This window comes from Pedococcus soli (genome assembly GCF_054782575.1).
In genome coordinates, this window is sequence record NZ_BAAGSF010000005.1 from 1 (window position 1) to 55,276 (window position 55,276).

Sequence of the window (55,276 nt, forward strand, 5' to 3'; positions counted from 1 at the left end):
GTGGGAGAGTAGGACGCAGCCGGACATACTTTCAAAAGGGCCTTCCCACACGGGAAGGCCCTTTTGGCATGCCCGCGTCCGCCAAGGCATTCCCAGGCATTTCCAGCGCACCCCAGGCCCGAGGTTGACCAACTCCTGACGTCCGGTCCCTTTTGTCCTGTACGGCATTGTTCTACGGTGGAGGACCCGGTGGCCTCAACGGCGCGGCCGCTGGGTTCCCTGTCTGCCGGCACCGCCGGCCCACCGCCCGGAGGCCCACCATGTCGTCACCGCGTCCTGTCGCCAGCGATCAGCCCGAGCGCGGACCGTCGTCCGCCCGCGAAGGTGAGGCCGCCCGCTCGCGCCGCCAGGTCCTCGGGATGGCGGTCCTGGGAGGAGCCGGGGCGACGGCCGCGCTGTTCGCTGCGCCGGCCAGCGCCCAGGGGGCGCAGGAGAAGGGCCGGCCGGGAAAGCCGGGGCGACCTGACAGGACCTTCCGGCTGACCGTGCTGGGCACGACCGACACCCACGGCAACATCCTCAACTGGGACTACTTCAAGGACACGGCGTACGACGACTCGGCGCACAACGACATCGGGCTGGCCAAGGTCGCCACCCTGGTCAAGCTCATGCGCGAGGAGCGTGGGGCGAAGAACACCCTCGTGCTCGACGCGGGTGACACCCTCCAGGGCACGCCCCTGGCCTACTACTTCGCGAAGATCGATCCCGTCACCGGCGGAGCGGTCCACCCCCTGGCCAAGGCGATGAACGCGATCGGCTACGACGCTGCGGCCCTGGGCAACCACGAGTTCAACTACGGCCTGGAGACGCTGCGCGCGTTCGAGGACCAGTGCGACTTCCCACTCCTGTCGGCCAACACCGTCGACTGGACCACGGGCGCCCCGGCGTTCGCGCCCTACGTCATCAGGTCGTACAAGGTGAAGGGTGTCCCGAAGCCGGTGAAGGTCGGGGTGCTCGGTCTGGTCACCCCCGGCGTCGCCATCTGGGACAAGGCGAACGTCGAGGGCCTGCTGAGGTTCCCTGGGATCGTCGAGCAGGCCAAGGTGTGGGTCCCCAAGCTCAAGAAGGCCGGCTGCGACGTCGTCATCGTGTCGTGCCACTCCGGCGCGAAGCCCGGGTCGTCCTACGGTGATGCCCTGCCCTACCCCGAGAACGCCTCACGTCAGCTGGCCGAGCAGGTCGCCGGGGTGGATGCGGTGCTCGTCGGGCACGCCCACGTCGAGATCCCCGAGGAGCTCGTCGCGAGCACCGTCACCCCGGGCAAGCAGGTGCTCATCACCGAGCCGCTCAAGTGGGGGATGCGGCTGTCGGTGATGGACCTCGACCTGGTGCACGACGGCAGGCGCTGGTCCCTCGCCGCGGCACACGCCCACCTCCTCAACGCCAACACGGCACCGGAGGACCCGACCGTCGCCGCGCTGGTGCGCGAGGACCACGCGGTGGTCCGGACCTACGTGAACTCCGTCATCGGGACCTGCAAGGCGGCCATGTCCGCGGGGACCGCTCGGTTCGAGGACACGTCGGCGATCGACTTCATCAACCACGTCCAGGCCGACGCGGTGAAGAAGGCCCTGGCGGGGACGGCGGACGAGAACCTGCCGGTCCTGTCGATCGCGGCTCCCTTCAACCGTGAGGCAGCCATCCCCGCCGGTGACGTCACGGTGCGCGACGTGGCCGGGCTCTACATCTACGACAACACGCTGCTCGGGATCCGGTTCACGGGGGCGCAGGTCAAGGACTACCTCGAGTACTCGGCGGCCTACTTCGAGACGAGGACGACCGCAGGTCCGTTCGCTCCCGACGACGTGACGAACGCAGTCAACCCGGCCAACGGGCTCGAGACGCCTGACTACAACTACGACATCATGGGCGGACTCGACGCCTCGCTGGCCTACGACATCGACATCGCCCGTCCCGTGGGCCAGCGGATCGTCAACCTCACGTACGGCGCGGCGCCCGTGGACCCGGCGAAGCAGTTCGTCATCGCCATCAACAACTACCGGCAGTCCGGTGGCGGTGGCTTCCCCGGGGTCACGACGGCACCTGTCCTCTACAACGCCCAGGTCGAGATCCGTCAGCTGCTCATCGACTGGACCACGACCCAGGGCGTCATCGACCCGGCGACCTTCACCACCTACGACTGGAAGCTCGTGGCCAACGGGCAGCCTGTCGTCGTCGAGGGCGCCGCCGAGGGCGGACGGCACTGACCGAGTCGTCCGGTGGTCAGGCGCGGTCGGTACCGAGTCGGTAGCCCCGCTTGACGACGGTCTGGATCAGGGTCTTGGCCCCGCAGGCCTCGCGCAGCCGGGCGACGGCGACCTCCGCGGTGTGCGGGTCGGTCGAGTCACCCGGGAGCACGGCGAGGACCTGGGCCCGGGTGACGACCTCCCCACCGGCGTCGGCCAACAGGCGGAGGACCTCTAGGCCGCTGGGGGAGACGGGCAGGACGTGGTCGTCGAGCAGGGCCACCGTGCGGCGGACCTGCAGTCGGCCTGCCACGGTCGTGACCGCGGACGTCTGCGCCACCTCGTAGTGGCTGACGAGACTGCGGACCAGGGCACCGAGCCGACCTCGGTCGGGCACGATCGGCTCGATACCCCTCTCCAGCAGCGGCCGGGCCGTCACGGGTCCGACGGCCGCGGCGACCATGGCGCCTGACCGCAACCGTCCCTCGATCTGGTCGGTGAGGCCATGGGCGTCGACGGCGGCCAACCAGGCCGCTGCCCCCGGCGCGGACGTGAACACGGCGGCGTCGATCTCGCCCGCGGCTGCGGCGATCACGGAGGCAGCCAGCGCCTCGGGGTCGGGGGGAGGCCCCCAGCGGTACACGACGAGGCTGTGCACCTCGGCGCCCGCGGCGGCCAGCTCCGTGTCGAGCCCGTCGGCCCCGGCCCCGTGGTGCTGGACGGCGATGCGGTGCCCGGCCACGCCCTCGGCGAGCAGCAGGTCGAGGATCTCGGCCGAGGTCTCGGACTCGGCGACCCAGTCGGCCTGCAGGTTGGCAGCCTGGATGGCCCCCCGTGCCTTCGGTCCGCGGGCGATGAGGCGTGCGTGCCCGAGGACGTCGACGAGCTCGTCCGCGACGCCGGCTGCATCGGCGGCCTCGACCCAGCCCCGGAAACCGATCCCGGTGGTCACGACGACGGTGTCGGGTGGGTCGACGAGCAGGGCCTTGGTGTCGAGCAGCAGCTGGTCGTCGTGCTCGTGCGGGACGATGCTCAAGGACGGGGCGTGCCGCACCGTCGCCCCTCTCCTCGTCAACGCCGACCCGAGCTCGCCGCTGCGACGGTCGGCGGTGACGAGCACGACGCACCCCGCCATCACCTGGCTCAGCGACGGGACACCGGAACGGGTCATCGGATCGGCTCGAGGAGGTCGGCCGCGGCGACCGAGCCGATCACGACCACTGCCGGGGCGCGGACCCCGCGACTCTCGGCCGTCCCGACCAGCTCGGAGAGGCTGGCCCGCGTGACGCGCTGTGTGGGGAGGGTGGCGTCCTCGACGACGGCGGCGGCGAGGGCGGGTGAGGCGCCGGCATCGAGCAGCTGCCGGACGTGCTGTCCCAGCATCGAGACCCCCATCAGGACCACGAGGGTGGCACTGCCGTCGACCACGGCCCTGACGGCGGCCTCCTCGAGCGTGCCGTGGCCGTGCGTCACGTGGACCGCGGCCACGGTGCCCCGGTGCGTGACCGGGATGCCCGCAGCGGCCGGGGCGGCCAGTGCCGAGCTCACGCCGGGCACGACCTCGACCGGTATGCCGTGGGCAGCCAGGGCGGTCTGCTCCTCGCCCCCGCGGCCGAAGAGGAACGGGTCCCCACCCTTGAGCCGGACGACCACGCGCCCGCGCTGCGCCTGCTCGACGAGCACCGCGTTGATCTGGTCCTGGCTGACGGCGTGCGCACCGGGCACCTTGCCGACGTCGATGACCTCGACGTCCGGGGGAAGGGACGCCAGGAGGCTGGTGGGCCCGAGGCGGTCGGTGACCACCACGTCGGCCTCGGCCAGGGCACGGCGCCCGCGGACCGTCACGAGGTCAGGGGCGCCGGGGCCACCGCCGACGAGCACGACCCTTCCGGTCCAACCGGTCCGGGGCCGACGCCGACGGCGCAGGTCGAGGTCACCGGTCTGGAGGGCCAGAGCGAGCTGGTCGCGCACCGAACCCGCGCGGGCCGGGTCGGCACCGCCGTCGGAGGCGACGCCGACGACGAGCCCGGCGTGCCGGGTCGTGGCCGGAGTCCGCGCCGTGCCGTCCTTCACGACGCTGGCGCACACGCTCCAGACCTGGCGGGCGGTCGCCCACGCCGAGACCCGGCGGTTGGTCCGGACGTCGTCGGTCGCAGCGTGCACCAGCCAGGCACCTTCCAGGTCGGACTCAGCGACCTCGCGGTCGACCCAGGTGAGTACACCGTCGACCACCGCGTCGACGAGGTCCTCGCACAGCTGCGGCGCCACGACCGTGACGAGCGCACCGTCGGCGACCAGCGACAGCGCACGACGGGCAGCGACCGGCCCGCCCCCCGCGACCAGGACGCGCCTGCCGGCGAGGTCCAGCCCCATCAGCGTCGTCATCCCGCACCCTGCCCCCCGGGGAGGCCCACGCTGACGACGTCGTCGACCACGTGGACCGGGAAGGTCTGCAGCGAGTGCGGTTCCTTGCCCACCGGGTCGAGGCAGGACCCCGTGCGCAGGTCGAAGACCTGCTTGTACATCGGGGACGCGACGGTCGGGACGTCGCCGCGGGTGCCGACGATGCCGCGGGACATGACGTTGGCCCCGCTGAAGGGGTCCAGCTGCTGCACGGCATACACGCGGTCGTCGAACGTCCTGAACAGGGCGACCTGACGTCCCGCCACGACGGCCGCGGCACCCCGCTCGCGGGACAGCGACTTGAGGCTGCAGATCTCGTGCCACCTCACGCCGAGGTCTGTGGCTGCTGTGGTCTCGATGCTCATCTGCGGACCTCCAACGTGGTGCCGGCGATGAGGACCCCGCCGCCGGACCGTTCGGATTCTGTTGCGGGACGGGCCTGTCCGCGTTCGCTGACGTAGGCCAGCGTGTCGTCCGGCTGGTCGGGGGCGTTGACGAACGACCCGAACCGGAGCAGCTTCTCGGGGTCGTCGAGGGCTGCTGCCCACTCGTCCTCGTAGCCCTCGACGTGCCCTGCCATGGCCTCGTCCAGGTCGGCGCCGATGCCCAGGGAGTCCTCCAGCACCACGGCGCGGATCGCCTCCAGGCCACCCTCGTGGTCCTCCACCCACACAGCGGTCCGCTGGAGCCGGTCAGCGGTGCGGACGTAGTACATGAGGAACCGGTCGATCGTGCGGACGAGGGTCTCGGTGTCGAGGTCCTCGGCCAGCAGCTGGGCGTGTCGTGGGGTGAAGCCGCCGTTGCCTCCGACGTAGACGTTCCAACCGTTGTCGGTGGCGATGACACCGACGTCCTTGCCGCGTGCCTCGGCGCACTCGCGCGCGCACCCTGACACGCCCAGCTTGATCTTGTGTGGCGACCGCAACCCCCGGTACCGCAGCTCCAGCGCGATGGCCAGGCCGACCGAGTCCTGCACGCCGTAGCGGCACCAGGTCGAGCCGACGCAGGACTTCACCGTGCGCAGCGACTTGCCGTACGCGTGCCCGGACTCGAAGCCGGCGTCGACGAGCCGCTTCCAGATCCTGGGGAGCTGCTCGATCCGCGCGCCGAACAGGTCGATGCGCTGGCCGCCCGTGATCTTCGTGTAGAGCCCGAAGTCCTTGGCTACCTCGCCGATCACGATGAGCCCCTCGGGGGTGATCTCACCGCCCGGGATGCGGGGGACGACGGAGTAGGAGCCGTCCTTCTGGAGGTTCGCCATGACGTGGTCGTTGGTGTCCTGCAACGTCGCCCGCTCACCCTCGAGGATGTGGCCGGTGCCGAGCGAGGCGAGGACGGACCCGATGACGGGCTTGCAGATGTCGCAGCCGCGGCCGAGTCCGTGGCGGGCGATGATCTCGCTGAACGTCGTGAGTCCCTGCACCCGCACCACGTCGAACAACTGGGCCCGCGAGAGCTCGAAGTGCTCGCACAAGGCGTTGCTCACCGTGACGCCGGACTTCTCCAGCTCGGTGGTGACCAGGCGCTTGACGAGGGGCAGGCAGGAGCCGCAGCTGGTGCCTGCCCTGGTGCAGGCCTTGACCCCGCTGAGGTCCGTGCACCCACGGTCGGTGACCGAGCAGCGGATCGCGCCGGCCGTGACGTTGTTGCACGAGCACACGGTGGCGTCCTCGGGCAGGTCAGCAGTGGGGGCGGGCGCAGCCCCCTCGGGCAGGAGGTATGCCGCCGGGTCGCCACCCAGCTCGCGGCCCACCATCGGTCGCAACGCGGCATACGCACTCGCGTCCCCGACGAGGATGCCACCGCGCAGGGTCCGGGCGTCATCGGACATGACGAGCTTCTTGTAGACCCCGGCGACGGGGTCGGAGATGACCACCTCGAGGCTGCCCGGCTCGGTTGCGAACGCGTCGCCGAAGGACGCGACGTCGACACCGAGGAGCTTGAGCTTGGTCGACAGGTCGGCGCCGGGGAACGTGCCCTCGCCACCCAGGAGCCGGTCGGCGACGATCTCGGCCATGGTGTAGCCGGGCGCCACCAGCCCAAGCGTCCGACCGCCGATGCAGGCGACCTCGCCGACGGCCCACACGGCCGGGTCGGCGGTCGCGCACGTGTCGTCGACCACGACCCCGCCACGTTCCCCGACAGCCAGGCCCGACTCGCGGGCGAGCTCGTCTCGGGGCCGGACGCCGACCGCGAAGACGACCACGTCGACGTCCAGCCGGTCGCCGTCGGCGAACTCCATCGACGACACCCGGCCGAGTCGGCCGGCGATCTTCGAGGTCGCCGTACCGGTGCGCACGGTGACCCCGAGGGCCTCGATGAGGCGTCGGAGCGCCTCGCCGCCGCCGTCGTCGACCTGCAGCGGCATGAGCCGGGAGGCGAACTCGACGACGGTCGTCCCGACCTCGAGCGCGGTCAGGGCGCCGGCCGCCTCGAGGCCGAGCAGGCCGCCGCCGACGACAGCACCCCGCAGGGGGCGGCCGAGCTCGGTGCGCAGCTGCTCGACGTAGGTGCGCAGGTCCGCGACGTCGTCGATGGTGCGGTAGACGAAGGCGCCGCGGAGCTCCTTGCCCGGGACGGGAGGCACCGCGGCATACGACCCGGTGGCCAGGACCAGGGAGTCGTAGGGGAGCGTCCGTCCGTCGGAGGTGGTGACGGTCTGCTCCGTGCGGTCGACGGCGGTGGCGGCGACCCCGCGACGCAGGGTGACCAGCGGGTCGTCCCACAGCTCCTGGCCGCCCAGGGCCAGGTCCTCCGGGTCGCGACCGGTGAAGTAGGAGGTGAGGGCCACGCGGTCGTACGGAGCCCGCGGCTCCTCGCACAGCAGCGTCACCGCCCACCGGCCGTCGGTGTCGCGGGACCGCAGCGCATCGACGAGGCGTCGCGCGACCATGCCGCCGCCCACGACGACGAGCTGTCGCGGGGTCGGGTCCGTGGCCATGGCGCCCACGTTAGGAGCCTGCCGTTTCAGCGCTGTGGATCATGTGTTTCCCCTTCGTTACGTCGTCCTCACGCGGACGGCTGGTGGTGGGAGAGTCGGTGGGTTCGCCGGGGGCGGGCGTCGAGACAGCGGCCAGGAGGGCGCAAACGTCGTCGACGCAGCCCCCGCACCCCGTCGTGGCACGGGTGCCGGCGGCCACCTGGTCGACCGTCGCGGCCCCGTCGTGGACGCAGGACACGATGGCGGCCTTGCTCACGCCGTTGCAGCGGCAGACGGTGGCGTCATCGGGGAGGTCGGCGACGGAACCTGTGGCTCCGCGTGGCTGCGGGGTGAGGGCCGAGATGAGCAGGTGTGCCGGGTCGGACGGGACCGGGGTGCGCCGGGTGTACGTCGTGATTAGCTCGGCAGCCACCGGCCCCGCCCCCACACAGGTGGCGCCGACGAGCAGGCCGCCGGAGACGACCACCTCGACGTGCCGACCGAGGTCCGGGTCGCTGAGGTGCAGCGTGCGCTGGGCCGGGTCGTCGGTGCGCTGCGACCCGCAGACACCCATGGTGACGACGTCGAGCCCGTGCGCCTTGAGCCGCACGACGTCGCTGACCTTCGACGTCGGGTCGCGGTCGGGCACGGCCTTCGCGGACCCGGACGCGAACGTCGCGGACAGCGCCGGGGAGCAGAGCCGCGCAGCGAGCCGGCGGGACTGTTCCCAGCCCTGGGCCACGAGACCGCTGCCACCCTCCGGCGGCTGCGCGCAGTCGCCAAGGGCTGCCACCCGGTGGTCGGTGGGGGAGGAGAGGTCGTCCCCGACGACGACCCCGCGGTCGACCGCGAGCCCGGCGTCCGCGGCCAGCGCGGTGCTGGGCACCGTGCCGGTCGCGAGCACGAGCAGCTCGGCAGGGACGACCTCCCCGTCGTCGAGGAGCAGGCCGGTCAGTCGTCCGTGAGCGACGAGGGCCTCGACGGCTCCGCGACCGACACGCTGGTCGATGCCGAGACCGGTCATGGCCGACTCGACGACCCGGCTGGCGTCCTCGTCGAGCTGGCGCTCCATGAGGGCCGCGGCCGGGTGGACGACCGTGACCGCGACCCCGCGCCGCGCGAGACCGCAGGCTGCCTCCATGCCGAGCACCCCGGCGCCGAGCACCACGGCGCGTCGGGCGTTCAGGGTTGCCGCCACGATCTCGCGGGCGTCGTCGATGGTCCGCAGGGTGTGCACCCCCGAGGTCAGTCCCTCACGGTTGCGCAGGCCCGTCAGTCCGGGGACCCGGGCATCGGAGCCGGTCGCGAGCACCAGCCGGTCGTAGCGCACCCGGGCGCCGTCGGCGGTCTCGACGTGGCGGTCCTCCCGATCGAGGCGCACTGCGTGCGTGCCACGCAGCACGGTGAGTCGTGGGCTGTCGGGGGTGGGCAGGGTGAGCGCCGAGAAGTCGTGCTTCCCCGCCACCACCTCGCTGAGCAGCACCCGGTTGTACGGCTCGCAACCCTCTGAGCCGATGACGGTGACGTCGTAGCGGCCAGCCGTGTCCGCGGAGAGGACGTCCTCGACGAAGCGCGCACCGACCATGCCGTTGCCGATGACCACGAGCCGCGTCATGCCTTGACCTCCAACGGGTTTCGAGGCGCGGACGAGCCGTCGGGTCGGCTCCCGACCAGGTGGGGTGCGGGGGAGTGGCGGCTGGCTGCGGTCACGTCGACCGCACAGACCTTGAACTCGGGCATGCCCGACACCGGGTCGGTGGCGTCGGTGGTGAGGCGGTTGATGCTGTCCGTGCCACCCCAGTGGAACGGGACGAACACCGTGTCGGGTCGGATGGTGTCGGTGACCCGGGCGGGCACCGACACCGCCCCGCGGGAGGTGGCAAGTCGCACGCGCTGTCCTTCGACGACCCCCAGGCGGGCGGCGAGGAGCGGGTGCAGCTCCGCGTACGGGCCGGGGACGGCCGAGGCGAGGGGGTCGACGCGGCGGGTCTGCGCCCCGGACTGGTAGTGCTGCAGCACCCGGCCGGTGACGAGGTAGAGCGGCGCCTCGGGACGCAGGTCGTCGGCGGGGCCGAGGTGGTCGGTCGCCACCATGCGCGCGCGACCGCTGGGCGTGGGGAACCGGTCGAGGAACAGCCGTGGCGTGCCCGGGTGCTCGGACTCGCCGGGCGCAGGTGCCGGACAGGGCCACCAGACGGCTGCGCTGTCGTCCTCGCGGTCGAGACGGGCGTGGCTGACCCCGCTGTAGTCCGCCCGACCACCCCGGCTGGCGCGGGCGAGCTCGTCGAAGACGAGGCCGGGGTCGGTGTCCCACACCCCCTGGGCGCCGAGGCGGGCCGCGAGCTGCGCCCACACCCACAGCTCGCTGCGCACGCCTGCAGGTGGGTCGATCGCCTTGCGGCGGCGCAGGATCCGTCCTTCCAGCGAGGTCATCGTGCCCTCCTCCTCGGCCCACTGCGTGACCGGCAGGACGACGTCCGCGAGCAGGGCCGTCTCCGACGGCACGAAGTCGCAGACGACGAGGAGGTCCAACGCGTCCAGCCGAGCGGCGACGTGGTGGCCGTTTGGGGCGCTGACCCGCAGGTTGGAGCCGTGCACGAACAGGGCCCGGGGACCGCCCTCGGTGCCGAGCGAGTCCAGCAGCTCGACGGCGGGCCGACCCCTGCCCGGCAGCGACGCCGGGTCGACGCCCCACACCCCGGCAACGTGCTCGCGGGCGGCCGGGTCGTCGATCATGCGGTACCCCGGCAATTGGTCGGACTTCTGGCCGTGCTCTCGCCCGCCCTGGCCGTTGCCCTGCCCGGTGATGGCGCCGTAGCCGCTGCCGACCCGACCCGGCAGCCCGAGGACCAGCGCCAGGTTGATGGCGGCCGACACGGTGGCCGTGCCCTGTCGCGACTGCTCGACTCCCCGGCCGGTGAGGACGAACGCACCACGTCCGCCGCGGGACGGGCTCGCCGCGGCGAGGAGCCGGGCGGCAGCCCGCAGGTCGTCGGCGGGGACGCCGCACACCTGCTCGGCCCGCTCGGGCCACCACAGGGCGCACCGGCGGCGCACCTCCTCCAGTCCCTCGGTCCGCTCGTCGAGGTATGCCGCGTCGACGAGGTGCTCGGTGAGCAGGACGTGGACGAGGGCCAGGAGGACGACCAGGTCGGTGCCGGGCACGGGCTGGAGGTGCAGCCCTCGTCCGTCCTCCGTCAGGTCTGCGGTCGCGCTGCGACGGGGATCCACGACGACGAGCCCACCGCGCTCCCGGACCCCGGACAGGTGGGCGACGGACGGCGGCATGGTCTCGGCGAGGTTGCTGCCGAGGAGGAGGACGGCGTCGGCCGCCGCCAGATCGGTGAGGGGGAAGGGCAGGCCCCGATCGACGCCGAGGGACCGGTTGGCGGCAGCGGCGGCGCTGCTCATGCAGAACCGTCCGTTGTAGTCGATGTTGGCCGTGCCGAGCGCCACGCGGGCGAACTTGCCCAGCTGGTAGGCCTTTTCGTTCGTCAGTCCACCGCCGCCGAAGACTGCCATGGCGTCGGGGCCGTCCTCGGCGCGGATGCGCAGGAGCTGTCCCGCGACGAGGTCGAGTGCCGCGTCCCAGCTCGTCTCGACCAGCCGCCCCCCGGGATCCCGGACCAACGGCGTCGTGAGCCGTTCGGGGGACTCGAGCACCGCGGCGCTCGTCCACCCCTTCTGGCAGAGGCCTCCCCGGTTGGTGGGGAAGTCACGGCCGTGGACCTCGACCGTGGTCGGACCGGTGCCGTTGTCGGCGGCCACACCGGCGGGGCGCAGGGACTGGGCGCACTGCAGGGCGCAGTACGGACAGTGGGTCGGGACGCTGGTCGCGCCGACGGGACGGGTCACGGGTGCTCCGACCTCAGATCGTCTCGGCGGCGAGGGACGAACCACGCCGCGCGTACACGGCATACGTGGTCGCGGCCATGAGGACGTAGGCGGCGACGAACACCCAGAGGGCGGGCACGAGCGTCCCGTAGTGCGCCTTGGCCATGGCGAAGCCGCGGGGGATGAAGAAGCCGCCGTAGGCACCGACCGCGCCCGCGGTCCCGATGCAGCCGGCCGCGGTCTTCCTGGCGACGGGCAGCCGGTCGGCGCTGACGCCGGCGCGGAAGACAGCGGGGATCATGCGGTACGTGGCGCCGTTGCCGATGCCCGCGCCGAGGAAGAGCACGAGGAAGGAGCAGAAGAAGACGGCGAAGCTGTGCGACTTCAGGCCCTCGATGGCGCCGACGGCGCCCAGGGTCAGGGTGGCGAAGGCGCCGATGGTGACCCTGGCCCCGCCGAAGCGGTCGGCGACCATGCCACCGAGCGGTCGCGAGAGCGCGCCGATCAGGGCGCCGAGGAAGGCGATCGTCGTCGGCGTCTCGGGGAACTGCGTCTTGAGCAGCGTCGGGAACGCCCCCGAGTACCCGATGAAGGACCCGAAGGTGCCGATGTAGAGGAAGGAGATGATCCAGGTGTGGCGGTTGCGGGTGGCCCGGGCGAAGCTGCCGTAGTCGGACCGCACACCGGACAGGTTGTCCATCCCGCGCCACGCGAACACGGCGGCCAGCAGGGCCAGCGGGATGAACATCAGGCCGGCTCGCTCGAGGTGTGTCCCAGCGCCCACGACGATGACGGCCGGGACGACCAGCTGGACGATCCCGGTGCCGAGGTTGCCACCAGAGGCATTGAGCCCCAACGCCTTTCCCTTCTCGGCCTCGGGGAAGAAGAACGAGATGTTCGTCATCGACGAGGCGAAGTTGCCGCCGCCGAACCCGGCCAGGGCGGCGCAGGCGAGGAGCAGGCCGAACGACGACGAGGGCTGCGTGACCACCCAGGCCAGGGCCGACGCCGGGACGAGCAGGAGCAGCGCCGAGATGATCGTCCAGTTGCGCCCACCGAAGAGCGGCACGGCGAAGGTGTAGGGGATGCGCACCGTGGCGCCGACGAGGCTGGGCAGCGCGATCAGCCAGAACTGCTGGTCGAGGGTCAGGCTGAACCCGGCGGCGGGCAGCAGCGGGACGACGACGCTCCACAGCGCCCAGACGCAGAACCCCAGGAACTCGGCGTAGACGGAGAAGGTGAGGTTGCGCCGGGCGATGGCTCGGCCACCGCCGCGCCAGAACGTGCTGTCCTCGGGGTCCCAGTGGTCGATCCAGCGGCCGGAGCGACGCACCGGGGTGGCCGGGACGGGGGAGGTGCGGGTCGAGTCCTGAGAGGTGGTGAGGGGTGCTGCGGGGGCCGGAGCCGGCTCGCGGGCGGGAGCGGACATGGGCGGTGCTCCTTCTCGGGGTCGGAGCAGGTCCGGGTGGACTGCCCTCTCCCGAGGAGGGTGGCAAGAGTGTGTTTCACGACCGACCGATGCCCGTTAAGCATCCGTAACACTTGCCGCACACGGCGGCGGAGGTGGCTGTGAGAAGTCCGGTCAGCCGAGCACGGGGGTGCCGCGCAGGTCCACCTCGGCGGCGCGCAGCTCCGCGACGGCCCGGTCGGTGGTCTCGCGCGAGACCCCGGCCGTGAGGTCGAGCAGCACGGTCGTCTCGAACCCCTCCTCCGCAGCATCGAGGGCCGTCGCCCGGACGCAGTGGTCCGTGGCGATGCCGACCACGTCGACCTGCTCGATGGCGCGGTCCCGGAGCCAGTCGGCGAGCGTCGCCCGGTGGTCGGCCTCGACGGTGAACCCCTCGAACCCGCTGTAGGCAGCGCTGTGGTGGCCCTTGCGGAAGATCGCCTCGACGTGCTCGAAGGCCCGCTCCGCGGCTGGGTGGAACAGGGCGCCGTCGCTGCCGATCCGGCAGTGCGCCGGCCAGGTGTCGACGAAGTCGGGTGCGTCGCTGAAGTGTGCGCCCGGGTCGTCGTGCCAGTCGGCGGTGGCGACGATCGCCGCGTAGTCGTCGTGGTGCGCCGCGACGTACGCGCTGATCCGTCCGGCGACGTCCGCACCGCCGGCGACCGCCAGCGAACCGCCCTCGCAGAAGTCGTTCTGGACGTCGACGAGGATCAGCGCGCGGCTCATCCCTCCACGCTATCCCTCGGCGTCGAGCGCCACGATCGCGTCGCGCAGGGCGAGCATGCCGACGACCACCTCGTCGAAGCTCGTGGAGAGCGGCGCGACGCCGATCCGGATCCCGTCGGGGTCGCGGTAGTCGGGGATGACCCCCTGGGTCCACAGGGTCGCCGTCACCTCACGGAAACCGTTGCGCCGCAACGTGACGTGTCCTCCGCGGATGGCCGGGTCACGGGGGCAGGCGACCTCGACGCCGAGCGGGACGAGCAGGTCGTCGGCGATCCGGATGACGAACTCGGTCAGGGCCACCGACTTCGCCCGGATGGCATCGATGCCGGCTTCCTCGATGACGTCGAGCGACGCCTGCAGCGGGACCATCGCGAGGATCGGCGGCGTGCCCGAGATGAACGAGCGCAGCCCGTCGGCGGGGTCGTACCCCGGTCCCATCTCGAACGCGTCCCGGCGTCCGATCCAGCCCCAGATCGGCTGGCGGAGGGAGCCGTGGTGGCGCTCGGCGACATACGCCCACGCAGGCGCGCCCGGGCCGCCGTTGAGGTACTTGTAGGTGCAGCCGACCGCGAGGTCGACGCCCCACTCGTCGAACTGGACCGGCACCGAGCCGCCCGTGTGGCTGAGGTCCCACAGGACCAGGCCGCCGGCGTCGTGCACGGCCGCGGTGATCCCGGGACCGTCGGCGATGAACCCCGAGCGGTAGGCGACGTGGCTGAACACCGCGAGCGCGGTCTTCGGCCCGACGGCCGCCTCGACCTGCTCGACGGTGACGCCGGACCGCTCGTCGGCCTCGATCCACCGCAGGGTGAGGCCGCGCTCGGCGGCGATGCCCTCCAGGACGTAGCGGTCGGTGGGGAAGTTGTCGGTGTCGAGCACGATCTCGTCGCGCCCCTTGGCGACCTGGGCGTCGACGGCGGCGCGCGACAGCTTGTAGAGGAGCACGGTCGTGGAGTCGCCGACGAAGGTCTGGCCGGGACCGGCGCCGAGGACGAGCTCGCCGATGCGGTCGCCGATGCGCGTGGGCCAGTCGAGCCACTGCTCGTCCCAGGAGCGGATCAGGCGGTCGCCCCAGGGGCCGTGCACGAACGACGTGAGCAGGTCCGCCGCGGCTGCCACGGGACGGCCGAGGGAGTTGCCGTCGAAGTAGGCGACCAGGTCGGTGCCCTCCGGGGTGAGGTAGCGGTCGCGGAGGGCGCGGAGCGGGTCGGCGGCATCGAGGTCAGCCGCCTCGGCGCGGTAGTCGTGGTCAGCCATGACCGCATCCTGCCGCACGACGCAGGGGCTTCGTCAGGCCTGTCCGGGATCGGGTTCCTCGACGTAGACCGTCGCGATGGCGGGCTCGCCCCGCTGGAGCCGACGGGCCGCAGCGGGCAGCTCGGCACGGGACGCGGTGTGACGGGCCCGTGCGGCCTCCAGGGTGTGGGTGTCACGGTCGACGCGCTCGCCCCCTCGGACCAGTGGCACGAGGAGCCTGCGGTCGTCGCCGTCGTCCACCGGCGGCTCACCGATCCCGACGACCTCCGCCTCGGCGACGCCGCGGGTGTTGCGTCGGCGCAGCGCGAACTTGCGACCCGCCACCGACTGCTTGTCCTTGCTCTTCTTGGCGACGCCGACCATCGTGCCCGTGGAGTCCTCGCGGGACACGAGCTTGTAGACCATGCCTGCCGTCGGGGCACCGGATCCCGTGACGAGGGAGGTCCCCACGCCGTAGAGGTCCACCGGCCCGGCGGCCAGGCCCGCGATGGCGAACTCGTCGAGGTCGGACGTCACGACGATGCGGGTGCCGGTGTTGCCGAGCCGGTCGAGCTGGTCGCGCACCTCACGGGCCTGCACGAGCAGGTCGCCGGAGTCCAGGCGCACCGCGCCGAGCTCGGGGCCGGCCAGCTCGACGGCCGTCGCGACGGCCGTGGGGACGTCGTAGGTGTCGACGAGCAGGGTCGTGCCCTTGCCCAGCGAGGCGATCTGCGCGGTGAACGCCTCCCGCTCGTCGTCGTGCAGCAGCGTGAAGGCGTGGGCGGCGGTTCCCGCGGTGGGGACGCCGTACCTGCGCCCGGCCTCCAGGTTGGAGGTGGTGGCGAACCCGGCGACGTAGGCGGCGCGAGCCGCAGCGACCGCAGCCTCCTCGTGCGTACGGCGCGACCCCATCTCGATGCAGGGCCTGGAGCCGGCGGCGGAGGTCATCCGCGAGGCTGCGGAGGCGACGGCGCTGTCGTGGTTGAGGATGCTCAGCACGAGCGTCTCGAGCAGCACCCCGTGGGCGAAGTCGGACTCGACCACGAGCACGGGTGAGCCGGGGAAGTAGCACTCGCCCTCGGCATACCCCCAGACGTCGCCGGTGAAGCGGAAGTCGGCGAGGAAGTCGATCGTCGCGGCGTCCACGACCGCGCTCGAGCGCAGCCGCGCGAGCTCCTCGTCGCCGAACCGGAACGCCTCCAGGGCGTCGAGCAGGCGACCGGTGCCGGCGACGACGCCGTACCGGCGACCCTCGGGGAGGCGACGGGCGAACACCTCGAACACGCACCTGCGGGAGGCTGCGCCGCTGCGCAGGGCAGCCTCCACCATGGTGAGCTCGTAGTGGTCGGTGAGCAGTGCGGTGGACTCCACCGGGGCAGCCTAAGGTGGTCCCGTGCAAGTTGCCGTGTCCATCGCCCCCGTGGAGCAGAAGAGCGTCTCCGCCGACGAGGCCACCGAGGTCGAGCACCCGTGGATCACGCTCGTCTGGAACGACCCCGTCAACCTCATGTCCTACGTGACCTTCGTCTTCCAGACGTACTTCGGGTACCCGAAGGCCAAGGCGGAGCGGCTCATGATGGACGTCCACGTCAAGGGCCGGGCCGTCGTGTCGACGGGTTCGCGCGAGCGCATGGAGACCGACACCGAGGCGCTGCAGGGCTACGGCCTGTGGGCCACCTTCCAGAAGGACGACTGAGTGGCGCGCGGGTTCAAGAAGCGGCACGGCGCGTATGTCGCGAAGCTCGACGCCGTCGAACGTGGCCTCGTCGTCGGGCTGATGGAGCAGGTCCGCGAGCTGGTCGAGCCCGCGCCCGTGGCCGAGTCGCCCGAGGGCGGCGGTGACGAGTTCGACCGCATCGTCGCCGGGCTCGGTGGCATCGGCATGGGCATCTCGCTCGCCGCCGACGACCAGGTGCAGCTGGCTGGGGGAGTCCCGGCACCGCGCGACCCGGCGCTCGACCGCATCTTCCCGACGGCCAACCGCCAGGACGACCAGATCGCGGCCGAGTTCCGCCAGCTCACCGAGCAGGGGCTGCGGGCCCGCAAGACGGCGAACCTCGACACCGCCATCGCCGCGCTCGCCCACCTCGACGACCAGAAGGTGAGCCTCGACCAGGCCCAGGCGGTGGCCCTCGTCGTCGCGCTGACGGACGTCCGGCTGGTGCTGGGGGAGCGACTCGGCCTCAAGCAGGACGACGACCTCGAGCTCATCGAGGAGCAGGTCTCGAGCCTCCAGGAGGATGACCCGGCGGTGTACGCGCTCGCGGTCTACGACTTCCTGACCTGGCTGCAGGAGACGCTCGCGCACGCGCTGGCTCCCTGACGCCTGCTCGCGCCCGGCCGTGGTGGACGAGGACGCGCAGGGACGATGTGACCGAGCCGACGGCCCGGCGGTGGCCTCGGCCCGGTCCGGCCCGTCTAGCCTTGACCCCGTGGCTGACGCACCCATCGGGATCTTCGACTCGGGATACGGCGGGCTGACCGTCGCCCGGGCGGTGCTCGACCAGCTGCCGCACGAGTCGATCGCCTACTTCGGTGACACGGCCCGCGCCCCGTACGGCCCGAGACCGATCGCCCAGACCCGGGAGTTCGCCCTCGAGTGCCTGGACCGCCTCGTCGACCACGGCGTCAAGGTCCTCGTCATCGCCTGCAACACGGCCAGTGCCGCCGTGCTGCACGACGCGCGGGAGAGGTATGACGTGCCGGTCGTCGAGGTGATCCGCCCCGCCGTGCGCCGGGCCGCCGCAGCCACGCGCAACCACCGCGTCGGTGTCATCTCCACGCGGGGGACCCACCAGTCGGGCGCCTACGTCGACGCCTTCGCCGCCGCCCCGCACCTGTCGGTGTCGAGCGTGCCGTGCCCGCGGTTCGTCGAGTTCGTCGAGTCCGGGGTGACCAGCGGCTCCGAGGTGATCGTCACGGCGCGTGAGTACCTCGCCCCCCTGGTCGAAGGCGAGGTCGACACCCTCGTCCTCGGCTGCACCCACTACCCGCTGCTCACGGGGGCGATCTCCTACGTGATGGGGGAGTCGGTGACCCTGGTGTCGTCCGCCGACGAGACCGCGAAGGACGTCTACCGCGTGCTCGCCGACACCGACGCGCTGCGACCGCCCGACCTGCCACCCCCGAGCCACGGGTTCACGACGACGGGTGACGCGGCCGAGTTCACCCGCCTGGCGCGCCGGTTCCTCGGGCCCGAGGTGGGCGCTGACGGCGACGGGGTGTTCGGCGATGCCGTCGTGCGCACCGTGGTTGCCGCTGCTGGTGCTGGACCTCGGGGAGGTGCTCGGTGAGGCTGACCGTCGTCGGGTGCTCGGGGTCGTTCGCGGGCCCGGACTCGCCGGCGTCGTCCTACCTGGTGCAGGCCGAGCACGGGGGACGCACCTGGAGCATCGTGCTCGACCTCGGCAACGGAGCCCTCGGGCCGTTGCAGCGCCACGTCGACCTGGCCGACCTCGACGCCGTCTTCATCAGCCACCTGCACCCCGACCACTGCGTCGACATCTGCGGTCTGTACGTCACCCGCAAGTACCGGCCCGGTGGTGCGGTGCCCGGACAGCTCGACGTGCACGCCCCCACGGGGGCAGCCGACCGGTTCGCGCTGATGTACCACGGCCTCGAGCACGCCGGCATGTCGGCGGAGTTCGCCGTGCACGAGCTGGGCGACGCGCGCGTGAGGACCGTGGGGCCGTTCACCGTGACCTCCTACCGCGTCAACCACCCGGTCGAGGCCTACGGCTTCCGCGTGGAGGCCGACGGTGCGGTCCTGGCCTACACCGGCGACACCGACGCGACCCCGGCTCTCGGCCCGCTGCTCGCCGGTGCCGACCTCGCACTCATGGACAGCGCCTTCGTCGACGGGCGTGACGACGTCGAGGGGATCCACCTCTCGGGGCGTCGCGCGGCCGAGGCTGCGGTCGCCGCCGGCGGGGTGGAGCGGCTCGTGCTGACCCACATCCCACCGTGGAACGACCCGCAGGTGTGCCGGGCGCAGGCGGCCGAGGTGTGGGACGGACCACTGGAGCTCGCCGCGCCGGGCTCGACGTGGACCGTGGGCGGGACGACCGACCGGACGACCGACCGGACGACCGACCGGACGACCGACCGGACGGCCGACGGGACCGGCGGCCACGGTCCGGGGGCGGTCCAGATCGACCGCGCTGCCGGGCTGGCCATGTGGGACGACTACCGGGCCTCCCGGCCCGGCCTCCCGGACGAGGGGGAACCCCCGATCGAGTGCTTCGGCGACACCTCCGCGCTCGCCGACGAGCTCATCGCCTTCGTCACCGAGGGCCCCAAGCGTGCGACTGCCGGCCTCGTCGCCGCGTATGCCGCCGACGGCGACCCGCTCCCGCGCATCGGCGCGCACTGGGTCGCCTGCGGCGGCGATGGACGCCCCCGCGTCGTGCTGCGGACCCGCGAGCTCCGGGTGGGGCCGCTGCACACCGTCGATGCCCAGTTCGCCTGGGACGAGGGCGAGTACGACCGCAGCCTCGAGTCCTGGCTCGACGGCCACAACCGGTTCTTCCGCCGGGAGTGCGACCGCATCGGGATCGAGTTCTCCGACGAGCTCGAGGTCGTCTTCGAGCGGTTCGACATCGCCTGGCCCCCGGACCTCGCGGACTGACCGGCGTACGCTCCGGGCATGGCCAAGAACCCGGCAGTCGTCCTGGCGCCCAACGTGTGGCGCATCCCGCTGGTCGGTGACTTCGTCAACGGGTTCATGCTGCGTGACGACGACGGCCAGGTGACGCTCATCGACATGGGCGTCAAGCAGTCCGGTGCCAAGGTGATGGCGGCGCTCGCCGCGATCGGGTCGGGCCCCAGCGACGTCACCCGGCTGATGCTCACGCACGCCCACCCCGACCATGCCGGTGGTGCGGCCCACGTCGCCGAGCAGACCGGGCGCGACTTCGGGATCCACGAGGCCGACGCAGGGTTCGCGTCGGCCGGGGCGTCGCCTCCTCGGGACCACACCCTGCGGCTCGGACGCCTGATGGATCGGATGGGGGGCGGTGGGTTCGCACCGCTGACGGTGGGGGAGACCTTCACCGACGGGCAGGTCGTGCCGTTCGCCGGCGGCATCGAGGTCGTGCACACGCCGGGGCACTCACCCGGCCACGCGGCATACCTGCACCGCGCGTCGGGGGTGCTCATCACCGGCGACTCGATCTTCAACGTCCGCGGGCTGCGCTGGCCGATCAAGGCGTTCTGCACGAACTTCGCGATGACGACGCGGACGGCGCACCGGCTCAGCGAGCTGGAGTACACCACCGCCGCCTTCACGCACGGGCCGCACCTGAGCGAGCAGCCACGCGAGCAGATCCGCCGGTTCCTCGCGAGCCACCCGACGGTCGACTGACCCTGCCGGCTAGAGGCGGGCGCGCAGCCAGTCGAGGTCGGCCCGCTGGCCGTCGAGGCCGCCACGCGTCTCGATGACGACGGGTGCGGCAGCGGCCTTCACGGCCGCGGCCAGCTCGTCGGGGTCGATGAGACCTTCGCCGAGGTTGGTGTGGCGGTCGGCACCGGAGTCGAACTCGTCACGGCTGTCGTTGCAGTGGACGAGGTCGATCCGACCGGTGATCGACCGGACCTGGTCGACCGCGGTGGCGAGCGGGATGCCTCCGGCGTGGGCGTGGCAGGTGTCGAGGCAGAACCCGACGTTGTCGGACCCCTCGGCCTGCCCGATGGCGTCCCACGTCCGGGCGATGCGCTCCAGGGTGCGGGCCATGGCGTTGTCACCACCGGCAGTGTTCTCCAGCAGGAGCGGGATCTTGAGGTCGGTCGCCTCGATGGCCTTGCGCCAGTTGTCGAACCCCTTCTCGACCTCCTCCGCCTTGTCGACGTGGCCGCCGTGGACGATGAGTCCCTTGGCGCCGATCGAGGCGCCGGCGTCGATGAACTGCTGGAGCAGCTTGCGGCTCGGGATGCGGATCCGGTTGTTCGTCGTGGCGACGTTGATCAGGTATGGCGCGTGGACGTAGAGGTCGACCCCTGCCGCCTCGGCGGCGGCCCTGAGGGCCTCGGCGCCACCGGCGTACTCGAACTCCGGCCCCTTGTAGCTCTGCGGGTTGCCGAGGAAGAACTGCGAGAGCCCGGCTCCGCGCTCCTGGGCGGCGGACACCGGGTCCGCCGAGTCGACGTGTGCACCGAGGGGGAACGTTGCAGCCATGGGTCCACCCTAGGACGGCCCACCGACGACGGTTAGCCTTGCGGGCGTGACTGACTCCACCGCCTCGACCCCGCAGGCCCGCCACGACGGCCGCACCCCCGACCAGACCCGCGAGGTGCGCATCACCCGCAACTGGCTGGACCACGCCGAGGGCAGCGTGCTCGTCGAGTTCGGCCGCACCCGCGTCCTGTGCGCCGCGTCGTTCACCGAGGGCGTCCCGCGCTGGCTCAAGGGCAAGGGCAGCGGCTGGGTCACCGCGGAGTACGAGATGCTGCCGCGCTCGACCAACACCCGCTCGGACCGCGAGTCCCGCAAGGGCAAGGTGGGTGGCCGCACCCACGAGATCAGCCGCCTCATCGGTCGCAGCCTGCGCGCCGTCATCGACACCAAGGCCTTGGGTGAGAACACCATCGTCCTGGACTGCGACGTGCTGCAGGCCGACGGTGGGACCCGCACGGCCGCGATCACCGGTGCGTACGTCGCGCTCGTCGACGCCATCGAGGACGCGCGGGCCAAGGGCCTCATCGCCAAGAACGCGCAGCCGCTCACCGGTTCGCTCGCCGCCGTCTCGGTCGGCATCGTCAAGGGCCAGGCCGTCATCGACCTCGACTACCCCGAGGACTCGACCGCCGAGACCGACATGAACGTCGTCATGACCGGCGACGGACGGTTCATCGAGGTGCAGGGCACCGCGGAGGCCGAGCCGTTCGACCGCGACATGCTCAACGCGTTGCTGGACAAGGCCACCCAGGGCTGTGCCGACCTGACCGTCAAGCAGCAGGAGGCGCTCGCCGCCACCCCGCGGGAGCGTCAGCAGTGACCCGCGTCGTCCTCGCCACCCGCAACGACCACAAGGTCGTCGAGCTCCGCGCCATCCTCGCCGACGTCGTCGACGAGCTCGGCCTCGAGATCGTCGGTGCCGGCGACTTCCCCGGGGCCCCCGACGTCGTCGAGGACGAGGTGACGTTCGAGGGGAACGCACGACTCAAGGCGCAGGCGCTCGCCGACTTCACCGGGCTGCCGTCGCTCGCCGACGACTCCGGCCTGGCCGTGGAGGTCCTCGGCGGGGCCCCCGGCATCTTCTCCGCGCGCTGGGCCGGCCGCCACGGCGACGACGTCGCCAACCTCGAGCTGCTGCTGGCCCAGGTGTCCGACGTCAAGGACGAGCACCGTGCTGCGGCGTTCGTGTGTGCTGCGGTGCTGGCCCTGCCGGACGGGACGCTGCGCTCGACCGAGGGCCGGATGGCCGGCTCGTTGGCGCGGGAGCCCAAGGGGGACAACGGTTTCGGGTACGACCCCGTGCTCGTCGTCGAGGGCGACACCCGGCACGCGGCAGAGCTCTCGCCCGAGGAGAAGAACGCGATCTCCCACCGTGGCAAGGCCTTCCGTGCCATGGTCCCGCACCTGCGTGACCTGCTCGGCTGACGACGTAGACTTCCGGCGCGCGCAAGTGGCGGAATCGGCAGACGCGCCAGCCTTAGGAGCTGGTGCCTTCGGGCGTGCGGGTTCAAGTCCCGCCTTGCGCACCACGAGGTAGCCCGCGGAGGATCCCACCGGGCGCGTGCCCCCCACCCGCGCATTGGGTGCCCAGACGGTCGGAGTTCCGCCCGTCTGGGCACCCAATGCCAAGCCTGGCGGCGGTCCCTAGGATCGGTGGGTGGACGACATCGAGGACGCGCAGGACCTGCCCAGCAAGAACGCGCTCGACACGGCGTCCTGGCGACGCGAGGTGCACGCCCTCTACCTCGCGATCCGTGCAGAACCCGACCCGGCGACGGCCCACGCGCTCTGGGTCGGGACGAGGTCGCGGCTGTTCCTCGAGCACCCCGCGTCACCCCGGCGCGAGGGGCAGAGCCTGCGCCACGCGCCCTACGACCCGGCGTTCCGGTTCGTCGTGCCGGTGGAGCCGGCGGAGCAGGAGCCGTGGGAGTTCCGGTCCGCGACCGACGGGGTGGTGCCGTTCCGCGGCGCCGGCCGGGTGGCGCTGGACGGGTTGGGCACCCTCGACCTGTGGTGGCTGGACTCCTACGGCGGTGGGCTGTTCCTCCCGGTGCGCGACGGCTCGGCGGGGCAGGAGACGTATGGCGCCGGCCGGTACCTCCTCGACACCGTCAAGGGCACCGACCTGGGCCGCGACGGCGAGGACCGCTGGGTGGTCGACCTCAACTTCGCCTACAACCCGTCCTGTGTCTACGACTACCGCTGGGTCTGTCCCCTCGCCCCCGCCGCCAACCGGTTCGAGGCCCGTGCGGCAGTGGGGGAGCTGCTTCCCGAGGGGTACGACGCATGACCTGGTGGCTGACCGGTCCCGACGGCCAGCCGCACGAGTGCGACGTCCCGGGGACGCTCGGTGGCAACCGCCGCGCCCGGATCTACGGCCGGCTCGACTGCCCGTCCGCGCTGCGGGCGATCAGTCGTGGGGGATACGTCGCCCACCGGGTCTTCTTCGCCGACGCCGCCGCTGCCGTCGCGGCCGGCTACCGCCCCTGCGGCACCTGCCTCCGCGCGGAGTACGCCGCCTGGAAGGGCGCCACGCATCCCGACGCGTGACCGTGTCCAGTGGTCGTGCGTGAGGTGGCGCGCGGTGTGGACAGGCGGCCTACGCTCGAGGATGTGAATCCGTTGCTGCGGCAGGTCCTTCCCGTCCTCGGACTCGATGAGGGGTATGCCGCCGAGCACCTCGACCTCCGAGCCGGCAACGCGTTGCCGTCGGCCCTCCCGGTCAACACCCTGGCCTGTGGCTCGGTCGCTGCGGCCGGGATCGCGGGGCTGGCCCTGCGTGGTGAGGGGCCAGGTGATCGGGTGTCCGTCGACCCCCTCCAGGTGTCGGTGGCGTTCCGGGGCGACCAGCTACACGCCCCCGACGGGTCCGTGGTGAGCGGTTTCGCGCCCCTGTCCGGGTTCTTCCGGGCCCGTGACGGGTGGGTGCGGACCCACGCCAACTACCCGCACCACCGGGCGCGTCTGCTCCGGGCGCTCGCCCTCCCCGAGTCGGCCGGTCGGGACGAGGCAGCCGCGGCGATCGCGGAACGGTCCGCGCAGGAGGTCGAGGACACCGTCACGGCCGACCACGGGATCGCGGTGCGGGTGCGTCCCCTCACCGCGTGGATGGCGTCCGAGCAGTCCGTCGCGGTGGCGAGGCACGACGTCCTCGCCGTCGTCCGCACGGGCGAGGCCGGCGCCATACCGGTGCCGGACCGTCCCCGCGTCCTCGACCTGACGCGTGTCATCGCGGGTCCGGTCGCCACGCGCACCCTGGGGTTCCTGGGGTGCGACGTGCTGCGCGTCGACAGCCCGCACCTGCCGGAGATCGAGGCCCAGCACCTCGAGACGGGGGCAGGGAAGCGGTCGACGCTCGTGGACCTGCACGACACCCGTGCCCGTCAACGGTTCCACGAGCTGCTCGACGGCGCGGACGTGCTCGTCACGGGCTACCGGCCGGGTGCCCTGGAGGTGTTCGGGCTGCACCCCGACGAGCTGGCGCGCTCCCACCCGGCCCTCGTCGTCGCCTCCCTGTCGGCGTGGACGCCGGACGGACCGTGGGGCCGGCGCCGAGGATTCGACAGCATCGTGCAGGCGGCCACCGGTGTCGCGCTCATCGAGTCGGTGGACGGCGAGACCCCCGGTGCCCTTCCGGCCCAGGCGCTGGACCACGCGACGGGGTACCTGCTGGCCGCGGGAGTCCTCGCCGCCCTGAGGAGCCGTGCCGAGGTGGGCGGCACGTGGCGCGTGTCCGCGCACCTGGCGCGGACGGCGCACTGGCTCCTGCAGACCGACGCGCTCGACGGACCCGCGGCCGGTATCGCGGACCCGTCGCCGTGGACCGTCGAGACCTCGACACCGGACGGGACCGTCCTGCAGCCGAGACCGGCGTTCCGGCTCGGTGACGGACCGATCGAGTTCACGCACCCCGCGCACCGGTGGGGGACCGACGACGCCACCTGGTCGGACGGAAGGGCCTAGGGGGCGGGGATCGTCCGGGGGGCGAACCCGAACGGCAGCTCGAGCCGGTGCGCGGCCATCAGCGCGTCGTCGGTGAGCACCTCGCGGGTCGCGTCGTCGGCGACGATGACGCCGTCCGAGAGGACGACGGACCGCGGGCAGAGCTCGTACGCGTACGGGAGGTCGTGCGTGACCATCAGCACCGTCACGTCGAGGGACCGGATGATGTCGGCGAGCTCGCGGCGGGAGGCCGGGTCAAGGTTGGAGGACGGCTCGTCGAGGACGAGCACCTCGGGCTCCATCGCGAGGACGGTGGCGACGGCGACGCGTCTGCGCTGGCCGAACGACAGGTGGTGCGGTGGCCGGTCGATGAAGTCGACCATGCCGACGCGGTCGAGGGCGTCGAGCACCCGACGCTCCAACGCCTGCCCGCGCAGGCCGAGGTTCGCCGGGCCGAACTCCACGTCGGCCCGCACCGTCGGCATGAAGAGCTGGTCGTCGGGGTCCTGGAACACCACACCGACGCGCCTGCGGATCTCCATGAGGTTGTCACGCGTGACCGGGAGCCCCGACACGGCGACCGATCCTGCTCCGGCAGTGAGGATCCCGTTCAGGTGCAGGACCAGGGTGGTCTTGCCCGCGCCGTTGGGGCCGAGGAGCGCGACCCGCTCCCCGCGGTGGACGTGGAGGTCCACACCGAACAACGCCTGGTGCCCGTCAGGGTAGGCGAACGCCAGTCCCTTGACGTCGAGAACCGGTGTGCTCACAGCGCCACCGCCGCGAGGAGGGTGAGGACCGCGATGCCCGGTATGGCGCCCGCGACCCGCCACTGCGCCGGTGTCGCCGTCAGGGGGTGCGTCACGGGGAGCTGCCCCTGGTAGCCGCGCGCCAGCATGGCCAGGTGCACGCGTTCGCCTCTCTCGTAGGACCGGATGAACAACGCGCCTGCGGTCGAGGCCAGGGCGGGCCAGGCCCGGACGGACCTGGCCTGGAAACCGCGCGACTCGCGAGCGATCCGCATCCGGGCGAGCTCGCCGGTGACGACCTCGAGGTAGCGGACCATGAAACCCATGATCTGGACGAGCAGGCTGGGCAGCCGCAGCTTCTCCAGCCCCGCGACGACGTGGCGGGGCTCGGTCGTGGTGGCGACGACGAGGGACGCCATCACCCCGAGGGTGCCCTTCGCGAGCAGGGCCCACGCGGACTCCAGCCCCGGTCGCGACAGGTCGAGCGGCCCGACCGAGACGGTCGGGCCGGTGGCCACGAACGGCACGAGCAGGGCGAACACCACGAACGGCGTCTCGACCACCATCCGCTTGGCGAAGTAGCCGAAGGGCACCCTGCTCGAGCGCTGGGCGACCAGCACGAGCAGGAGGTGGACGCCATACGCCCAGTAGGCGGTGCGCGGGGTGAGGACCACCGCCACGACGAAGGTGAGCAGCGTGACGAGCTTGACGTGCGCGGGGAGGTGGTGGACCCGGGAGTGCCCGTGGAAGTGCAGGTGGTGACCGTGGCCGGCGCCCACCTCAGTCGCCGTGCTGGTCGTGCCCGCGGCGACGGAGCACCGTGAACAGTCCGAAGGCGAGGGCGCCCACGACGGCGACCCCGACGACACCGGCGATGCCGCCCGAGAGGCGCGCGTCACCGATCCCGTGGGTGGCGTACCCCGCGAACGGCGAGCCGCTGGTTGCGTGCCCCTTCTCGCTGGCCAGGAATCCCTTCTCGCCCGCGACGAACATGAGTCCGTCGGGGTGGCTGGAGGCGTAGTAGGAGACCACACCGGCCAGGAACAGAGAGACCAGGACGCCGACCACGACGAGCGTGCGGGTGGAGAGGCGGTGGTGGGACGAGCGGGGCGACGTCATGCCGACACCGCCGTCCGGATGGTCAGCTCGCGTTGCGCGAGAAGGGGTTTCGCGCCGTGGACCAGGTCGGGGCGCGTGAGGACGATGCTCGCGACGGCCAGGGCCGTGATGAGGGCCTCCCCGATGCCGATGACGACGTGCACGCCGACCATCGCGGTGGCGACCGTGGAGAAGGGCACGTCGGCGTTGCCGCCGAGGGCGAAGAGGACGGAGAAGCCCAGGGCAGCGCTGGGGACGGAGACGAGGGCGCCGAGGGCCGCGGCCGGCACCACCATCGCGGTGCGCTTGGGCAGCACGGCCTGGACGAGCTTGAAGACGCCCCAGCCGACCCAGACGCCGACGATGCCCATGAGCGTGATGTTGGTGCCGAGGGCCGTGATGCCGCCGTCGGCCATGAGGATCGCCTGGACGATGAGGACGACCGTAATCGCGAGGGTGGCGGTGAAGGGACCCACCAGCACCGCTGCCAGGGCCCCTCCCAGCAGGTGCCCGGAGGTGCCTGCGGCGATGGGGAAGTTGATCATCTGGGTGGCGAAGACGAACAGGGCCACGAGGCCGGCGAGGGGGGCGGTGCGGTCGTCGAGCTCCCGCCGCGCGCCGCGCAGGGCGACGCCCACGGCGGCCACCGCCACGACCGCGGTCCCGACCGAGGTCGGTGCGTCGAGGAAACCATCGGGGACGTGCACGGGTGCTCCTGCCTGCCGGGGGTGCTGCGGCCGCTGCTGGGATAGGTTTGCCGCAGACCGATCATCACTCTATTGCAAACAGTTCGCAATTACCGGATCGGTCCGGGTCGCTTCCACCCGAAGCCGACCTCGCACCACCGACCCCGTGAGGAGCACCGCGACCGTGAGCGAACGACTGAGCCCCGGCGACGCCGCCCCCGACTTCACCCTGCCCGACGACCAGGGCGGTGAGGTCTCGCTGTCCGGCCTGCGCGGACGCAAGGTCATCGTCTACTTCTACCCGGCCGCGATGACGCCCGGCTGCACGACGCAGGCCTGTGACTTCAGCGACAACATCAACACCCTCCGCGGCGAGGGCTACGAGGTGCTCGGCATCTCACCCGACAGCCCGGCCAAGCTCGCGAAGTTCCGCGAGAAGGACGGCCTGTCCATCACCCTCCTGTCCGACGAGGACCGCGCCGTCATGGACGCGTACGCCGCGTTCGGCGAGAAGAAGCTCTACGGCAAGACCGTCGAGGGCGTCATCCGGAGCACGGTCGTCGTCGACGAGGAGGGCGTCGTCTCGCACGCCTTCTACAACGTCAAGGCCACCGGCCACGTGGCCAAGCTGCGGCGCGACCTCGGGCTCGACTGAGCGCCATGCCGCTGCGCATCTCCCGGGCGCCCGCCTGACCCGATCACCGTGCCCGACCCGATCACCACCCGAGGAGCCATCGCCATGAGCGACCACCACGCCAGCAAGTCCGTGGAGCAGATCGAGGCCGAGATCGCCGCGGCCCGCGACCGCCTCGCCGGCACCGTCGACGAGCTCCACACCCGTACCGCCCCGCAGGAGATCGCCCGCCGCCAGGTGGCGTCCGCCAGGGAGAAGTTCACCGAGGCCACGCGGACGCCCACCGGCGAGCTGCGCACCGAGCGGGTGGCTGCGCTCGCGGCGGCGGCCGTCGCGCTCATCGGCCTCGGGGCCGCCCGCCGTCGTCGTGGCTGAACCCAGCCCATCCGGCGGCCTGTCCGCCTCCTCCCGTGCGGCGGCCGACAGGTTGCCCATCCGCATGCTGCACGACCGCGTGCTGGTCTCCCTGGAGGGGGAGGGCGGCGAACGGCGGTCCGGCGGCGGCATCGTCATCCCCGCCACGGCGTCCGTGGGCAGGCGGCTGGCCTGGGCGACCGTCGTCGCCACCGGCCAGAACGTCCGCCAGGTCGAGGTGGGCGATCGGGTGCTGTTCGACCCCGAGGACCGGGCCGAGGTCGAGCTGCACTCCAAGGACTACGTGCTGCTCCGTGAGAAGGACCTGCACGCCGTGGCCGCGGCCCGCGTCAGCGAGGACGGCCAGACCGGCCTCTACCTCTGAGGCTCGACGGGCAGGCCGGCTTCGCGCCAGGCCCTGAACCCGCCGACCACGTCGGTGGAGCGGTGCACCCCGAGCCGCAGCAGCGCGTCCGCCGCCAGCGACGAGGTGAACCCCTCCTGGCACAGCACGAGCACCCGGGTCTCCCATCCGGCCTGCGGCAGCCGCGCCTCGTGACGGGGGTCGAAGCGCCACTCGAGGACGTTGCGTTCGACGACCAGCGGCCCGAGGTGTGCAGCGACCTCGCCCTCGGCGGCCCGCTGCGCGGCAGGCCGGATGTCGACGAGGAGGGCCCTGCCGTGCAGGACCTCCTGGAAGGCTGCTCGGACGCTGATGCGGCGCAGCCTGCTGCGCGCGTCGGTGAGCTGGTCGTCGATCCCTGCGTAGGCCGGCGCCTCCCAGCCGCGGGCGCGGGACGTGGCCGTGGGGTCGCTGAACAGGCGGGTCTCCCAGTGGACGTCGGACGTGCGGGGAGCCTCGGTCGTGATCGTCACCACTGCTCACCGGCCTTCTCGACGCCGGTGGCGTGCAGGGTGCCGTCGAGCAGCGCGTAGCGGGTCATCCCCCGCAGGGCGGGGGAGTACACGTGCACCGACAGGGCTGGCGTGTCGCCGAGGTTGTGGACGTCGTGGACGTGGTGGCTGCCGAACGAGCGGCCCTCGCCCTCGGTCAGCAGCCGTTCGTGGGCGGTGCGCTGCGACCAGGAGTGCTCGGCCAGGGTCCCCTTGACGGTCAGGAACGCGCCCTCCGAGTCGAGGTGGTCGTGCCACCCGGTGGACGTCCCGACGGGCCAGCCGATCAGCCAGATCTCGAGGTGGTCGGTGGCGTCGAGGCGCTTCCAGGTGCGCTCGGGCGCGTCGAGGTCGACCAGCCGCTCGAGGTCCGGGTCGGTGGCGAACAGGGCGGCGGTGCGGAGCAGCTGGCTACGGGTGAAGCGGTTGATGCCGGGGGTCCCGGCGGTGGTGATGGCGGTCATGGTCCTTCTCCTGCGGGTGGGTCGTCATGGTCTGGGAGGTCGCGGGGATCGCGGCGAGATGCGTGCGGTGGCAACACATTCGGGCCGTGTTCGTGCGACGACAGACCGATCCCTGGATCAGGAGCAGGTCGAGGTGGATGCGGCGGTATGCCGTGTGGCTGGCGGCCATGGAACGTCTCCGGTGGGTTCGGGCGACGCCGCGAAGAGGGCGTCGGGGCTGGTGCGGGCCGGGGTCAGGCGCAGCAGCAACACCGCATGACGCTGCAGCACATGGAGCCCATGTGCGTGCGCATCACTGCGGTGGTCGAAGACATGCCACCAGTGGAGCACGGGTCGGTGGAACCCGTCCACGGTGTTCGGGGTGTGTCTCGCGTGACGGGACGAACCACCCGTTGTTCGTCGTCCCCTCACCCGACCGGTGCCAGCTGGTCGGCGGCAGCTGGTCGCCGCCAGGTGGTCGCCGCCAGCCGGTCGGCGGCAGGGTCAGTGCGAGCGGCCCCGCGACGGCGGGCGCCGGAGGTTCGCACAGGCGAAGCAGGTGGTGGCGTTGGGGAGTGCCTCCAGCCGTTCCGCGCCGATGGGTTCGTTGCAGCTCTCGCAGAGCGTGGTCTGGGGCAGGTCCGGCACGTGTTCGTCTCCTTGGTGGACTCCTACCATCCCACGCTCGGGCGGGCCCTTCCGCCACGGCCGAGGTCCGTCACCCACTGGTCGCGGCCGTGGTGGCCTCGCGCCCGGTGTCACCTGTTCGGTCAGAGCCTCGCCGGGGAGGGCTGCTGGGCGCGCGAATGGTTCACGCGTGATCTATGTTGCTCGTGGCCGACGAAGGAGTGCCGATGACGACGTCCAGCAATCTGCGACTGAACGACCAGCTCTGCTTCGCCCTGTATGCCGCGACGAACCTGGTGACCCGGGCGTACCGGCCCCTGCTCGAGGCGATCGGGCTCACGTACCCGCAGTACCTGGTGATGCTCGTGCTGTGGGAGTCCGACGGCCGGCCCGTCCGTGAGATCGCCGACCGGCTGCAGCTGTCGTCAGCCGCCATCAGCCCCATCCTCGGTCGTCTCGAGGAGGCCCAGCTCGTGCTGCGCGACCACGACTCGGCCGACGCCCGGGCCCTCAAGGTCCGGCTCACGGCGAAGGGGGCTGCCCTGGAGTCCGGGGCGTCGCGGGCACAGCTGAACGTCGTCGAGCAGACGGGCCTGTGCGGCGGGGAGCTGGCCGACCTGCGCGAGGGCCTGCACGACCTCATGATGCGCATGACGGTGCGCGACCTGTGACGGCCGCCGGTGTCGCGCGGCCCATCGATGGCTGGCTCGAGTAGCCTGACGAGACCGTGACGTTGGCCGCCCTGCTGGGTCGGTGTGCCTCCGGGGACGAGGCTGCGTTCGAGGAGGTGTACTCGGCGACGGCGGCGCGGGTCTTCGGGTTGGTGCTGCGCGTCGTGGTCCAGCACGCGCTGGCGGAAGAGGTCACCCAGGACGTGTTCGCATCCGTGTGGGCCCAGGCCGACAGGTTCGACCCGTCCCGCGGCAGCGCCGCCGGGTGGATCCTCACCATCGCGCACCGACGGGCCGTGGACCAGGTGCGCAGCGTCAGTGCGAGTCGCACCCGTGACGACCTGTGGACGCGGAAGGTGACGCCGTCGCCGTCGGACACCACGGCGGAGGCGGTGCACTCCTCCTTCGAGGCGGCGCGGGTCCGAGGCGCCTTGTCGGCGCTGACGGTGAAGCAGCGCACCGCCATCCAGCTGGCCTACTTCCACGGGCTGACGTACACCGAGGTCGCGGCGCACCTGGCGATCCCGCAGGGGACCGCGAAGACGCGCATCAGGGACGGGCTGCGCTCGTTGGCGAACGCCCTGGACGCCGTGCCGTTGGGGGGATGACGAGGTCGCGGGTGACGAGCGACCGCGGCACCTCCCCCTCGGGCGTCGCCGGGACCAGCGCTTCGGTCCCGGAGATGCAGAAGAGCCGGCCACGTGGTGGTGACCGGCTCTTCCGACTGGGTGGTGCGCCATCAGGGACTCGAACCCCGAACCCGCTGATTAAGAGTCAGCTGCTCTGCCAATTGAGCTAATGGCGCGCGAGGAGAGACATTAGCAGGACGATGCCGGGGACGTGAAATCGGCTCCGCGGCGCATCAGGACGACCCGCGTCGACGCGCTGCGGCGACCAGCGCGGTACCTGCCGCGACGGCCAGCGCGCCGACCCCGACCGCGAGTCCGATGCGCACCGTCCGGCCGTCACCCTCTGCGGAAGGCGTTGCGGTGGTGGGGCTTTCGTCGGTGCTGGTGGAGCTGGTCGTGGACGTCGGGGTGTCGCCGCCGGGGGTCATGGTCGGTTCGGGCGAGGTGCTGGTCGACGAGGTGGCGGACGCGCCCTTGACGGTGAACCTCGTGGTGTCCGAGACGGGGTGGCCGTCCTCGCTGACGACGCGGAACGCCACCGTGTACTTCCCGGCCGGGAGTCCGTCCGTGAGCGCCTGGGTGACGGTCGTGCCGTCCACCCTGGGGCGGCCGCTGCTCGCGGTGCCCGACGGGCCGGTGACCGTCACGGTGGCGAAGCTGGTGCTGATCGGCTCGTTGAACTCCAGGACGACCTGGCTCGGGGCCGTGGCCACCTGGGCGCCGTCGGCCGGGGTGACCGACTTCAGCGCCGCGTGGGCGTCCGCGGCGACGGCGGTGATGATCGAGGAGAGCACCCCGAGGAGCAGCCCCAGCACGGCCACCCACACGGTGATCTTGACGGTCCTGCGCTTGCGGTCTGATTCGAGGAACACGTCACCCATCCTGCCCGAGGCGCATGGAAGGGGTGACCGAGCGTCGGGCTTGCGAGCCGTGCGGAGGTGCAGCGCCCGCCTGCGGGGAGCCTGTGACTGCTCCCCGCGGGCGGGCCGCACGATCGGTCAGCTGGTGACGGAGACCGGTATCGCGAGTCGGGTGAAGCCCAGCGTCGACTCCACCGAGACCGTGGGAGTGGGTGCCGTGTTCTGCGCGGGGACGTCCCGCTTGAACGACCACGTCCCGTCGGCGGTGCTGACGACCGCCGTCCCGAGGACCGGGCTGGCGAGGGTCGGCCCGGCGTGGATGGTGATGGTCTGCCCTGCCGCGAACGGCGAGGCGGTGCCGGTGATGATCCACTGGCCGCGGGTGCGGAAGCGGGTCGTCACCGAGGTGGTGTCGAGCACCGGCGTGACCTGGACGCTGGACGTCGCCGTACCGGTCGGTCCCGTGACCGTGAGGGTGAAGGCCAGCGGCGTGTTGGTGCTGCCGCGGGCCGCGCTGAACGTCGGGTAGGTGAAGCTCGGGGACAGGACGTCGGCGAGCGGGCCGACCGGGTCACCGGCCGTCTGGGTCCAGCGGTAGGTGCTGGCGCCGGTGGCTGAGCCCGAGAGGGTCACCTTCGTGCCGCGGGCCACGGACTGGTTGGGTCCGGCGCTGGCCGTCGGCGGGTCGAGCGGCACGGGCAGCACCGTCACCGTCGACGTCGAGGTGTCGACCTGGCCCGACACACCGGTCGTCGTGACCGTGAAGTGCAGCACCGTCTCCGTCGTGGGGGCGGTGAACGAGGCACGGGCGGTGGCGGCGCCGGTCAGCTGCACGACGGGCTCGCCGTCGGCCGGTGTCTGGCTCCAGGCGTAGCTCGCGATCTCCCCGCTCGTCGCACCGGCGTCGAGCGTCACCGCGGCGCCCTGCTGGACCCGCTGGTCGGCTCCTGCCGAGGCGATGACCGGCGTGGGCTCGAGCACCCCGCCGTCGGGCACCGTGGACTCGGTCGACGAGCCGCCACGGTCGGACGTGACGGTGATCGTCGGGGGCACGGCGGTGACGTCCGGGAACGTGGTCGTGCCCCCCGAAAGCACCCCGAAGCCGGGGACGGTGAGGACGGCGTCCGGGTCGGACGACCTCGCAGACACGGACAGCTTGGTGCCGTCGAAGCTGGCGTCGGTGACCGTGACGACGTCCTTGAGCACCGCCGTCTTGGACGACACCGGGACGTCACCGGCGTTGAGCACCTTCACCGTCGCGGGCTTGTGGGCGTAGTGGATGCGGCCGAAGTAGCGGCCGTCGTCCGCGGTGAGGGTGGTGTTGACGATTCCCGCCGCCGGGTCGGTGGCGACCTGGAGGGACTGGCCCGGCTCGGAGCTGGCGAAGACCGACAGGATCCCGGCGTCGGAGCCGGGGGAGTCGGGTTCGTAGGTCGCCGAGTCGATGGTCACGCCGGAGTTCGTCGCCAGCTTGCCCGAGACGGTGAACAGGGACGTGCGGGCGACCTCGACCCCGCGGCTGTCGACCACGGACAGGTAGTTCTGCGGCTGGCCCGCCGCGTCGCGGTACGGACTCCCGGTGATCGCGTGCTCGATGGCGGGGTCGCCGAGGTACCCGGCCGGGGCGCCGGCGGTCCACCGCAGGAAGGGCGAGTGGCGACCCTTGAGGGCGCCGGTGAAGTCGCCCGGCGTGAGCCCCACGTCGTCGGTGACGAAGACGAGGTTCTTGTCGCTCGCGGTGACGCGCTCGACGCCATACGGGTGGATGACGGTGTATGTCGTGCCGGCCGGCACGTTCGTGATCTTGATGCGGACCCGGCTGAAGACCATCTGGTCGCCGTCGAGGACGGGGCCGCCGCCGAACGCGCCCTCCAGGGCGAGGTCGGCGATCACCTTGCCACCGTTGGGCATGGTGGTCGTGGCGTTGGCGCGCTGGTAGAAGAACTCCTCCGGGAAGTTGTCCGGGAAGCTGATCGGCTGGGTGTCGTCGGGGAGGTCCCCGGGAAGGAACCCGCACAGCGGGTCCTGGGCGTCCAGGCACGCGTCGAGCCGGACGCTCGGCGTGCTGCTGTCCCGATACCAGACCGGGAAGCCGTTCTCGCTGCTGACCGGTCCCACCTGGGTGAGGTGGTCCAGGGGCACCCGGGTCGAGATGGTGTCGGCCGAAGCCAGGGTCGCGGCGAGTGGGACCGCCAGGGCCACGGCCACCAGGCCGCGCAGAAGTCTCCGCTGAGTCATGGTTGTCTCCCTCATGAGGCTATGTCCGCAGATCGGCGGACAAATGGTGACGCTAGGAACGAGCCCTTCGGAAAACCTTGGGGTCCGGTGGCCAGAGCCGCGCGACCACGACGCCTTCGAGGGCGGACAACGGCAACGGTCCGAGTCGGCGGGAGTCCACCGAGTCGGCCCGGTTGTCGCCGAGGACGAAGAGCTGTCCAGGGGGGACCGTGACCGGTCCGAACCAGGTGCCGTCCACGGAGGGCTGGTCGAGCCAGGGTTCGTCGACGAGCGCGCCGTCGACGACCAGCCGGCCGTCGGCGATGCCCACCTCGTCGCCTGCGGTCGCCGCGACCCGCTTGACGAGGTCCTCACCGTCGGGCGCACGGACGACGACGACGGTCCCGCGTCGGGGCAGCTCGGCGCCGGAGCGCCACGTCCGCAGCAGGAGGTGGTCGCCGGGGCGGTAGGTCGGTTCCATGCTGTGGGCCTGCACCCGGACCGGGCGGGCCACGCACGTCAGGACGACGACCAGGGCGAGGAGGACGACCAGCGTGGTCGTGGCCCATCGACCAGGGCGCCCGGACGGTGTCCGGGAGGCGTCCGGGTCCGCGCCCAGGACCGCGGCAGGCGGGACCCGCGTCATCAGGCGCGAAGGAGCAGGGCGGCCGCCCACAGGCTCACCCCGACCCCGAGGACGAGGTTGGTCGCGACGGCGCGCTGGCGTGCGGGGAGCACGGCGAGCAGGGCCACGACGAGTGCCAGCTCGGCGCCGAGGGCGAGCAAGTCCAGGGCTCCCACGGCCTCGACCCCCACCCGGCCCTCGAGCCCCGGCATCACCGGCATGCCGGGCCCGATGGTCCCAGGGATGGGTTGGTGCACCAGGGCGGCACTGCCGTGGCCGGCGTGCCCGGAGGCGCTGCCCGCGAACGCCGGGAGCCCGATCGTGCGACTGGCGACGTAGAGCAGGACGACCCCCACGGTGCCGACCAGGCCGAGGTGCGCGAGCCGCACGGTCGGGGCGTGCAGGAGGCCCCATGCCAACCCCGCCTGGCCGAGCGCCAGCAGCACGAAGAACCCGCCGTGCAGCACGGAGTCGCGGAGGTGCTCGGGGGCGACGCCGAGGTGGACGGCAGCCGCCACCGCCGCGGCGGCCGCTGCAGTCCACGCGGCGGTGGTCCCCGTGGCGAGCCGGGTGTCGGCGCTGTCGGTGCGGACGTCGCCGACGTAGGTCTCGGCCGACATCAGCCGGCCACCGGGTCGTCGTCGGGCGGCTCCGGCAGCGACTGGCACGGGTCGCCGAGCGGATCGTCACCGGCCTCGGGGCCGAGCACCTCGAACTGGCTCATCATGTCGTGGTCCTCGTGCACGAGGTTGTGACAGTGGATCATGTACTTGCCCCGCCCCTCGAACCGGGCGAGCACCCGGACCGTCTCGTTCTCGCCCACGTAGACCACGTCCTTGGGGCCGAGCTCGTGCGGCATCGGCGGCTTGCCGTTGCGGTCGACGACCTTGAAGTCGATGAGGTGGATGTGCGTGGGGTGGAACCAGCCGCCCGACAGGTTGCGGATCTCCCACAGCTCGACGTCGCCGTCGTGCGGGCTGGCCTCGACGAGGGAGTGGCCGCTGGCGACCACGTCGTCCCACGTGTGGCCGTTGATGGTGAACTTGCTGTTCGACCGGACGAGGTCGATGCGGCGGGTGGCCACGGCGTCCGAGACCTGCAGGGCCATGACCGGGTTGGTGGGGTTGAGCTGGTCGGGCACGGAGTTGCCGGTCGGGTCGAAGTCGTCCCCGACGACGGTGAAGGCCATCACCTTGTCGGTGTTGGTGTAGTTGATGTTGTTCTTCGGGCTGGTGTTCTTGAGCACCACCCGTCGGCCGACGGGGTACTTGCTGAAGTCGATGACGACCTCGTACCGCTCAGCCATCCCGTGCCGGAACGACTTGACCACTTGCGGTGACGGCATGAAGCCGCCATCCGTGGCGATGACGGTGAACGGCTCGCCCGAGTCCAGGGACCAGGCGTAGGACCGGGAGATCGAGGCGTTCAGCAGCCGGAAACGGTACTTGCGGCGCTTGACCTTCATGACCGGCCACGGGCGCCCGTTGACGAGGATGACGTCGCCGTACATCCCCGACTCGTCGTTGTTGTTCCACAGCAGGGAGCCGTCGTTCCGGAACATCGCGTCGCTGACGATGAGTGGCACGTCGAACTCCCCGTGCGGGATGGGCAGCGAGCGCTCGAGGGGATCGTGCAGGTGGTACTGCGCGGCGAGCCCCATGAGCACGTTCTCGGCGGTGTGGTGGACGCCGTGGTCGTGGTACCAGAGCGTCCGTGCGGCCTGGAAGTTCGGGTACTGGTAGTCCTTGTACTGACCGGGGTTGGTGACGTCGCTGGCGTAGCCGTCGTACTGCGGCTTGGAGGCCGACCCGTGCAGGTGGACGGACGTCCACGGCGCGTACTTGAGCACCGGGTGCCGCGCCGGGAGGTTGTTGACGTGGCGGACCACGGCCTGTCGCCCCTGCTCGACCGAGATGGTCGGGCCCGGGACCAGCCCGTTGTAGCCCCACAAGGGCGTCTTGAACCCGGGGAGCACGTCCGCCATCAAGGGCTTCATCTCGACGCGGTAGTGGTCGGTCGTCCCGTAGCTGCGGTAGGGCGCGAGCACGGGTGGCGTGGCGAACGGGACGGTGAACGGCACGGGCAGCTTGCTCGCGGGCATCCTCGCGTCGAGGACCGAGCCGGCGTTCACCGAGCGCTCCAACGGGAACGCGAGCGCTGCGCTCCCGAGCACGCCGGCCTTGAGCAGGTCCCGACGGGACAGTGGTGCGGACTGTGGTGCGGACATGGATGTGTTCCCCCTCCTGCGATGTGCGGCGAGGCTAGGAGGGGCGCCTTGGGGAAATCTTTGGCCGCTGACGAGGTTTCGCACCGCACCGGGACGCCGACAGGGCGCCTCGTGCGAGACGCCCTGTCGGGTGGTGCGGGTGGTGCGGTGCTGCGGAGTCCTTGCGGAGTGCTCCGGTCAGAGGCGGGGGAGAGCCCCCTGGACCGGTGCCACCACCGGCGGCAGGATGCGACTCGTACCGCTCTGGCGCAGCTGTTCCTGCGGCTGCTCGATCGGGTCGGTGAACGGCTGCTGGTCACCGACGCACCGGGTGCCCACCGGCGGCACCGCGGCAGTCAGCAGGTACGTGTCCACGGCCTTGGTGACGCACTCGGACGTGCCGTATGCCGTGTGGCCCCAGCTGTTGCTGGACACCAGCCGACTGTTCGGCAGCAGCGTGGACGCCTTGACCGCGCCGGCGTAGTTGGTGGCGGGGTCCCAGTAGTTGCCCACGACGAGCACGGGGTTGGCGGTCCGCTTGGTGAATGGCCCGCGGTAGGCGTCCTCGTCGGTCGCCGTCCACGTCGAGGACGCGCACGGGGCCGACGCCCACGACCAGAGCGGTCCGAAACCGGGGGCGTTGCGCTGCGCGGTCGCCGTGAAGTAGGGCCACAGGCGTGCTGAGCTGGGGTTGGTCCCGTCGCTGCACAGCACCGACTGGAACGCCTCGGGGGAGTTGTCGTACGGGAAGCCCCATCCGGCCCTCGCACCGGCCTTGGCGAGCTTGACCTTGGCGGCGCGGTCAGCGGCAGCCTTCGTCTCGGCGCGGGCCAGGAGGGCAGCAGCGGCCCGTCGGGTGGCCGCCTTGCGAGCCATCGGGTCCTGCGTGATCGAGACGATGCTGCTGAGGTCCCAGTCGACGAACATCGAACCGTCGGGGCTGTAGAGGTCACCCAGCAGCATCGCGGTGGCGGTGGCGTAGTCGAGGGTGAAGAAGACCTCACCGGTCTCGGGGTCGGAGATGACGATCGGATTGGCCCTCAGGTCGGCCATCGCCTGCGTGAACAGCGTCCGCGGGTCACCCATGGCGGCCAGGTTGCAGAAGTCGGGCCCGGACGTCTTGCAGAGGTCGAGGATCTTCACCAGGGCGCGGTAGGCACCCTCGCCCGACTTGAGGCGCTGGGTCTGCGGCTCGGGGGTCGCACCCTGGCTGCCCGACCACGCGACGGGGTCGAGCACACCGTCGATGGCCACCGCACGGACGCGGTCCGGGAACATGTTCGCGTAGACCTGGCCGAGGTAGGTGCCGTAGGAGAACCCGAGGTAGGAGAGCTTGGTGTCGCCGAAGGTGCGCCGCAGCACGTCCATGTCGCGGGCGACCTCTGCGGTCGACATCGACGACACGAGGGGCTGCCCCGTGGTCGAGCAGGTCTTGCCGAAGGTCATGGCCGACTTGATGTAGGCCTCGCGCTGGCCCGCCGTCGTGGGGAACGGCGTGTTGAGCCCTGACAGGGCCTTCGCCTGGGCCCCGAGGTCCTTGAAGCACCGCACGTTGTCGCTGAAGTTGGTGCCGCGGGGGTCGACCCCGACGATGTCGAACTTCGCCAGGACGTCCGGACCGAGGAAGAACGGGGCCGCGGCGGCGAACTGCACGCCCGAGCCGCCGGGTCCGCCGGGGTTGAGGAAGAGCGTCCCGATCTTCTTCTTCGGGTCGGCGACCTTGACCCGGAACAGGGCCACCTCGGTGGTGGCGCCCTTGGGCTGGTCGTAGTCGACGGGCAGGCGCACGGTGCCGCAGGCGCCGCGCGGCGTGATCACGCTGCAGTCGAACCAGGTGATCTTGGGGACCGGCAGGGAGTCGACCCGGCGGGCCTCGACCGCACTCGTGCGGTCGGGTGCCGGTGTGGCTCCGGAGGCCGCGGTGGTCGTGGCCGGCACCACCACCGCCCCGGCGACGAGGAACGCGAGCGCGCCCCCCAGCAGACGTCGAACCGACATGACCTTCCCCCTTCGTCGTGCCGTACGACCACCCGTGTGCGGTCCCCCCGGCCGCTGCACATCCTGACGCCGCGAGCGCAGCCACGGCAAGCAAATGCTCGAACTTGCGCAAAGTCGCACGGAAAACGCCGAACGGCCCCGGGTCTGCATCTCTGCAGACCCGGGGCCGTTCGGTATGGGGTGAGCGACGGGGCTTGAACCCGCGACCCCCGCGACCACAACGCGGTGCTCTACCAGCTGAGCTACGCCCACCATGCGACACGACCGGACAATGGAGCCGGCCGCGTAAGCGTGGACCATCGTACCTGCTCCGGGGCAGTGCTCGTGACCACCCCGGGTGGGTCCCTGCGGCGCGGACCGTGGTCCGCGCCATACGTGCTCGCGATCATGCGGGGGAGCCGCCGGCGTCCGCGACGGGCTCGGTGCCGTGGTCGACGACGTGACGGGCCGCGATGGACTTGGCGGTGACGCTGTCGGGACCGGGCTGGGCCACGAACACGGCCTCGCGGTAGTAGCGCAGCTCGGCGATGGACTCGCGGATGTCCGCGAGCGCGCGGTGGCCACCGGACTTCTTGGGGGAGCTGAAGTAGGCGCGGGGGTACCAGCGCCGCGACAGCTCCTTGATCGAGGACACGTCGATGATGCGGTAGTGCAGGTGGGCCTCGAGCTCGGCCATGTCGCGCAGGAGGAAGTTGCGGTCGGTGCCGACGGTGTTGCCGCCCAGGGGGGCCTTGCGCGGCTCTGGCACCCACTCGCGGACGTAGTCGAGCACCAGCTTCTCCGCGGCCTCCATCGTGGTGCCGCCGGCCAGCTCGTCCAGCAGGCCGGATGACGTGTGCATGTTGCGCACGAAGTCGTCCATCTGCTCGAGCGCCTCGGCGGGCGGTGCGATCACGACGTCGACACCGTCGCCGAGCTGGTTGAGCTCGAAGTCGGTCACGAGCGCCGCGACCTCGATGAGGGCGTCGTTCTCGAGGGACAGCCCGGTCATCTCGCAGTCGATCCAGACGATGCGGTCGTTGACGGAGCGGTCGGTGGGGTTCTGCGTCACCCGCACACCCTATGGCCACCCCCGGACACGTGCCCCGCGTCGCGGGGCCCGCTGCACTAGCCTGCCCGTCATGACGTGGGGACAAGAGGCGGGGCATGCCGCCGGCGCGCCCGGGGCGGCCCCCTCCGGTCCGGTGCGGCGCAGCGGCCGTGGGACGTTGCGGCGGTGGCTGCTCGCGGGCGTCATCGTCATCGGTTTCGCCCTGGCCGCGGTCGTCCTCGCCGTCTACTACGGGGCCACGCTCGGCGTCGTGACGAGCCTGCTCGCCATCCTGCTCGCAGCGATCCCGCTCGGCGTCGTCATCCCGACCTTCCTGTGGCTCGACCGGTTCGAGGCCGAGCCGACCCGGTACCTGCTCGTGGCGTTCGGGTGGGGCGCCCTCGTCGCGGCACTGCTGGCCGGGATCTTCAACACCGGCGCCAACATCGCGTTCCAGGCCGCCACCGGCGGGACCGAGACTGCAGGCCTGGCCACGGCGATCTTCTCCGCGCCGCTGGTGGAGGAGGCGGTCAAGGGGCTGCTGGTGCTCCTGGTCTGGCGCCTGCGTCGACGCGAGTTCGACGGGATCATCGACGGGATGGTCTATGCCGGGATCGTCGCCGCCGGCTTCGCCTTCACCGAGAACATCCAGTACCTCGGCCTGGCCTACGCCGACGGCGGGGACGCGGCCCTCACCGGGACGTTCATCGCCCGGTGCCTGTTCACGCCGTTCGCCCACCCGATCTTCACGGTGATGACGGGCATCGGGATCGGGATCGCGGCCACCACCCGCAGCCGGGTCCTCAAGGTCGCCGCACCGGTGGCGGGGTACGTCCTCGCCGCCCTGCTGCACGCGATCTGGAACCTGGCTGCCGTCACCGGAGGCGCCGGGCTGGTCACCGTCTACCTGTTCGTCGAGGTGCCGATCTTCGTGGCGTTCGGCGCGCTCGTGGTGTGGGCCCGTCGACGCGAGGGGCGGCTCATCGGCCGCTACCTCAGCGCGTACGCCGACGCCGGCTGGCTCTCGCCCAGCGAGGTGCAGATGCTGTCGACCATGGCGGGTCGGCGCAGCGCACGGGTGTGGGCGCGGTCGGCCGGGCGTGCGTCGCTGGCGTCGATGCGCAGCTTCCAGGACTCCGCCAGCGAGCTCGCCCTCCTCCGTGCGCGCATGCACCACAGCGCAGCCGACGACCAGGCCCTGCAGACCGAGCGCGAGCTGCTCGACGCGCTGACGGCGCGACGCCGGGAGTTCCTCGGCGCGTACTAGCGTGCAGGTCGTGCGCACCCTCGACATCGCCTCGACCATCGGCCCCGACCTCGTCCGACTCCGGCGCGAGCTGCACCAGGTGCCGGAGGTCGGCATGGACCTGCCGCTCACGCAGCGGGCCGTCCTCGACGCGCTGGACGGCCTCGACCTCGAGGTCACGCTGGGTCGCGAGCTGTCGTCGGTCGTCGCGGTCCTGCGCGGCCGTGGCGGCTCGCGCACCGGGACGGACCGCCCGGTCGTCCTGCTGCGCGGCGACATGGACGCCCTGCCGGTCACCGAGGACCTCGACCTCGACCACGTCTCACGCCACGTCGGCCGGATGCACGCCTGCGGCCACGACCTCCACGTCGCGGGCCTGGTCGGTGCGGCGCGGATCCTGCACGAGCTGCGCGACGAGCTCGAGGGTGACGTCGTGCTCATGTTCCAGCCCGGGGAGGAGGGACCCGGGGGAGCGGAGCCGATGATCCGCGAGGGCCTGCTCGAGGCTGCCGGCCGTCGTGTCGACGCCGCCTACGCCCTGCACGTCTACTCGTCCGAGTACGCGAAGGGGGTCTGGTTCGGCCGTCCCGGTCCGCTCATGGCTGCGGCGGACGAGGTCAGGGTGACCATCGTCGGCGAGGGCGGACACGGGTCGCAGCCGTTCCGGGCCAAGGACCCGATCCCCGTGGCCTGCGAGATCGTCGTGGCCCTGCAGACCCTCGTCACCCGTCAGTTCGACGTGTTCGACCCGGTCGTCATCACCGTGGGGAAGTTCGTCGGTGGCACCAAGGACAACATCATCCCCGACGAGGCGGTGTTCGAGGCGACCGTGCGCAGCCTCTCGGAGGAGGCCCGAGCCGAGGTCAGCGCGAAGATCGAACGGCTGTGCACCCAGCTCGCCGCCGCCCACGGCCTCACCGCCGTCGTCGAGCACCTCCCCGGCTACCCCGTGACGGTCAACGACGAGGCCGAGTACGCCTTCGCCAAGGACACCATCGTCGACCTGTTCGGCGCCGACCGCTACAGCCACCAGCGCGATCCGGAGATGGGGTCCGAGGACTTCTCGTTCGTCGGTCAGCTCGTGCCCAGCGCGTACGTCAACCTCAGCGCCTGTCCCGCGGCCGACCACGACTCTGCACCCGACAACCACTCGCCGCGGGCTGACTTCGACGACTCGGTCGTGCCGGACGGGGCGGCCCTGCTCGCCGAGCTCGCCCTGCGCCGCACGGCCCAGCTGTCGGCCCGCCCGCCGCAGGCGGCAGCGAGCTCTGACTGAGACCTCAGATCGCGGGAAGGATGCGGAAGGCGTCCGCCAAGAGGATGTTTCGCGATCGGTTAGTCTCTGGCCCACTGGCCCCCGTAGCTCAGCGGATAGAGCGAGTCACTTCTAATGACTGGGTCGCAGGTTCGAGTCCTGCCGGGGGCGCCATCCCATGCCGATGAGCCTGGGGCGCGGACGTGCCGGCTCGCCGCTCCGGCGTGGTCAGAGGTGCTTCGCGTATGCCGCGTGGTGCCACAGGTGGATGGCCGCATAGGCCCGCCACGGGGCCCAGCCCGCTGACCGGGTGAGCACCTCGCGCTGGGTCGGGAGGTCGAGGGCCTTGCGCAGGACGAGGTCGCCGTGGGGGAACGCGTCAGCGTCCCTGAGTGCCCGCATGGCGACGTAGTCGACGGTCCACGGCCCGATGCCGGGCAGCGCGAGGAGGCGGCGCCGGACCTCGCTGTGGTCCGAGTCGGGTGCGATGACCAGCCCTTGCGCACAGGCCTGCGCCAGGGCCACGACGGTGCGAGCCCGTGCCCCGGTCACGCCGACAACCGACTGAAGCTCCGTGGCGTCGGCGACGGAAAGTGTTGCAGGGGATGGGAACTCGCGCAGCGTGGAGTCTGCATCGAGGACTCCCCAGCGCTGGACGAGTCGTGCGGCGAAGGTCTGGGCGGCCTGGAGCGAGACGTGCTGGCCGAGCACCGTCATGACGGTGGCCTCGAAACCGTCGAAGGCGCCCAGGATCCGCAGCGTCGGGTTCGCGGCGACGAGCGGCCCCAGGACGGGGTCGCCGCCCAGGTGCCTGGCAGCTGCCGCGAGGTCGGTGTCGAGGTCGAGCCACTGTCGTACCCGGCGGCCGACGGCGCCGAGCTGGTCGACGGACCCTGGCCTGATCCGGGCGCTGACGGTGACCCGGTCCCCGGCGAAGTGCGCCAGCAGGAGGCGCGGTCCCGCCGGCGTCGGCACCAGCCGCTCGTACGTCCCGGTCGACGCCTCGACCCGCTCGAGCCCGGGCACCGCGTGGGCGAGGAGCGCGGCGAAGGCCTCGCGGGCGGCATACGGGTGGACGTCGACGACCGGGGCGAGGGCAGCGGCGGCTGGGCTCACTCCTCGCCACCGAGTGGCATCGTCGCGACAGGGCGGTACTGGCGCGGGCGGCCACCCGACGGCGCGTGCGAGGCGAACAGCGTCACCTCGTCGGCGTTCCACCGCGGACCGGAGTACGCGTCGAGCACCCGCAGCCAGCGGGTCGCCTCGAAGGAGTGCCGCGCCCGGGCCACGGTGAGGTGCGGCTGGAAGCCACCGCCCTCGGGTGTGGCGCCGACGTGGGCACAGGACGACCGGACGTTGCGCGCCAGCGCGGCCAGGGAGCCCCTGGCCTCGTCGTCGCCGTCGACCCCGATCCACAGGACCCTGGCGTCCGCCGCGTGCGGGAAGGCCCCACCCGAGTGCAGCCGGGAGGCGAACGGTTCGCGGTGGGCGGCGGCCTCGGCCACGGCGAGCGCGACCTCGTCGAGGCGACCCTCGGGGACGTCGGCCATGAAGGCGAGGGTGATGTGCCACAGCGAGGGATCGGTCCAGCGGAGCTCGCGGTCGGTGTCCCGTCGGGGGTCGAGGAAGTCCGCCAGGTCCTCGAGGGCGTCCTCCGGGGGCACGACCGCGGCAAAGATGCGCATCGCACCATTGTGGACGCCTCCGACCGGGATAGATTTGTCGGACCGACGAAGGGGTGGGGATGCTGCAGAAGGCGAGGGAGCTGTCTGGGGCGCAGGTGTGGTTCCTCACCGTGCGCGTGGCCGAGGTCGGGGTGGCGGCCCTTCTCGTGGGTGCGTTGATCGAGGCGCGATCCGCATGGGCCCTCGGCGCGCAGTACACCGGCCAGTCCGGCCTCGGGTCGGGGGTGCCCACGGTCTCGCTGATGCAGCGGATCATCGGCATGGCCCTCTTCGGCGGGTACCGCGCGCCCGTCAGCGTGCTGGTCGTCGCCGTGTCCCTCGCCGGCCTGCTGGTGGTCCTGCACCGGTGCCAGCCCGTCAGCCACACGCGGTACCTGCGGTGGGAGTGGCTCGTCCTGTGGGCGGTCGCGGCCCTGCTCTCCCTCGTGGCGAGCGCCATCTGCATCATCGCCCTGTTCGGCGACAACCCGTACGCCTCCACCGACCCCGGGGTCATCTCGGGCAGCATCGGCCCGGGGTACCACGAGCAGGTGATCGGCAACCTGTCCTGGCCCCTGGGTGCGCTCCTGCTGCTGGCCCCCCTCGGACTGTGGTGGGCCCGGCTGCCCGACATGGACGACCTCGAGGACTCCCTGGCCGGGCTCGTGGCCGGGGTGCCGGAGGGGAGTGCGTCGGACGTCGGCACACCCAGGACCGTGGCGGTGACCGAGCACGGTGAGGTCGGGCGACCTGCCGGTCCGGTCATCCCGACGGTCCGAACCGGTCGGTTCCCGAACCTGAAGGTTCCGCGCGCGTCTCGGTCCGCCCGCCCTGTGCGGGGCGGCGACGGGGACTCGATCTTCGTCGACGAGGTGGAGCAGATCGAGCCGGTCGAGCGCCTCCAGCCGCGCGAGAGCGACTCGGGGGACGGGTCCACGGCGAGCGGGTACGACGGGTACTTCCGGCGGTAGCCGGCCTCCCGTCACTGCCTCGTCGGCACCGGACCACCCTCGTGAACCCGCCGCGGAGGGGCCTCGTGGTCCTCCGGAGGGGGCGCACGACCCGATCGTTACCGATGAGGGGTCCGCAACGGTCTGTCGTGGCAGGTTGCATGCGGTCCGGTTCGTTAGGCTTGCGGTGTGATTTCCCGGGACGACGCCATGTCCATGTTGGGCGCCGTGACGACCCTCCGAGACCAGGTGGCAGACGCAGAGCTGCCGCTCGACATCCCCGGCGTGGCCACGGGTCGCGCGACCCGTGACTCGCTGCTCAAGCAGCTCGACGACTACGTCATCCCGCGGCTGCGGTCGCTGGACGCCCCGCTGCTCGCGGTCGTGGGTGGTTCGACGGGCGCGGGCAAGTCGACGCTGGTCAACTCCATCGTCGACGCCCAGGTGAGCCGGTCGGGAGTGCTGCGGCCGACGACCACCACCCCGGTCCTCGTGCACCACCCCAAGGACGAGCGCTGGTTCCTCGACGACCGGATCCTGCCCGGTCTGAGCCGGGTCACCGGCGCCGCGACCGAGGACGACGGCGAGGCCTCGCTGCGGATGGTGGCGTCCAGCTCCCTGCCGCCGGGCATGGCCCTGCTCGACGCCCCCGACATCGACTCGGTGGTCAGTGCCAACCGCGCCCTGGCCGGCCAGCTCCTCGCGGCGGCCGACCTGTGGCTGTTCGTCACCACGGCCGCGCGCTACGCCGACGCCGTCCCGTGGGACCTGCTGCGCCAGGCCTCCGAGCGCGGCACCGCCGTGGCGATCGTCCTCGACCGGGTGCCCCCCGAGGCGATGGCCGACATCCGCAGCCACCTCGCGTCGATGCTGCGCGACCAGGGACTGTCGACCGCGCCCATCTTCGGCATCCCGGAGGCCGCCCTCACCTCCGAGGGTCGCCTCCCCGAGGCCGACGTCGCCCGACTGCGGTCGTGGCTGTCGGCGCTCGCGAGCGACGCCCGGGCCCGCGCGGTGATCGTCAAGCAGACCCTCGACGGGGCGCTGGGCTCCCTCGAGGAGCGCACCGTCTCCCTCGTCGGCTCGACCCGCGACCAGGTGACGGCCGTGACCGCGCTCCACGAGGCGGCCGAGCTGTCCTACCGCGACGCCGTCCTCCACGTCGAGCAGGGCATGACCGACGGGACCCTCCTGCGTGGCGAGGTGCTCGCCCGCTGGCAGGAGTACGTCGGGACCGGCGAGTTCTTCAAGCAGGTCGAGTCGACCATCTCCAAGGTCCGCGACCGCATCACCGCCGCGATCAAGGGCACCCCACCCCCGTCAGGCGACCTCGGTGAGGCACTGCAGACCGGTGTCGCCGCCCTCATCCAGTCGCAGGGCCAGGGAGCGGCCGCCACCGTGGTCCGCCAGTGGCGTCAGCTGCCGGGCGGCGACTCCGTGCTCCAGGCGCACCCGGGCATGGCCAAGGCCTCGCCCGAGTTCACCGCCTCCGTCGAGCGCCTCGTGCGCGACTGGCAGGGCGAGCTGCTCGACATGGTGCGCAGCGAGGGCAAGGACCGGCGCACGACGGCCCGCATCGCGGCATACGGACTCAACGGGATCGGTGTGATCCTCATGCTGGTGGTGTTCGCGCACACCGGCGGGCTCCTCGCCGGCGCCGAGGTCGGCATCGCCGGCGGGACCGCGGTGCTCGCGCAGAAGGTGCTCGAGGCCATCTTCGGCGACCAGGCCGTGCGCGACATGGCCATCCGCGCCCGCAAGCGCCTCCTCGAGCGGGTGCGTGAGCTGTATGCCGCGGAGCAGCTCCGCTACGACCACGCCCTCGAGGGCGTGGCCACCAGGGAAGACCGGGCCGAGCGCCTGGCAGATGCCGCAGCAGCGGTGAAGGCGGTTCGATGAGCCCGTTGATCATGGGCCGGAGCAAGGTCAAGGGGATGAGCGCCGAGGAGCTGGGCGAGCGTTCCGCCGCCCTCGGTGACGCCCTCGAGGCCGGGGGGAGCCAGCTCGACCCCGGCCGCGTCGTCGACGCCCGAGCCGTCATCGAGAAGGTCACGGCCCGCACGTCCAGGTCCGGCAACCACACCGTGGTCGCGCTCGCGGGCGCCACGGGCTCGGGGAAGTCCAGCCTGTTCAACGCGATCGTCGGTGATGGTGTGGCAACCGTGGGCGCTCGGCGGCCGACGACCTCGCGCCCCATCGCCGCGGTCTGGGGCGACGACGACGCGAGCGACCTGCTCGACTGGCTCGAGGTGGCGCAGCGGCACCACGTGCAGGCAGCTCCCACGGGTGCTCCCGCGACCGGCGGGGGGAAGCCGTCGAAGGGTGCCCCTGCGGTGACCTGGAACCTCGACGGCCTCGTGCTCCTCGACCTGCCCGACTTCGACTCCCGCGTCGAGGCCCACAGGCTCGAGTCCGAGCGCGTGCTCGAGCTCGTCGACGTGTTCGTGTGGGTGACCGACCCCCAGAAGTACGCCGACGCCCGGCTGCACGACGACTTCCTCAAGGTGCTGTCGACGCACGACGCCGTCACCGTGGTGGTCCTCAACCAGGCAGACCGCCTGTCGGCGGACGCCGTCACGCAGATCCGAGGGGATCTCGCGCGCCTCACCGCCGAGGACGGCATCGCCGGGGTGCAGGTCCTCGCGACGTCCGCGACGACCCGCACGGGTCTCGACGAGCTGGCGATGCGGTTGGGCACCGCCGTGGCCGCCCGGAACGCCGCGCAGGCACGGCTGGCGGCCGACATCCGTGCGACGTCCGGCCGCCTCCGGGTCGACGTCGCCGACACCGAGCCCACCCTGCCCGACACCGTGGACGCCGCCCTCGTCGAGGCGTTGTCCCGTGCCGCGGGGATCCCGACGGTCGTCGCGGCCGTGGAGCGCGACTACCGCAACCAGGCCTGGAGCAGGACCGGTTGGCCGTTCACGCGCTGGGTCCGTGCGCTGCGCCCCGACCCGATGAAGCGGTTGCGGCTCAACACCCGTGACTCCGTGGAGGAGAAGCTCGCCGTCACCGCGGGGGACGTCCGCTCGGTCCTGGGCCGCTCCTCCCTTCCCCCGCCCACCCCGGCGGCCAGGGCCGCCGTCGACCTCGCGACCCGGGGTGTGGGCGACGGTGCCGCCGAGGGTTTGCCGCACCGGTGGGCGGAAGCCGTGTCCGACGCGGCGACGCCGCCCGGTCCCGAGCTCTCCGACGCCCTCGACCAGGCCGTCGTCGGCACCTCCTTGAGGATGCGGGCACCCTTGTGGTGGCGGGTGTTCGGGATCGCCCAGCTGCTGCTCTCCCTCGTGGCCGTGCTCGGCCTGGTGTGGCTGGTGGTCCTCGTCGTCCTGGGGTGGCTGGCCATCCATGACGTCAGCACGCCGAGCCTCGGGCCGGTGCCGTACCCGCTGCTGATGTTCGCCGGCGGGTTGCTGCTGGGCCTGGCGCTCGCCGCGCTGGCGCGGTGGTTGGCCCGCCTCGGTGCGCGCCGGCGAGGGCAGGTCATCCGTGGCCGCCTCACCGACGCGGTCGCAGCGGTGGCCGCGGAGCGGATCGTGGGGCCGGTGCGTGCCGTGCTGGCCAGGCACCGGGCGGCCCGCGAAGGCCTCGACCGCGCCTCTGCCTGAGGGCCCGACCCGTAGCCCGTCCACACCTCGTCGTCCTGTCACCGGCTGTCCACAGGTGCCGGCGTCCACCCTCCCGCGGCCCCTCGTCGCTCGCCACCCTTGCGTCCAACCCCGCTGACGGGGACGGACGAAGAGGATGAGGTGGACGACATGAACGAGATCTACACGACGGTCCAGGGACGACTGGTGGCCAACCCGGAGTCGCGGACGACGCGCGGGGGAGTGCCCTTCACGGCGTTCCGGCTGGCGTCGACGGTGCGCCGGCCCAACCCGCAGACGCGCGAGTACGAGGACGGCCCGACCAACTTCTTCAACGTGACGGCGTTCCGGACCCTCGGGGCCAACGTCGCCAACTCGCTGAAGAAGGGCGACCCCGTGGTCGTCTACGGCCGGATGCGGGTGAACCAGTGGATGCGCAGCGACAACATCCCGGCAACCTCGGTCGAGATCGACGCCTACACGGTGGGGCACGACCTCACGTGGGGCACGACCGAGCTGGTCAGGGTGAGCCGGGCCCAGATGGACCAGACGGACCGGCTCTCCGACGAGGCGATCCAGTCCGTGCACGCCGAGCTCGAGGCCGGGAGCGGGCTCGACGCGGCGAACGACGAGTACGACGTCGTGCCCCAGCCCACGGGACTGGTGCCGCGCGAAGCCGACCGGGAGGACCCGGAGCGCGAGGACTCCGGTCGCGAGCTCACCGCCGTCTGAGACGGCGGCACGCGGATTCGGGCGTGGGGGCGGTGGCCGTTAGCCTTGCCCCCATGCCCGAGTTCATCTACGTCATGTCGAAGGCCCGCAAGGCCCATGGCGACAAGGTCATCCTCGATGACGTCACCATCTCCTTCTATCCCGGGGCCAAGATCGGCGTCGTCGGACCCAACGGCGCCGGCAAGTCCTCGGTCCTCAAGATCATGGCCGGGCTCGACCAGCCGTCCAACGGCGAGGCCCGCCTGACGCCGGGGTACTCGGTCGGCATCCTCATGCAGGAGCCCGAGCTCAACGAGTCCAAGACCGTCCTCGGAAACGTCGAGGAGGGCGCCGGCGAGATCAAGGCCAAGCTCGACCGCTACAACGCCATCTCCGCGGAGATGGCCGAGCCCGACGCCGACTTCGACGCGCTGATGGAGGAGATGGGCAAGCTCCAGGAGGCCATCGACGCCGCCGACGCCTGGGACCTCGACTCCCAGCTCGAGCAGGCCATGGACGCCCTGCGCTGCCCGCCGCCGGACGCCGACGTCACGGTCCTCTCCGGTGGTGAGCGCCGCCGCGTGGCCCTGTGCAAGCTGCTCCTGCGGAAGCCCGACCTCCTGCTGCTCGACGAGCCCACCAACCACCTCGACGCCGAGTCGGTCCTGTGGCTCGAGCAGCACCTCGCCGCCTACCACGGTGCCGTCGTCGCGGTCACCCACGACCGGTACTTCATGGACAACGTCGCGCAGTGGATCCTCGAGCTCGACCGCGGCCGCGCCTACCCCTACGAGGGCAACTACTCGACCTACCTGGAGAAGAAGCAGGCGCGTCTGGAGGTCCAGGGCAAGAAGGACGCCAAGCTGGCCAAGCGCCTCGCGACCGAGCTCGAGTGGGTCCGCTCCAACGCCAAGGCCCGCCAGGTGAAGTCCAAGGCCCGACTGGCCAGGTACGAGGAGATGGCGGCCGAGGCCGACCGCACCCGCAAGCTCGACTTCGACGAGATCGCGATCCCGCCGGGTCCGCGCCTGGGCTCGACCGTCATCGAGGTCAACAAGCTGAAGAAGGGCTTCGGCGACCGCGTCCTCATCGAGGACCTGTCGTTCACGCTCCCGCGCAACGGCATCGTCGGAGTCATCGGCCCGAACGGCGTCGGCAAGACCACGCTGTTCAAGACCATCGTCGGCCTCGAGGAGGCGGACGACGGTTCGGTCAAGATCGGCGAGACGGTCAAGATGTCGTACGTCGACCAGAGCCGTTCGGGCCTCGACCCGAAGAAGAACCTCTGGGAGACCGTGTCGGACGGCCTCGACCACATCCAGGTGGGCCAGGTCGAGATCCCCTCGCGGGCCTACGTGTCGCAGTTCGGGTTCAAGGGCCCGGACCAGCAGAAGATGACGGGGGTGCTCTCCGGTGGCGAGCGCAACCGCCTCAACCTCGCGCTGACCCTCAAGCAGGGCGGCAACCTGCTCCTGCTCGACGAGCCGACCAACGACCTCGACGTCGAGACGCTGGGCTCCCTCGAGAACGCCCTGCTCGACTTCCCGGGCTGCGCCGTGGTCATCAGCCACGACCGGTGGTTCCTCGACCGGGTGGCGACGCACATCCTCGCCTACGAGGGCACCGAGGAGAACCCGAGCAAGTGGTACTGGTTCGAGGGCAACTTCGAGTCGTACGAGGCCAACAAGGTCGAGCGCCTCGGTGCCGACGCGGCCCGCCCGCACCGGGTGACCTACCGCAAGCTCACCCGCGACTGACCGAAGCGCCAGCGCACCGACGCAGCCGCAGCCGCAACGCACCACCGCAGTTCGCACCGCAGCCGTAGCGCACCACCGCAGCCCGCTCCACCCACCCGGTGGCGCGGGCTGCGGCACACCCGCCGTTGTGGTCGGTGCGCGGCTGTGCGCAGGATGGAGCATGCGACTCGGACACCAGGTCTCCTACTTCTCCTGGCCGGGGGCGCCGGCCACGATCGGGCCCACCTTCGGCCGGATCGCCCGCAACAGCGAGGGGGCGGGTCTGTCGAGCCTGTGGGTGATGGACCACTTCTTCCAGATCTCGATGATCGGGCCGCCGGAGCTCGACATGGTCGAGGGGTACACCGCGCTCGCATTCGCTGCCGGACAGACCAGCCGGATCGGGCTGGGCACGCTCGTCACCGGTGTCACCTACCGGCACCCCGGACTGCTGGCCAAGACCGTCACCAGTCTCGACGTCCTCTCCGGTGGGCGGGCCTGGCTGGGGATCGGTGCCGCCTGGAACGAGGAGGAGCACCGTGGCCTGGGGGTGCCCTACCCCTCCACCAAGGAGCGCTTCGAGCGGCTCGAGGAGACGCTGCAGATCTGCCGGCAGATGTGGGCCGGGGACCAGTCCCCGTATGCCGGGCGGCACTACCAGCTCGACCGGCCCCTCAACGTCCCCGAGAGCCTGAGCCGGCCCCACCCGCCGATCCTCATCGGGGGAGGCGGCGAGAAGAAGACGCTGCGACTGGTGGCCCAGTACGCCGACGCGTGCAACCTGTTCGACAACGGTCTGGGCCCGGAGGGGATCCCGCGCAAGCTCGACATCCTGCGCGGTCACTGTGACGACGTCGGGCGCGACTACGACGAGATCGACAAGACGGTCCTGGCGCGGGTGGCTCTTAGCAGCGACGGTTCGGGCAGCGGCCCCGGCGGGAAGCCGTACGCCACCGTCGACGAGACGGTGGAGCGGTTCGGGAAGCTCTCCGAGGCCGGGATCGACACGGTAATCATGGGACTGGCCGACAACACCGAGGACGCGACCTACGGGCTGGTCGCCGAGCTCGTGCGGCAGGTCGAGCCGCTGAGCGCCCGCTGACCGACCTGCCGCGCGCTGGTCTGCAGGAAACTCGGTTGGCGGCGCGCACCGCCATCGGCATGCTTGCGCCATGACCGACTACGCCGAGACCGATCGCCTGCTGCTGCGCCAGTTCACCGCGCACGACGCGGACCTGCTGATCGAGCTCGACAGCGACCCGGCGGTGATGCGGTACCTCACCGGCGGCGAGCCGGACCTGACGCCGGACGCCGTGCGGGACGAGGTCATCCCGAGCCTGCTCAACGCGTACGAGCGGTGGGACAGCCGGTTCGGGCTGTTCGCCGCCCACGAGAAGGAGACCGGGGACTTCATCGGCTGGTTCCTCCTGCGCCCGCTGCGGACGGGGCCCCTGGACGAGGTCGAGGTCGGGTACCGGCTGCGACAGGACGCGTGGGGCAAGGGGTACGCCACGGAGGGTTCGCGGGCGCTGGTGGACAAGGGTTTCGCGGAGCTCGGAGTCACCATGGTCTGGGGCGAGACCATGGCGTCCAACGTCTCCTCCCAGAAGGTGATGTCGAAGCTCGGCATGTCCGTCGTCGCACAGATCCCGACGCCCGAGGACATGCAGGGCGTCGAGGGCGCGGAGCGTGGCGGCTACCGGTTCGAGATCACCAAGGAGCAGTGGGACCGACGCTGATGGCAACGGCCGGACCGAAGGCCGGCCGGGTCGCCGGGGAGCAGGGCCTCAGGTGAGCCCGGCGTCGTGGACGATCAGCGCGATCTGCACGCGGTTGTCGGCGTCCAGCTTGGTGAGCAGCCGGGAGACATGGGTCTTGACGGTGGGGACACCGAGGTAGAGCTCGGCCGCGATCTCGGCGTTGGACCGTCCGCGGCCGATGGCCACGGCGACCTCGCGCTCGCGCTCGGTGAGGGTGTCCAGCAGCGACCTCGCAGACGTCGAGCGGTCGGTGTCGCCCGCCGTCACCGAGGCGATCAGCTGCGCCGTGACGGTCGGCGAGAGGGTCGGCTCACCCGCCGCCACCGACCGGATCGCGTCGACGATGCGCTGGGGCGGGGTGTCCTTGAGGAGGAAGCCGCTGGCCCCCACGCGCAGTGCCGACACCACCATGTCATCGGTGTCGAAGGTGGTGAGGACGATGACCCGGGTCGGCGTCACGCGTGCGGACCCGGCCCGTCCCGCGACGACGAGCCGGGTGGCCTCGAGCCCGTCGCGGCGGGGCATCCGCAGGTCCATCAGCACGACGTCGGGCTGCGTGGTGCCGACCGTGGCGACCGCCTCGACCCCGTCAGCGGCCTCCCCGACGACCTCGATGTCAGGCGCGCCGCCGAGGATCATGCCGAGGCCCGCGCGGACGAGCGGGTCGTCGTCCACGAGGACGACGCGGATGGTCTCGCTCATGCGCGCCACGGTAGCCGGGCGCGCACGACGAACTGGCCGCGCCGGTCGGTGCCGAAGGTCAGCTCACCACCGGAGAGCACCGCCCTCTCGGTCACTCCGGCCAGGCCCATCCCGGACTGGGGGAGGGGGTGCGCCAGCGCAGGCACCGCGACGGCGTTGCTCACCCTGATGTCCAGCCCGACCCCCGGTGCGCCGGTCACGGCGAGCGAGACCGGGGCCCCCGGCGCGTGCTTCCGTGCGTTGGTCAGGCACTCCTGGATGATGCGGAAGGCGTTGCGGGACAGAGCATTCGGGGCATCCTCGAGGTGGGAGACCTCGATCGAGGAAGCCACTTCACGGCCCGCCGCGCGCTCCTCGTCGACGAGCGCCTGCACGGACTCCAGGCTCGGCTGGGGTGGTTCGACGCCGGGGGCGTCGAGGTCTCCCTTGGTCGGGTCGCGCAGCACGCCGAGGACCTCCCTCAGCTCGGTGAGGGCGAGGTGGGCGTTGTCGCGGATCACCGCTGCGGTCCTCGTCGTCTCATCCGGGGTGAGGTCGCTGCGGTAGGCCAGTGCGCCGGAGTGCATGGCCACCAACGAGATCCGGTGCGCGAGGACGTCGTGCATCTCACGGGCGATCTGCGCGCGCTCGTTCGCCCTCGCCTCGGCGACCCGGCTGGCCTGCTCGCGCTCGGCCGTGTCGGCCCGGTCGCGCAGCGACGCCATCAGGTCGCGGCGGGCGCCGATGTAGTAGCCGATCGAGATCGTCAGCGACACGAGCAGGGCGCCGATGACGACGTTGAGGAGGCTGAACCACAGGCTGTCCCGGGTCGGACGCAGCGCCTCGTACGTGAGGCCGCCGGCGACGGACACCAGGGCTGCGAGGGCGACCGGGCGCCAGCGACGGTGGCTGGCCAGGGACACCATGGCGATCAGTCCTGCACCGACGGCCAGCGACGAGACCCCGCTGAGGGCGGCCGTGGCCAGGGCCACGGGAAGGGGGAACCGGCGGCGGAACGGCAGCAGCGCCAGCGCGACGACCCCGAACACCACCTCGAGGAACGGCAGCACCTCGGGGACCTGGGGCGCGCCGGGCTGCTCGG

At 71.8% G+C, this 55,276-nt stretch carries 54 protein-coding genes, 4 tRNA genes and 1 pseudogene (1 of these 59 cut by a window edge); 28 read left to right on the forward strand and 31 right to left on the reverse strand.

Annotated elements, in window-relative coordinates; genetic code table 11:
• Positions 1 to 260 precede the first annotated feature (260 nt).
• Entirely contained in the window at positions 261 to 2,207 is a 1,947-nt protein-coding gene (locus ACYVKF_RS13100; RefSeq protein ID WP_460966953.1) for a bifunctional metallophosphatase/5'-nucleotidase, read from the forward strand.
• A gap of 16 nt (positions 2,208 to 2,223) precedes the next feature.
• Here ACYVKF_RS13100 and ACYVKF_RS13105 read toward each other — a convergent pair whose 3' ends face one another.
• The 10 genes from ACYVKF_RS13105 to ACYVKF_RS13150 form a co-directional block, all read right to left on the reverse strand.
• The gene (locus ACYVKF_RS13105) at positions 2,224 to 3,357 is read right to left on the reverse strand and encodes a uroporphyrinogen-III synthase (RefSeq protein ID WP_460966955.1); all 1,134 of its coding nucleotides are present in this window, start codon (positions 3,355 to 3,357) and stop codon (positions 2,224 to 2,226) included.
• Complete coding sequence (cobA, locus tag ACYVKF_RS13110; protein ID WP_460966957.1) at positions 3,354 to 4,571, reverse strand: uroporphyrinogen-III C-methyltransferase; 1,218 nt, start codon at positions 4,569 to 4,571, stop codon at positions 3,354 to 3,356. Before cobA ends, ACYVKF_RS13105 begins: the two co-directional genes overlap by 4 nt.
• A complete protein-coding gene (gene nirD / locus ACYVKF_RS13115; protein ID WP_460966959.1) occupies positions 4,568 to 4,954 on the reverse strand; it encodes a nitrite reductase small subunit NirD in 387 nt (128 codons plus the stop codon). Before nirD ends, cobA begins: the two co-directional genes overlap by 4 nt.
• Complete coding sequence (nirB, locus tag ACYVKF_RS13120; RefSeq protein ID WP_460966961.1) at positions 4,951 to 7,530, reverse strand: nitrite reductase large subunit NirB; 2,580 nt, start codon at positions 7,528 to 7,530, stop codon at positions 4,951 to 4,953. Before nirB ends, nirD begins: the two co-directional genes overlap by 4 nt.
• A gap of 10 nt (positions 7,531 to 7,540) precedes the next feature.
• On the reverse strand, positions 7,541 to 9,124 hold the full coding sequence (locus ACYVKF_RS13125; RefSeq protein ID WP_460966962.1) for an FAD-dependent oxidoreductase: 1,584 nt from the start codon (positions 9,122 to 9,124) through the stop codon (positions 7,541 to 7,543).
• Positions 9,121 to 11,364, reverse strand: a complete 2,244-nt coding sequence (locus ACYVKF_RS13130) for a molybdopterin oxidoreductase family protein (protein ID WP_460966965.1) — start codon at positions 11,362 to 11,364, stop codon at positions 9,121 to 9,123. Before ACYVKF_RS13130 ends, ACYVKF_RS13125 begins: the two co-directional genes overlap by 4 nt.
• A gap of 13 nt (positions 11,365 to 11,377) precedes the next feature.
• The gene (locus ACYVKF_RS13135) at positions 11,378 to 12,772 is read right to left on the reverse strand and encodes an MFS transporter (protein WP_460966966.1); all 1,395 of its coding nucleotides are present in this window, start codon (positions 12,770 to 12,772) and stop codon (positions 11,378 to 11,380) included.
• Between the two features lie 153 nt (positions 12,773 to 12,925).
• Positions 12,926 to 13,516, reverse strand: coding sequence for an isochorismatase family protein (locus ACYVKF_RS13140; RefSeq protein ID WP_056917843.1), 591 nt, complete (start codon positions 13,514 to 13,516; stop codon positions 12,926 to 12,928).
• Between the two features lie 9 nt (positions 13,517 to 13,525).
• Positions 13,526 to 14,773 (reverse strand): kynureninase, encoded by a 1,248-nt coding sequence (locus tag ACYVKF_RS13145; protein WP_460966969.1) that lies wholly within the window; start codon positions 14,771 to 14,773, stop codon positions 13,526 to 13,528.
• A 33-nt stretch (positions 14,774 to 14,806) separates the two neighbouring features.
• Positions 14,807 to 16,081 (reverse strand): nicotinate phosphoribosyltransferase, encoded by a 1,275-nt coding sequence (locus tag ACYVKF_RS13150; RefSeq protein ID WP_235529297.1) that lies wholly within the window; start codon positions 16,079 to 16,081, stop codon positions 14,807 to 14,809.
• 76 nt (positions 16,082 to 16,157) lie between these two features.
• Between ACYVKF_RS13150 and clpS the strand changes: the two genes are divergently transcribed.
• From clpS to ACYVKF_RS13180, 6 genes and pseudogenes are all read left to right on the forward strand, one after another.
• Positions 16,158 to 16,448 (forward strand): ATP-dependent Clp protease adapter ClpS, encoded by a 291-nt coding sequence (clpS, locus tag ACYVKF_RS13155; protein ID WP_056917840.1) that lies wholly within the window; start codon positions 16,158 to 16,160, stop codon positions 16,446 to 16,448.
• Complete coding sequence (locus tag ACYVKF_RS13160; RefSeq protein ID WP_056917839.1) at positions 16,449 to 17,075, forward strand: DUF2017 domain-containing protein; 627 nt, start codon at positions 16,449 to 16,451, stop codon at positions 17,073 to 17,075.
• A 109-nt stretch (positions 17,076 to 17,184) separates the two neighbouring features.
• Entirely contained in the window at positions 17,185 to 18,045 is an 861-nt protein-coding gene (gene murI / locus ACYVKF_RS13165) for a glutamate racemase (RefSeq protein ID WP_460966971.1), read from the forward strand.
• Positions 18,042 to 18,806, forward strand: a pseudogene (locus ACYVKF_RS13170) (MBL fold metallo-hydrolase); the annotation flags it as partial. The gene murI and the pseudogene ACYVKF_RS13170, both read left to right, overlap by 4 nt.
• A 120-nt stretch (positions 18,807 to 18,926) precedes the next feature.
• The gene (locus tag ACYVKF_RS13175) at positions 18,927 to 19,379 is read left to right on the forward strand and encodes an ASCH domain-containing protein (protein WP_460967531.1); all 453 of its coding nucleotides are present in this window, start codon (positions 18,927 to 18,929) and stop codon (positions 19,377 to 19,379) included.
• 18 nt (positions 19,380 to 19,397) lie between these two features.
• Positions 19,398 to 20,114, forward strand: a complete 717-nt coding sequence (locus tag ACYVKF_RS13180; protein ID WP_056920091.1) for an MBL fold metallo-hydrolase — start codon at positions 19,398 to 19,400, stop codon at positions 20,112 to 20,114.
• A 9-nt stretch (positions 20,115 to 20,123) separates the two neighbouring features.
• On the opposite strand, the gene ACYVKF_RS13185 is transcribed toward ACYVKF_RS13180, so the two are convergent.
• Positions 20,124 to 20,924 (reverse strand): deoxyribonuclease IV, encoded by an 801-nt coding sequence (locus ACYVKF_RS13185; RefSeq protein WP_460966972.1) that lies wholly within the window; start codon positions 20,922 to 20,924, stop codon positions 20,124 to 20,126.
• A 46-nt stretch (positions 20,925 to 20,970) separates the two neighbouring features.
• Here ACYVKF_RS13185 and rph point away from each other — a divergent pair, with 46 nt between their 5' ends.
• From rph to ACYVKF_RS13215, 6 genes are all read left to right on the forward strand, one after another.
• Complete coding sequence (gene rph / locus ACYVKF_RS13190; RefSeq protein WP_460966974.1) at positions 20,971 to 21,744, forward strand: ribonuclease PH; 774 nt, start codon at positions 20,971 to 20,973, stop codon at positions 21,742 to 21,744.
• Positions 21,741 to 22,349, forward strand: coding sequence for an RdgB/HAM1 family non-canonical purine NTP pyrophosphatase (gene rdgB / locus ACYVKF_RS13195; protein WP_056917834.1), 609 nt, complete (start codon positions 21,741 to 21,743; stop codon positions 22,347 to 22,349). Before rph ends, rdgB begins: the two co-directional genes overlap by 4 nt.
• Positions 22,350 to 22,368: 19 nt before the next feature.
• Positions 22,369 to 22,453, forward strand: a tRNA-Leu gene (locus ACYVKF_RS13200).
• Positions 22,454 to 22,581: 128 nt separating this feature from the next.
• On the forward strand, positions 22,582 to 23,214 hold the full coding sequence (locus ACYVKF_RS13205) for a DUF1684 domain-containing protein (protein ID WP_460966976.1): 633 nt from the start codon (positions 22,582 to 22,584) through the stop codon (positions 23,212 to 23,214).
• Positions 23,211 to 23,474: an Ada metal-binding domain-containing protein gene (locus tag ACYVKF_RS13210; RefSeq protein ID WP_460966978.1), complete on the forward strand. Its 264-nt coding sequence runs from the start codon at positions 23,211 to 23,213 to the stop codon at positions 23,472 to 23,474. Before ACYVKF_RS13205 ends, ACYVKF_RS13210 begins: the two co-directional genes overlap by 4 nt.
• Before the next feature lie 63 nt (positions 23,475 to 23,537).
• Positions 23,538 to 24,887, forward strand: a complete 1,350-nt coding sequence (locus ACYVKF_RS13215; protein ID WP_460966980.1) for a CoA transferase — start codon at positions 23,538 to 23,540, stop codon at positions 24,885 to 24,887.
• Here the strand turns inward: ACYVKF_RS13215 and ACYVKF_RS13220 are convergent.
• Genes ACYVKF_RS13220 through ACYVKF_RS13235 form a run of 4 tightly spaced genes read right to left on the reverse strand, consistent with a single transcriptional unit; the run spans position 24,884 to position 27,417 of the window.
• Positions 24,884 to 25,633 (reverse strand): energy-coupling factor ABC transporter ATP-binding protein, encoded by a 750-nt coding sequence (locus tag ACYVKF_RS13220; RefSeq protein ID WP_460966982.1) that lies wholly within the window; start codon positions 25,631 to 25,633, stop codon positions 24,884 to 24,886. The genes ACYVKF_RS13215 and ACYVKF_RS13220 overlap by 4 nt on opposite strands.
• On the reverse strand, positions 25,630 to 26,391 hold the full coding sequence (gene cbiQ, locus ACYVKF_RS13225; protein WP_056917830.1) for a cobalt ECF transporter T component CbiQ: 762 nt from the start codon (positions 26,389 to 26,391) through the stop codon (positions 25,630 to 25,632). The genes ACYVKF_RS13220 and cbiQ overlap by 4 nt, the downstream gene beginning before the upstream one ends.
• Position 26,392: 1 nt before the next feature.
• On the reverse strand, positions 26,393 to 26,731 hold the full coding sequence (locus ACYVKF_RS13230; protein WP_460966985.1) for a PDGLE domain-containing protein: 339 nt from the start codon (positions 26,729 to 26,731) through the stop codon (positions 26,393 to 26,395).
• A complete protein-coding gene (locus tag ACYVKF_RS13235; protein WP_460966987.1) occupies positions 26,728 to 27,417 on the reverse strand; it encodes an energy-coupling factor ABC transporter permease in 690 nt (229 codons plus the stop codon). Before ACYVKF_RS13235 ends, ACYVKF_RS13230 begins: the two co-directional genes overlap by 4 nt.
• A 163-nt stretch (positions 27,418 to 27,580) precedes the next feature.
• Here ACYVKF_RS13235 and bcp point away from each other — a divergent pair, with 163 nt between their 5' ends.
• From bcp to ACYVKF_RS13250, 3 genes are all read left to right on the forward strand, one after another.
• On the forward strand, positions 27,581 to 28,051 hold the full coding sequence (gene bcp, locus ACYVKF_RS13240) for a thioredoxin-dependent thiol peroxidase (RefSeq protein ID WP_460966989.1): 471 nt from the start codon (positions 27,581 to 27,583) through the stop codon (positions 28,049 to 28,051).
• Positions 28,052 to 28,135: 84 nt separating this feature from the next.
• The gene (locus ACYVKF_RS13245) at positions 28,136 to 28,405 is read left to right on the forward strand and encodes a DUF3618 domain-containing protein (RefSeq protein WP_056917826.1); all 270 of its coding nucleotides are present in this window, start codon (positions 28,136 to 28,138) and stop codon (positions 28,403 to 28,405) included.
• Positions 28,406 to 28,469: 64 nt separating this feature from the next.
• On the forward strand, positions 28,470 to 28,769 hold the full coding sequence (locus ACYVKF_RS13250) for a GroES family chaperonin (RefSeq protein WP_200947851.1): 300 nt from the start codon (positions 28,470 to 28,472) through the stop codon (positions 28,767 to 28,769).
• Here the strand turns inward: ACYVKF_RS13250 and ACYVKF_RS13255 are convergent.
• The 3 genes from ACYVKF_RS13255 to ACYVKF_RS13265 all read right to left on the reverse strand — a co-directional run bounded on the left by ACYVKF_RS13255 (position 28,760) and on the right by ACYVKF_RS13265 (position 30,399).
• The gene (locus ACYVKF_RS13255) at positions 28,760 to 29,260 is read right to left on the reverse strand and encodes a rhodanese-like domain-containing protein (RefSeq protein WP_460966992.1); all 501 of its coding nucleotides are present in this window, start codon (positions 29,258 to 29,260) and stop codon (positions 28,760 to 28,762) included. The genes ACYVKF_RS13250 and ACYVKF_RS13255 overlap by 10 nt on opposite strands.
• Positions 29,257 to 29,742 carry a cupin domain-containing protein gene (locus ACYVKF_RS13260; protein ID WP_056917825.1) on the reverse strand — a complete coding sequence of 162 codons (486 nt, stop codon included), beginning with the start codon at positions 29,740 to 29,742 and terminating at the stop codon, positions 29,257 to 29,259. Before ACYVKF_RS13260 ends, ACYVKF_RS13255 begins: the two co-directional genes overlap by 4 nt.
• A gap of 483 nt (positions 29,743 to 30,225) precedes the next feature.
• The gene (locus ACYVKF_RS13265) at positions 30,226 to 30,399 is read right to left on the reverse strand and encodes a TraR/DksA family transcriptional regulator (protein WP_369796252.1); all 174 of its coding nucleotides are present in this window, start codon (positions 30,397 to 30,399) and stop codon (positions 30,226 to 30,228) included.
• Positions 30,400 to 30,575: 176 nt separating this feature from the next.
• Here ACYVKF_RS13265 and ACYVKF_RS13270 point away from each other — a divergent pair, with 176 nt between their 5' ends.
• Positions 30,576 to 31,019: a MarR family winged helix-turn-helix transcriptional regulator gene (locus tag ACYVKF_RS13270; RefSeq protein ID WP_460966995.1), complete on the forward strand. Its 444-nt coding sequence runs from the start codon at positions 30,576 to 30,578 to the stop codon at positions 31,017 to 31,019.
• A gap of 56 nt (positions 31,020 to 31,075) precedes the next feature.
• Positions 31,076 to 31,627, forward strand: a complete 552-nt coding sequence (locus tag ACYVKF_RS13275) for a sigma-70 family RNA polymerase sigma factor (protein WP_460966997.1) — start codon at positions 31,076 to 31,078, stop codon at positions 31,625 to 31,627.
• Positions 31,628 to 31,748: 121 nt separating this feature from the next.
• Here the strand turns inward: ACYVKF_RS13275 and ACYVKF_RS13280 are convergent.
• The 9 genes from ACYVKF_RS13280 to orn form a co-directional block, all read right to left on the reverse strand.
• A tRNA-Lys gene (locus ACYVKF_RS13280) sits at positions 31,749 to 31,824 on the reverse strand.
• A gap of 57 nt (positions 31,825 to 31,881) precedes the next feature.
• Positions 31,882 to 32,520 (reverse strand): copper resistance CopC family protein, encoded by a 639-nt coding sequence (locus ACYVKF_RS13285; protein ID WP_460966999.1) that lies wholly within the window; start codon positions 32,518 to 32,520, stop codon positions 31,882 to 31,884.
• Positions 32,521 to 32,646: 126 nt separating this feature from the next.
• Positions 32,647 to 34,746 carry a PKD domain-containing protein gene (locus tag ACYVKF_RS13290; RefSeq protein ID WP_460967001.1) on the reverse strand — a complete coding sequence of 700 codons (2,100 nt, stop codon included), beginning with the start codon at positions 34,744 to 34,746 and terminating at the stop codon, positions 32,647 to 32,649.
• Between the two features lie 52 nt (positions 34,747 to 34,798).
• On the reverse strand, positions 34,799 to 35,371 hold the full coding sequence (gene lepB, locus ACYVKF_RS13295; protein WP_460967003.1) for a signal peptidase I: 573 nt from the start codon (positions 35,369 to 35,371) through the stop codon (positions 34,799 to 34,801).
• The gene (locus ACYVKF_RS13300) at positions 35,371 to 35,970 is read right to left on the reverse strand and encodes a hypothetical protein (protein ID WP_460967004.1); all 600 of its coding nucleotides are present in this window, start codon (positions 35,968 to 35,970) and stop codon (positions 35,371 to 35,373) included. Before ACYVKF_RS13300 ends, lepB begins: the two co-directional genes overlap by 1 nt.
• On the reverse strand, positions 35,970 to 37,577 hold the full coding sequence (locus tag ACYVKF_RS13305) for a multicopper oxidase family protein (RefSeq protein WP_460967006.1): 1,608 nt from the start codon (positions 37,575 to 37,577) through the stop codon (positions 35,970 to 35,972). The genes ACYVKF_RS13300 and ACYVKF_RS13305 overlap by 1 nt, the downstream gene beginning before the upstream one ends.
• 177 nt (positions 37,578 to 37,754) lie before the next feature.
• The gene (locus ACYVKF_RS13310; RefSeq protein WP_460967009.1) at positions 37,755 to 39,554 is read right to left on the reverse strand and encodes an alpha/beta hydrolase; all 1,800 of its coding nucleotides are present in this window, start codon (positions 39,552 to 39,554) and stop codon (positions 37,755 to 37,757) included.
• Between the two features lie 176 nt (positions 39,555 to 39,730).
• Positions 39,731 to 39,806 (reverse strand) — tRNA-His (locus ACYVKF_RS13315).
• A 133-nt stretch (positions 39,807 to 39,939) separates the two neighbouring features.
• Positions 39,940 to 40,605, reverse strand: a complete 666-nt coding sequence (orn, locus tag ACYVKF_RS13320) for an oligoribonuclease (protein ID WP_460967011.1) — start codon at positions 40,603 to 40,605, stop codon at positions 39,940 to 39,942.
• Positions 40,606 to 40,675: 70 nt separating this feature from the next.
• On the opposite strand from orn, the gene ACYVKF_RS13325 reads away from it, so the two are divergent.
• The 3 genes from ACYVKF_RS13325 (at position 40,676) to ACYVKF_RS13335 (ending at position 43,259) form a co-directional block, all read left to right on the forward strand.
• The gene (locus ACYVKF_RS13325) at positions 40,676 to 41,851 is read left to right on the forward strand and encodes a PrsW family intramembrane metalloprotease (RefSeq protein ID WP_056917808.1); all 1,176 of its coding nucleotides are present in this window, start codon (positions 40,676 to 40,678) and stop codon (positions 41,849 to 41,851) included.
• Positions 41,852 to 41,861: 10 nt separating this feature from the next.
• Positions 41,862 to 43,106, forward strand: coding sequence for a M20 metallopeptidase family protein (locus ACYVKF_RS13330; RefSeq protein ID WP_460967013.1), 1,245 nt, complete (start codon positions 41,862 to 41,864; stop codon positions 43,104 to 43,106).
• 77 nt (positions 43,107 to 43,183) lie between these two features.
• A tRNA-Arg gene (locus ACYVKF_RS13335) sits at positions 43,184 to 43,259 on the forward strand.
• Positions 43,260 to 43,313: 54 nt separating this feature from the next.
• On the opposite strand, the gene ACYVKF_RS13340 is transcribed toward ACYVKF_RS13335, so the two are convergent.
• On the reverse strand, positions 43,314 to 44,201 hold the full coding sequence (locus ACYVKF_RS13340) for a DNA-3-methyladenine glycosylase family protein (protein WP_460967015.1): 888 nt from the start codon (positions 44,199 to 44,201) through the stop codon (positions 43,314 to 43,316).
• Positions 44,198 to 44,770, reverse strand: coding sequence for an RNA 2',3'-cyclic phosphodiesterase (thpR, locus tag ACYVKF_RS13345; RefSeq protein WP_056917807.1), 573 nt, complete (start codon positions 44,768 to 44,770; stop codon positions 44,198 to 44,200). Before thpR ends, ACYVKF_RS13340 begins: the two co-directional genes overlap by 4 nt.
• Positions 44,771 to 44,829: 59 nt before the next feature.
• On the opposite strand from thpR, the gene ACYVKF_RS13350 reads away from it, so the two are divergent.
• From ACYVKF_RS13350 to ACYVKF_RS13380, 7 genes are all read left to right on the forward strand, one after another.
• A complete protein-coding gene (locus ACYVKF_RS13350) occupies positions 44,830 to 45,720 on the forward strand; it encodes a hypothetical protein (RefSeq protein WP_157598555.1) in 891 nt (296 codons plus the stop codon).
• A 207-nt stretch (positions 45,721 to 45,927) separates the two neighbouring features.
• Positions 45,928 to 47,598 (forward strand): dynamin family protein, encoded by a 1,671-nt coding sequence (locus ACYVKF_RS13355; RefSeq protein ID WP_369818832.1) that lies wholly within the window; start codon positions 45,928 to 45,930, stop codon positions 47,596 to 47,598.
• Entirely contained in the window at positions 47,595 to 49,307 is a 1,713-nt protein-coding gene (locus ACYVKF_RS13360) for a GTPase (protein WP_056920058.1), read from the forward strand. The genes ACYVKF_RS13355 and ACYVKF_RS13360 overlap by 4 nt, the downstream gene beginning before the upstream one ends.
• 150 nt (positions 49,308 to 49,457) lie before the next feature.
• Complete coding sequence (locus ACYVKF_RS13365) at positions 49,458 to 50,018, forward strand: single-stranded DNA-binding protein (protein WP_162246865.1); 561 nt, start codon at positions 49,458 to 49,460, stop codon at positions 50,016 to 50,018.
• Between the two features lie 53 nt (positions 50,019 to 50,071).
• The gene (ettA, locus tag ACYVKF_RS13370; RefSeq protein ID WP_460967019.1) at positions 50,072 to 51,754 is read left to right on the forward strand and encodes an energy-dependent translational throttle protein EttA; all 1,683 of its coding nucleotides are present in this window, start codon (positions 50,072 to 50,074) and stop codon (positions 51,752 to 51,754) included.
• Between the two features lie 160 nt (positions 51,755 to 51,914).
• A complete protein-coding gene (locus ACYVKF_RS13375) occupies positions 51,915 to 52,835 on the forward strand; it encodes an LLM class F420-dependent oxidoreductase (protein WP_460967021.1) in 921 nt (306 codons plus the stop codon).
• A 70-nt stretch (positions 52,836 to 52,905) separates the two neighbouring features.
• On the forward strand, positions 52,906 to 53,472 hold the full coding sequence (locus ACYVKF_RS13380) for a GNAT family N-acetyltransferase (RefSeq protein ID WP_056917800.1): 567 nt from the start codon (positions 52,906 to 52,908) through the stop codon (positions 53,470 to 53,472).
• A gap of 48 nt (positions 53,473 to 53,520) precedes the next feature.
• On the opposite strand, the gene ACYVKF_RS13385 is transcribed toward ACYVKF_RS13380, so the two are convergent.
• Positions 53,521 to 54,195, reverse strand: a complete 675-nt coding sequence (locus ACYVKF_RS13385; protein ID WP_460967023.1) for a response regulator — start codon at positions 54,193 to 54,195, stop codon at positions 53,521 to 53,523.
• A protein-coding gene (locus tag ACYVKF_RS13390; RefSeq protein WP_460967025.1) for a sensor histidine kinase crosses the window boundary here: on the reverse strand, positions 54,192 to 55,276 show its 3' portion. 112 nt of this gene lie beyond the right edge of the window; 1,085 of the gene's 1,197 nt are visible here — the last part of the coding sequence; the start codon falls outside the window, past its right edge — the gene reads right to left on this strand; the stop codon is at positions 54,192 to 54,194. Before ACYVKF_RS13390 ends, ACYVKF_RS13385 begins: the two co-directional genes overlap by 4 nt.

What these genes read in the sequence shown, in the direction of transcription:
- ACYVKF_RS13250 (WP_200947851.1), top strand. Translation starts at nt 28,470, where the DNA reads ATGCTGCACGACCGCGTGCTGGTCTCCCTGGAGGGGGAGGGCGGCGAA.
- ACYVKF_RS13125 (WP_460966962.1), bottom strand. Translation starts at nt 9,124, where the DNA reads ATGACGCGGCTCGTGGTCATCGGCAACGGCATGGTCGGTGCGCGCTTC.
- ACYVKF_RS13350 (WP_157598555.1), top strand. Translation starts at nt 44,830, where the DNA reads ATGCTGCAGAAGGCGAGGGAGCTGTCTGGGGCGCAGGTGTGGTTCCTC.
- ACYVKF_RS13185 (WP_460966972.1), bottom strand. Translation starts at nt 20,924, where the DNA reads ATGGCTGCAACGTTCCCCCTCGGTGCACACGTCGACTCGGCGGACCCG.
- ACYVKF_RS13375 (WP_460967021.1), top strand. Translation starts at nt 51,915, where the DNA reads ATGCGACTCGGACACCAGGTCTCCTACTTCTCCTGGCCGGGGGCGCCG.
- nirB (WP_460966961.1), bottom strand. Translation starts at nt 7,530, where the DNA reads ATGGCCACGGACCCGACCCCGCGACAGCTCGTCGTCGTGGGCGGCGGC.
- ACYVKF_RS13140 (WP_056917843.1), bottom strand. Translation starts at nt 13,516, where the DNA reads ATGAGCCGCGCGCTGATCCTCGTCGACGTCCAGAACGACTTCTGCGAG.
- ACYVKF_RS13105 (WP_460966955.1), bottom strand. Translation starts at nt 3,357, where the DNA reads ATGACCCGTTCCGGTGTCCCGTCGCTGAGCCAGGTGATGGCGGGGTGC.
- ACYVKF_RS13290 (WP_460967001.1), bottom strand. Translation starts at nt 34,746, where the DNA reads ATGACTCAGCGGAGACTTCTGCGCGGCCTGGTGGCCGTGGCCCTGGCG.
- thpR (WP_056917807.1), bottom strand. Translation starts at nt 44,770, where the DNA reads ATGCGCATCTTTGCCGCGGTCGTGCCCCCGGAGGACGCCCTCGAGGAC.
- ACYVKF_RS13385 (WP_460967023.1), bottom strand. Translation starts at nt 54,195, where the DNA reads ATGAGCGAGACCATCCGCGTCGTCCTCGTGGACGACGACCCGCTCGTC.
- ACYVKF_RS13230 (WP_460966985.1), bottom strand. Translation starts at nt 26,731, where the DNA reads ATGACGTCGCCCCGCTCGTCCCACCACCGCCTCTCCACCCGCACGCTC.
- ACYVKF_RS13145 (WP_460966969.1), bottom strand. Translation starts at nt 14,773, where the DNA reads ATGGCTGACCACGACTACCGCGCCGAGGCGGCTGACCTCGATGCCGCC.
- ACYVKF_RS13175 (WP_460967531.1), top strand. Translation starts at nt 18,927, where the DNA reads ATGTGGGACGACTACCGGGCCTCCCGGCCCGGCCTCCCGGACGAGGGG.
- ACYVKF_RS13245 (WP_056917826.1), top strand. Translation starts at nt 28,136, where the DNA reads ATGAGCGACCACCACGCCAGCAAGTCCGTGGAGCAGATCGAGGCCGAG.
- ACYVKF_RS13305 (WP_460967006.1), bottom strand. Translation starts at nt 37,577, where the DNA reads ATGTCCGCACCACAGTCCGCACCACTGTCCCGTCGGGACCTGCTCAAG.
- cobA (WP_460966957.1), bottom strand. Translation starts at nt 4,571, where the DNA reads ATGACGACGCTGATGGGGCTGGACCTCGCCGGCAGGCGCGTCCTGGTC.
- ACYVKF_RS13260 (WP_056917825.1), bottom strand. Translation starts at nt 29,742, where the DNA reads ATGACCGCCATCACCACCGCCGGGACCCCCGGCATCAACCGCTTCACC.
- ACYVKF_RS13365 (WP_162246865.1), top strand. Translation starts at nt 49,458, where the DNA reads ATGAACGAGATCTACACGACGGTCCAGGGACGACTGGTGGCCAACCCG.
- ACYVKF_RS13150 (WP_235529297.1), bottom strand. Translation starts at nt 16,081, where the DNA reads ATGGTGGAGGCTGCCCTGCGCAGCGGCGCAGCCTCCCGCAGGTGCGTG.
- lepB (WP_460967003.1), bottom strand. Translation starts at nt 35,371, where the DNA reads ATGACGCGGGTCCCGCCTGCCGCGGTCCTGGGCGCGGACCCGGACGCC.
- ACYVKF_RS13210 (WP_460966978.1), top strand. Translation starts at nt 23,211, where the DNA reads ATGACCTGGTGGCTGACCGGTCCCGACGGCCAGCCGCACGAGTGCGAC.
- ACYVKF_RS13300 (WP_460967004.1), bottom strand. Translation starts at nt 35,970, where the DNA reads ATGTCGGCCGAGACCTACGTCGGCGACGTCCGCACCGACAGCGCCGAC.
- ACYVKF_RS13380 (WP_056917800.1), top strand. Translation starts at nt 52,906, where the DNA reads ATGACCGACTACGCCGAGACCGATCGCCTGCTGCTGCGCCAGTTCACC.
- nirD (WP_460966959.1), bottom strand. Translation starts at nt 4,954, where the DNA reads ATGAGCATCGAGACCACAGCAGCCACAGACCTCGGCGTGAGGTGGCAC.
- ACYVKF_RS13180 (WP_056920091.1), top strand. Translation starts at nt 19,398, where the DNA reads ATGGCCAAGAACCCGGCAGTCGTCCTGGCGCCCAACGTGTGGCGCATC.
- ACYVKF_RS13135 (WP_460966966.1), bottom strand. Translation starts at nt 12,772, where the DNA reads ATGTCCGCTCCCGCCCGCGAGCCGGCTCCGGCCCCCGCAGCACCCCTC.
- ACYVKF_RS13325 (WP_056917808.1), top strand. Translation starts at nt 40,676, where the DNA reads ATGACGTGGGGACAAGAGGCGGGGCATGCCGCCGGCGCGCCCGGGGCG.
- ACYVKF_RS13100 (WP_460966953.1), top strand. Translation starts at nt 261, where the DNA reads ATGTCGTCACCGCGTCCTGTCGCCAGCGATCAGCCCGAGCGCGGACCG.
- ettA (WP_460967019.1), top strand. Translation starts at nt 50,072, where the DNA reads ATGCCCGAGTTCATCTACGTCATGTCGAAGGCCCGCAAGGCCCATGGC.
- ACYVKF_RS13310 (WP_460967009.1), bottom strand. Translation starts at nt 39,554, where the DNA reads ATGTCGGTTCGACGTCTGCTGGGGGGCGCGCTCGCGTTCCTCGTCGCC.
- ACYVKF_RS13270 (WP_460966995.1), top strand. Translation starts at nt 30,576, where the DNA reads ATGACGACGTCCAGCAATCTGCGACTGAACGACCAGCTCTGCTTCGCC.
- ACYVKF_RS13360 (WP_056920058.1), top strand. Translation starts at nt 47,595, where the DNA reads ATGAGCCCGTTGATCATGGGCCGGAGCAAGGTCAAGGGGATGAGCGCC.
- ACYVKF_RS13265 (WP_369796252.1), bottom strand. Translation starts at nt 30,399, where the DNA reads ATGGTAGGAGTCCACCAAGGAGACGAACACGTGCCGGACCTGCCCCAG.